Annotated in this window: 42 protein-coding genes, 6 tRNA genes and 2 pseudogenes (1 of these 50 running past the window's edge); 30 read left to right on the top strand and 20 right to left on the bottom strand. The window is 70.4% G+C overall.

Going from position 1 to position 57,671, the window contains the following annotated elements; all coding sequences use genetic code 11:
• The 5 genes from PZC42_RS20035 to PZC42_RS20015 form a co-directional block, all read right to left on the bottom strand.
• Window positions 1-271, bottom strand: the beginning of a protein-coding gene (locus PZC42_RS20035) for an MSMEG_1061 family FMN-dependent PPOX-type flavoprotein (protein WP_277213732.1). It extends 359 nt beyond the left edge of the window; 271 of the gene's 630 nt are visible here — the first part of the coding sequence; its start codon is at window positions 269-271; its stop codon lies off the left edge, out of view.
• Between the two features lie 152 nt (window positions 272-423).
• On the bottom strand, window positions 424-2,580 hold the full coding sequence (locus PZC42_RS20030) for a 3-hydroxyacyl-CoA dehydrogenase NAD-binding domain-containing protein (protein ID WP_277213730.1): 2,157 nt from the start codon (window positions 2,578-2,580) through the stop codon (window positions 424-426).
• A 5-nt stretch (window positions 2,581-2,585) separates the two neighbouring features.
• Window positions 2,586-3,857, bottom strand: coding sequence for a thiolase family protein (locus tag PZC42_RS20025; protein ID WP_277213728.1), 1,272 nt, complete (start codon window positions 3,855-3,857; stop codon window positions 2,586-2,588).
• 182 nt (window positions 3,858-4,039) lie between these two features.
• On the bottom strand, window positions 4,040-5,275 hold the full coding sequence (locus PZC42_RS20020; RefSeq protein ID WP_277213726.1) for an HRDC domain-containing protein: 1,236 nt from the start codon (window positions 5,273-5,275) through the stop codon (window positions 4,040-4,042).
• Window positions 5,272-5,853 carry a DUF3000 domain-containing protein gene (locus PZC42_RS20015; RefSeq protein WP_277213725.1) on the bottom strand — a complete coding sequence of 194 codons (582 nt, stop codon included), beginning with the start codon at window positions 5,851-5,853 and terminating at the stop codon, window positions 5,272-5,274. The genes PZC42_RS20020 and PZC42_RS20015 overlap by 4 nt, the downstream gene beginning before the upstream one ends.
• A 142-nt stretch (window positions 5,854-5,995) precedes the next feature.
• On the opposite strand from PZC42_RS20015, the gene gnd reads away from it, so the two are divergent.
• Genes gnd through cuyB form a run of 4 tightly spaced genes read left to right on the top strand, consistent with a single transcriptional unit; the run spans window position 5,996 to window position 10,848 of the window.
• On the top strand, window positions 5,996-7,444 hold the full coding sequence (gene gnd, locus PZC42_RS20010) for an NADP-dependent phosphogluconate dehydrogenase (protein WP_277213723.1): 1,449 nt from the start codon (window positions 5,996-5,998) through the stop codon (window positions 7,442-7,444).
• A gap of 7 nt (window positions 7,445-7,451) precedes the next feature.
• Complete coding sequence (locus tag PZC42_RS20005) at window positions 7,452-8,786, top strand: carboxylate--amine ligase (RefSeq protein WP_277213721.1); 1,335 nt, start codon at window positions 7,452-7,454, stop codon at window positions 8,784-8,786.
• Window positions 8,783-10,066, top strand: a complete 1,284-nt coding sequence (locus tag PZC42_RS20000) for a carboxylate--amine ligase (RefSeq protein WP_277213719.1) — start codon at window positions 8,783-8,785, stop codon at window positions 10,064-10,066. Before PZC42_RS20005 ends, PZC42_RS20000 begins: the two co-directional genes overlap by 4 nt.
• Complete coding sequence (cuyB, locus tag PZC42_RS19995) at window positions 10,063-10,848, top strand: cysteate racemase (protein WP_277213717.1); 786 nt, start codon at window positions 10,063-10,065, stop codon at window positions 10,846-10,848. The genes PZC42_RS20000 and cuyB overlap by 4 nt, the downstream gene beginning before the upstream one ends.
• Here cuyB and PZC42_RS19990 read toward each other — a convergent pair.
• A complete protein-coding gene (locus tag PZC42_RS19990; protein ID WP_277213715.1) occupies window positions 10,821-11,312 on the bottom strand; it encodes a hypothetical protein in 492 nt (163 codons plus the stop codon). The two genes, cuyB and PZC42_RS19990, sit on opposite strands and share 28 nt — an antisense overlap.
• A gap of 9 nt (window positions 11,313-11,321) precedes the next feature.
• Complete coding sequence (locus tag PZC42_RS19985; protein ID WP_277213713.1) at window positions 11,322-12,125, bottom strand: dihydrofolate reductase family protein; 804 nt, start codon at window positions 12,123-12,125, stop codon at window positions 11,322-11,324.
• Window positions 12,126-12,163: 38 nt separating this feature from the next.
• Between PZC42_RS19985 and zapE the strand changes: the two genes are divergently transcribed.
• The gene (gene zapE, locus PZC42_RS19980; protein ID WP_438802976.1) at window positions 12,164-13,258 is read left to right on the top strand and encodes a cell division protein ZapE; all 1,095 of its coding nucleotides are present in this window, start codon (window positions 12,164-12,166) and stop codon (window positions 13,256-13,258) included.
• Window positions 13,259-13,263: 5 nt separating this feature from the next.
• On the opposite strand, the gene PZC42_RS19975 is transcribed toward zapE, so the two are convergent.
• Complete coding sequence (locus PZC42_RS19975) at window positions 13,264-14,949, bottom strand: alpha-amylase family protein (RefSeq protein WP_277213712.1); 1,686 nt, start codon at window positions 14,947-14,949, stop codon at window positions 13,264-13,266.
• Between the two features lie 176 nt (window positions 14,950-15,125).
• Here PZC42_RS19975 and PZC42_RS19970 point away from each other — a divergent pair, with 176 nt between their 5' ends.
• Window positions 15,126-15,359, top strand: coding sequence for a hypothetical protein (locus tag PZC42_RS19970; protein ID WP_277213710.1), 234 nt, complete (start codon window positions 15,126-15,128; stop codon window positions 15,357-15,359).
• A gap of 5 nt (window positions 15,360-15,364) precedes the next feature.
• On the opposite strand, the gene PZC42_RS19965 is transcribed toward PZC42_RS19970, so the two are convergent.
• Together PZC42_RS19965 and PZC42_RS19960 are read right to left on the bottom strand one after the other, a co-directional pair.
• Complete coding sequence (locus tag PZC42_RS19965) at window positions 15,365-15,658, bottom strand: hypothetical protein (RefSeq protein WP_308199849.1); 294 nt, start codon at window positions 15,656-15,658, stop codon at window positions 15,365-15,367.
• A gap of 25 nt (window positions 15,659-15,683) precedes the next feature.
• Window positions 15,684-16,439: an HNH endonuclease family protein gene (locus PZC42_RS19960; protein ID WP_306575858.1), complete on the bottom strand. Its 756-nt coding sequence runs from the start codon at window positions 16,437-16,439 to the stop codon at window positions 15,684-15,686.
• A gap of 368 nt (window positions 16,440-16,807) precedes the next feature.
• Between PZC42_RS19960 and PZC42_RS19955 the strand changes: the two genes are divergently transcribed.
• The 8 genes and pseudogenes from PZC42_RS19955 to PZC42_RS19920 all read left to right on the top strand — a co-directional run bounded on the left by PZC42_RS19955 (window position 16,808) and on the right by PZC42_RS19920 (window position 24,639).
• Entirely contained in the window at window positions 16,808-17,734 is a 927-nt protein-coding gene (locus PZC42_RS19955) for an alpha/beta fold hydrolase (protein WP_277213709.1), read from the top strand.
• Window positions 17,735-17,765: 31 nt separating this feature from the next.
• On the top strand, window positions 17,766-18,872 hold the full coding sequence (locus tag PZC42_RS19950; RefSeq protein WP_277213707.1) for a flavin-containing monooxygenase: 1,107 nt from the start codon (window positions 17,766-17,768) through the stop codon (window positions 18,870-18,872).
• A 10-nt stretch (window positions 18,873-18,882) separates the two neighbouring features.
• Entirely contained in the window at window positions 18,883-19,983 is a 1,101-nt protein-coding gene (locus PZC42_RS19945; RefSeq protein WP_277213705.1) for a flavin-containing monooxygenase, read from the top strand.
• Window positions 19,984-20,248: 265 nt separating this feature from the next.
• On the top strand, window positions 20,249-20,434 hold the full coding sequence (locus PZC42_RS19940; RefSeq protein ID WP_277213703.1) for a hypothetical protein: 186 nt from the start codon (window positions 20,249-20,251) through the stop codon (window positions 20,432-20,434).
• A gap of 41 nt (window positions 20,435-20,475) precedes the next feature.
• Window positions 20,476-22,104: a LuxR C-terminal-related transcriptional regulator gene (locus PZC42_RS19935; protein ID WP_277213701.1), complete on the top strand. Its 1,629-nt coding sequence runs from the start codon at window positions 20,476-20,478 to the stop codon at window positions 22,102-22,104.
• A gap of 369 nt (window positions 22,105-22,473) precedes the next feature.
• The gene (locus PZC42_RS19930) at window positions 22,474-22,614 is read left to right on the top strand and encodes a helix-turn-helix domain-containing protein (protein ID WP_277213699.1); all 141 of its coding nucleotides are present in this window, start codon (window positions 22,474-22,476) and stop codon (window positions 22,612-22,614) included.
• A gap of 96 nt (window positions 22,615-22,710) precedes the next feature.
• Window positions 22,711-23,859: pseudogene (locus PZC42_RS19925) on the top strand (IS3 family transposase).
• Window positions 23,860-23,910: 51 nt separating this feature from the next.
• Window positions 23,911-24,639, top strand: a complete 729-nt coding sequence (locus tag PZC42_RS19920) for a hypothetical protein (protein WP_277213697.1) — start codon at window positions 23,911-23,913, stop codon at window positions 24,637-24,639.
• A 165-nt stretch (window positions 24,640-24,804) separates the two neighbouring features.
• On the opposite strand, the gene PZC42_RS19915 is transcribed toward PZC42_RS19920, so the two are convergent.
• The 4 genes and pseudogenes from PZC42_RS19915 to PZC42_RS19900 form a co-directional block, all read right to left on the bottom strand.
• A complete protein-coding gene (locus PZC42_RS19915; protein WP_277213695.1) occupies window positions 24,805-26,319 on the bottom strand; it encodes a hypothetical protein in 1,515 nt (504 codons plus the stop codon).
• The gene (locus tag PZC42_RS19910) at window positions 26,319-26,978 is read right to left on the bottom strand and encodes a hypothetical protein (RefSeq protein WP_277213694.1); all 660 of its coding nucleotides are present in this window, start codon (window positions 26,976-26,978) and stop codon (window positions 26,319-26,321) included. The genes PZC42_RS19915 and PZC42_RS19910 overlap by 1 nt, the downstream gene beginning before the upstream one ends.
• A gap of 36 nt (window positions 26,979-27,014) precedes the next feature.
• The gene (locus PZC42_RS19905; protein WP_277213692.1) at window positions 27,015-27,992 is read right to left on the bottom strand and encodes a hypothetical protein; all 978 of its coding nucleotides are present in this window, start codon (window positions 27,990-27,992) and stop codon (window positions 27,015-27,017) included.
• Between the two features lie 254 nt (window positions 27,993-28,246).
• Window positions 28,247-29,784, bottom strand: a pseudogene (locus PZC42_RS19900) (ISL3 family transposase).
• 190 nt (window positions 29,785-29,974) lie between these two features.
• On the opposite strand from PZC42_RS19900, the gene PZC42_RS19895 reads away from it, so the two are divergent.
• Window positions 29,975-31,138: an IS1249 family transposase gene (locus PZC42_RS19895; protein ID WP_277213690.1), complete on the top strand. Its 1,164-nt coding sequence runs from the start codon at window positions 29,975-29,977 to the stop codon at window positions 31,136-31,138.
• 124 nt (window positions 31,139-31,262) lie between these two features.
• On the opposite strand, the gene PZC42_RS19890 is transcribed toward PZC42_RS19895, so the two are convergent.
• From PZC42_RS19890 to PZC42_RS19865, 6 genes are all read right to left on the bottom strand, one after another.
• A tRNA-Val gene (locus PZC42_RS19890) sits at window positions 31,263-31,337 on the bottom strand.
• 1 nt (window position 31,338) lies between these two features.
• Window positions 31,339-31,414: transfer RNA gene (locus PZC42_RS19885), tRNA-Gly, on the bottom strand.
• Between the two features lie 127 nt (window positions 31,415-31,541).
• Window positions 31,542-31,820, bottom strand: a complete 279-nt coding sequence (locus PZC42_RS19880; RefSeq protein ID WP_277213689.1) for a DUF2277 domain-containing protein — start codon at window positions 31,818-31,820, stop codon at window positions 31,542-31,544.
• A gap of 73 nt (window positions 31,821-31,893) precedes the next feature.
• A tRNA-Val gene (locus PZC42_RS19875) sits at window positions 31,894-31,968 on the bottom strand.
• A 1-nt stretch (window position 31,969) separates the two neighbouring features.
• A tRNA-Cys gene (locus PZC42_RS19870) sits at window positions 31,970-32,040 on the bottom strand.
• A 59-nt stretch (window positions 32,041-32,099) separates the two neighbouring features.
• Window positions 32,100-32,172 (bottom strand) — tRNA-Gly (locus PZC42_RS19865).
• Window positions 32,173-32,288: 116 nt separating this feature from the next.
• On the opposite strand from PZC42_RS19865, the gene PZC42_RS19860 reads away from it, so the two are divergent.
• The 15 genes from PZC42_RS19860 to PZC42_RS19790 form a co-directional block, all read left to right on the top strand.
• Complete coding sequence (locus tag PZC42_RS19860; RefSeq protein ID WP_277213687.1) at window positions 32,289-33,389, top strand: chorismate-binding protein; 1,101 nt, start codon at window positions 32,289-32,291, stop codon at window positions 33,387-33,389.
• Window positions 33,390-33,418: 29 nt separating this feature from the next.
• A complete protein-coding gene (locus PZC42_RS19855) occupies window positions 33,419-34,033 on the top strand; it encodes a dihydrofolate reductase family protein (protein ID WP_277213685.1) in 615 nt (204 codons plus the stop codon).
• 5 nt (window positions 34,034-34,038) lie between these two features.
• A complete protein-coding gene (locus tag PZC42_RS19850; protein WP_277213683.1) occupies window positions 34,039-34,905 on the top strand; it encodes an aminotransferase class IV in 867 nt (288 codons plus the stop codon).
• Window positions 34,906-35,002: 97 nt separating this feature from the next.
• Window positions 35,003-35,074 (top strand) — tRNA-Val (locus PZC42_RS19845).
• 192 nt (window positions 35,075-35,266) lie between these two features.
• Window positions 35,267-36,652 (top strand): DUF58 domain-containing protein, encoded by a 1,386-nt coding sequence (locus PZC42_RS19840; protein ID WP_277213681.1) that lies wholly within the window; start codon window positions 35,267-35,269, stop codon window positions 36,650-36,652.
• A complete protein-coding gene (locus tag PZC42_RS19835) occupies window positions 36,645-39,035 on the top strand; it encodes a transglutaminase domain-containing protein (RefSeq protein WP_277213679.1) in 2,391 nt (796 codons plus the stop codon). Before PZC42_RS19840 ends, PZC42_RS19835 begins: the two co-directional genes overlap by 8 nt.
• 35 nt (window positions 39,036-39,070) lie before the next feature.
• Complete coding sequence (locus PZC42_RS19830; protein ID WP_277213677.1) at window positions 39,071-45,109, top strand: Ig-like domain-containing protein; 6,039 nt, start codon at window positions 39,071-39,073, stop codon at window positions 45,107-45,109.
• Window positions 45,110-45,239: 130 nt separating this feature from the next.
• Entirely contained in the window at window positions 45,240-46,583 is a 1,344-nt protein-coding gene (locus PZC42_RS19825; protein WP_277213675.1) for an RDD family protein, read from the top strand.
• Complete coding sequence (locus PZC42_RS19820) at window positions 46,580-47,410, top strand: PP2C family protein-serine/threonine phosphatase (protein ID WP_277213673.1); 831 nt, start codon at window positions 46,580-46,582, stop codon at window positions 47,408-47,410. Before PZC42_RS19825 ends, PZC42_RS19820 begins: the two co-directional genes overlap by 4 nt.
• The gene (locus tag PZC42_RS19815; RefSeq protein WP_277213658.1) at window positions 47,407-48,741 is read left to right on the top strand and encodes an FHA domain-containing protein; all 1,335 of its coding nucleotides are present in this window, start codon (window positions 47,407-47,409) and stop codon (window positions 48,739-48,741) included. The genes PZC42_RS19820 and PZC42_RS19815 overlap by 4 nt, the downstream gene beginning before the upstream one ends.
• Entirely contained in the window at window positions 48,741-50,288 is a 1,548-nt protein-coding gene (locus tag PZC42_RS19810) for a serine/threonine-protein kinase (protein WP_277213656.1), read from the top strand. Before PZC42_RS19815 ends, PZC42_RS19810 begins: the two co-directional genes overlap by 1 nt.
• 78 nt (window positions 50,289-50,366) lie before the next feature.
• On the top strand, window positions 50,367-54,839 hold the full coding sequence (locus PZC42_RS19805; RefSeq protein ID WP_277213654.1) for a type VII secretion EssC family protein: 4,473 nt from the start codon (window positions 50,367-50,369) through the stop codon (window positions 54,837-54,839).
• A 122-nt stretch (window positions 54,840-54,961) separates the two neighbouring features.
• Window positions 54,962-55,255 (top strand): WXG100 family type VII secretion target, encoded by a 294-nt coding sequence (locus PZC42_RS19800; protein WP_277213652.1) that lies wholly within the window; start codon window positions 54,962-54,964, stop codon window positions 55,253-55,255.
• Window positions 55,256-55,400: 145 nt separating this feature from the next.
• The gene (locus tag PZC42_RS19795) at window positions 55,401-55,670 is read left to right on the top strand and encodes a hypothetical protein (protein WP_277213650.1); all 270 of its coding nucleotides are present in this window, start codon (window positions 55,401-55,403) and stop codon (window positions 55,668-55,670) included.
• On the top strand, window positions 55,670-57,671 hold a 2,002-nt coding region (locus PZC42_RS19790; protein WP_277213648.1), incomplete at its 3' end, for a hypothetical protein. The genes PZC42_RS19795 and PZC42_RS19790, both read left to right, overlap by 1 nt.

Below are 57,671 nucleotides of genomic sequence, written 5' to 3'. Positions count from 1 at the left end.
CGACTCGCCGGTTGCCAGGCCTGTCCGGGACGGCGATCGTGGCGTCGTCGAGCACGTGCACGAATCCGGCGGGGTCACCCTTGGGCGAGACGTCGGCACGACCGTCGGCGTCGGCGGTGGCGAGGAAGCACAGCGGGCTCTCGGCGATCCATCGCCGGTGGTCCTCCCGCAGCCGGTCGTCCACCTTGTCGCGCACGCGGGGGAGCGGGATTCCCACGTGCTCCTCGAGCTCGGCGACGGTCTTGACGGGGGTCCCTCCGTGGCTGCTCACGCCAGCCAGCCTAGTTGCTCGGGTCGCAAGGACGACGTCATCGGTGTGCGGCGATGCAGTGTGGCGCAGGCCGGCGTGGAGACGCCGGTGGCCGGCCCCCAACGTCGGGACCGGCCACCGTGCGTGCTCCCCGGGCGAGGAGGTGTCAGCTGTCAGGCGACGTTCCCGGGGACGTTGGCGACGCCGTCGGGCAGGATGCGCCGCCCGAGGACGCGCTCGCTGTACCCGGTGCGGTCCAGGTACGGCGTGATGCCGCCGGTGTGGAAGCCCCACCCGGCGCCCAGGATCATGCACAGGTCGATCTGGGTCGGGTCCGCCACCACGCCCTCGGAGAGCATGTGCCCGATCTCCACGGTCAGCGCTGTGAGCACCGAGTCCAGCACCCCGGCGGCGTCCAGCACCGGGGTGCCCGCACGGCCCTCGGCGCCGGCGGGCAGCGCCTCGCCGAACACCGGCTGGATCGCGGGGTCGACGGGCTTGTGCAGCCCGGGGGCCGGGGCGTCGAGCACCACGCGCGTGCCGTCCGCGACGATCTTCTCCAGACCGGGGGAGCGGGGGAACCGCTCGCCGAGGTCCTCGCGCAGGGAGGTCAGCACGTGCAGCCCGACGGCGGGGCCCACCAGGTCGAACAGCTCGAACGTCGGCATCGGGAAGCCCAGCGGTGCGAGCGCGGAGTCGGCCACCTCGACCGACGTGCCGTTCTCGACGGCCTCGACGACCTTGCCCATGACGAGCACGAGCAGCCGGTTGACGACGAACCCCGGGCGGTCCTTGACCAGCACCGCCGTCTTGCGCAGCTTCTTGGTGATCGCGAACGCCGTGGCCAGCGCCTCGTCGGAGGTGCGCTCGGCACGGACCACCTCGACCAGCGGCATCTGAGCCACCGGGTTGAAGAAGTGGATGCCCACCACGCGCTCCGGGTGGCGCAGGTCCGAGGCCATCTCGGTGATCGACAGCGCCGAGGTGTTGGTCGCCAGGATCGTGTCCTCGCCGACGATCTCCTCGAGCTCGGCGAACACCTTCTTCTTCAGGCCCATGACCTCGGTGACCGCCTCGATCACCACGTCGCACGAGGCGAGGTCGGTGATCTCGGTGGTGCCCGAGACGCTCGCGACGATCCGCATCCCGACCTCCGGCTTCATCCGGCCCCGACCGACGAGCTTGTCCACGGTGGCCTTGACGAAACCCAGGCCCTTCTCGACGCGCTCGGTGTCCAGGTCGCGCATGACCACGGGCACCCCGAGCCGCTGGGAGACCAGCAGCGCGATCTGCGCGGCCATGAGCCCGGCCCCGACGATGCCGACCCGGGTCACGGGCCGGGCGAGGTCCTTCGACGGCGCGCCGGCCGGCTTCTTCCCGGCGGAGGTGAGCTGGAACGCGTAGACGCTCGCACGCATCTCGTCGCTCATGATGAGGTCGGCCAGCGCCTCGTCCTCGGCGGCGAAGGCCTCGGCCCGGGTGACGTCGGGACCCAGCGCGAGCAGGTCCAGCGCTCGGTACGGCGCGGGCCGCGACCCGGCGATCAGCGCGTCGAGGCGCTCGCGGGTGCCGTGGACGACGGCGTCCCACACGGGCTGCGGGTCGAGCTCGCGCCGGGCGGGCGTCACCTCGCCGCGCAGCACGCGGGCGGCCCAGTCGACCGAGCGCTCGAGGAAGTCCGCGGCCTCGAACAGCTCGTCGACGAGGCCGATCTCCAGCGCCTCGGCCGGCTTGAACGGCTTGTTCGCCGCCGGGCGGGTGAGCAGCACGTCGACGGCCTTCTCGATGCCGACCAGGCGCGGTACGAGGTAGGCGCCGCCCCAGCCCGGGACGAGGCCGAGGCCGGTCTCGGGCAGGCCGAGCGCGGCGGCGTCGGACGCGACGGAGCGGTAGTCGCAGTTCAGGGCCACCTCGAGGCCGCCGCCGAGCGCGAGCCCGTTGACGAACGCGAACGTCGGTACGCCCATGGTGTGCAGCAGCTCGTAGGCGGCGTGCCCGCCGCGACCCAGCTCGAGCGCCTGGTCGTGCGAGGTGACCGTCGAGACCTGCAGCAGGTCCGCCCCGGCCGCGAGGAAGTAGGGCTTGCCGGTGATGGCGACGCCGGCGATCTCGCCGGCCGCGGCGCGCGACTGCAACGTGGTCAGCGCGGCCGTGAGCTCCGCCATGCCCTGCGGGCCGAGGGTGCTCGGCTTGGTGTGGTCGAGCCCGTTGTCGAGGGTGACGAGCGCCAGCGTGCCGCCGTCGCCGGGCAGTGTCACGTCGCGGACCAGGGAGTGGGTGACGCGCTCGGCGCGCGCCGAGGAGTTCTCGGTCGGGGTGTTCTCGGTCATGGTGCTCAGCCCTCCGTGGTGGCCGGGACGTGGCCCGAGTAGTCGGCGTGGTGCGGGTTCTCCCAGACGACGGTGCCGCCCTGGCCGAGTCCGACGCACATCGTGGTGATCCCGTAGCGGACCTCGGGGTGCTGGGCGAACTGCCGGGCGAGCTGGGTCATGAGTCGTACGCCCGAGCCGGCCAGGGGGTGGCCGACCGCGATCGCGCCGCCGTAGCGGTTGACGCGCTCGTCGTCGTCAGCGATGCCGTAGTGGTCCAGGAAGCTGAGCACCTGGACGGCGAACGCCTCGTTGATCTCGAACAGGCCGATGTCGTCGATGCTCAGGCCTGCCTGGGCGAGCGCCTTGTCGGTCGCCGGTACGGGGCCGTAGCCCATGATCTCGGCCGGGACGCCGGCGAAGGCGTAGGAGACCAGGCGCATGGCGGCGGGCAGGCCCAGCTCGTCGGCGGTCTCGCCCGCCGCGAGCAGCGAGACGGTGGCGCCGTCCGTGAGCGGCGAGGCGTTGCCGGCCGTGACGCGGCCGCCGGGACGGAACGGGGTCTTGAGCTCGGCGATGCCCTCGACGGTGGTGCCGGGACGGGGGAGCTCGTCGGTGGTGGCCAGGCCCCAGCCCTGCTCGGCCGAGCGGACGGCGACGGGCACGATCTCGGGCCCGATGTCGCCGTTCGCCACGGCCTTGGCGTACTTGGCCTGGGTGTCGACCGCGTACGCGTCGGCCCGCTCCTTGGTCAGGTGCGGGAACTTGTCGTGCAGGTTCTCCGCGGTGACGCCCATGTTGAGCGCCGCGGGGTCGACCAGCTTCTCGGCGAGGAACCGGGGGTTGGGGTCGGCGTCGAGGCCCATCGGGTGGCGGCCCATGTGCTCCACCCCGCCGGCGACGACGACGTCCGCCGCCCCGACGGCGATGCTCGAGGACGTGGCCGTCACCGCGGTCATCGCTCCGGCGCACATCCGGTCGATCGCGTACCCGGGCACCGAGTGCGGCAGGCCGGCCAGGAGGCCCACCGTGCGGCCGAGGGTGAGCCCCTGGTCGCCCTGCTGGGTGGTCGCCGCGATCGCGACCTCGTCGATCCGCTCGAGGGGGAGCCCGGGGTGTCGACGGAGCAGCTCGCGCAGGGCCTTGACGACCAGGTCGTCGGCGCGGGTCTCGGCGAGGAGACCGTCGGGTCGGGCCTTGCCGAAGGGGGTGCGCACGCCCTCGACGAAGACGACGTCGCGCAGCGCGCGTCGGGCTGGGTCGCGGGTCGTGCCGGGGGCCTGGGTGGCCACGGTCATGGCAGCTCCGTCCGTTGCGGTGGTCGGTTCCGACGGTGCCGGGAGCATCGTCGCTCAGAGCCGGCGGAGGGTCGCTCCGGGGGCTCAGGTACACGCTACCGCGGGTACCGGGAACAGCATAGACCATCTGAGACCCGGTATCAGGGCTTCCCGCTGCTCGACGAGCACCCCTGGGGCATCCGTCAGGCGGTGGCGAAAGCCTCGGCCAGCCGTTCGGCCACCAGCTTCACCTGCCACTCGCGAGCCCGGCGGTCACGGAGGAACTCGGCGATCTCCGCCGCGCCGGTCGGCTCGGGAGGAGTCCAGCACACGCGCCGCAGCGCATCCGGCTGCAGGAGGTTCTCCGCCGGGACGGCGTGCTCGTCGGCAAGCTGCGACACGATCTCGCGCGCCGCGGCGAGCCGGCGCGCTGCGACCGGGTCTCGGTCGCCCCAGGTGCGCGGCGGGGGCGGGGCGTCCGTGCGGGGACCGCGTGTCGAGGGCAGCGCGTCCTCGTCGAGGGCGAGCGCGGCGTCGATCGCGTGCTGCCAGGCCGCCGCCCGCCGTCGGGCACCCTTCGTCGCGAACTCCGGCAGGGCCACCAGCTGCGGCACGCTGCGCGGCAGCGCCTTGGCGGCCGCGATGATCGCGCGGTCCGGCAGGACCCGGCCGGGGGAGACGTCGCGCTGCCGGGCGTTGGCCTCCCGGGCCTCCCAGAGCCCACGGACGACGGCGAGGCGCCGGCGGCCCTTGACCGTGTGGGTGCCCGAGGTGCGACGCCAAGGCTCCACGCGCGGCGCGGGGGGAGGCAGGGTGCGGACGTGCTCGAACTCCTGGGCTGCCCACTCGCTCTTGCCGGCGTCCGCGAGGCGCGCCGCGAGGACGTCCCGGACGTCCACGAGCACCTCGACGTCCAGCGCGGCGTAGCGCAGCCAGTCCTCCGGCAGCGGTCGCGTCGACCAGTCCACGGCCGAGTGCTCCTTGGCCAGCCCCAGGCCCAGCGTGTCCGCCACGACCGCTGCGAGGCCCACCCGCGGCATCCCGAGGAGCCGGGCGGCGAGCTCGGTGTCGAACACCCGCGCGGGCCGCAGCCCGTGCTCGGCGAGCCCGGGCAGGTCCTGCGAGGCGGCGTGCAGCACCCACTCGGCGGCACCGACGGCGTCGCCCAGGGCGGAGAGGTCCGGCAGCGGCACCGGATCGATCAGTGCGGTGCCCGCACCCTCGCGGCGGACCTGGACCAGGTAGGTGGCCTGGCCGTAGCGGTAGCCGGACGCTCGCTCCGCATCCGCGGCCACCGGCCCGGACCCGGCCGCGAAGGCCGCCACGACGCGCTCGAACGCCGCGGGGGTGTCCACCACGCGACCCACGCCGTCGGCCGGTTCGGTCAGCGGGGCGATCTCGACGTCGTCGGCGGCATCGGCGGGGAGGGCAGCGCTCATGGGCCTACGGTACGGCGCCGCACGTCGAGCGCCGTCACGCCGTCCGGCAGCGGGGGCAGCCCTCCCGCCGTCGACATGAGGTCCGCCCAGACCTCCAGGTGCGCGCCGAGATCGGTGTCCGTGGGGGTCCACGACGCCCGGATCTCGAGGTCGACGGCAGCAGGCGTGGCGGCGAGCTCGCCATAGCTCTGCGAGAGCACCCGGGTGACCGTCCCGCCGGCCGCCACCGCACCGACCCCGGCGGTCTCGAGGTTCTCGGTCACCCACGTCCAGGCGACGTCACCGAGCATCTCCTCGGTCGCGAGCTCGGCCTCGAGCCGGGTGCGCACCAGCGTCACGACCCGGAAGTCGCCGCGCCACGCCTCCTGACCGTCCGGGTCGTGCAGGCCGACGAACCGGCCCGTGGCGATCTCGTCGTCGTCGACCATCACCTCGCCCTCGAGGGCCAGGGAGAAGGGGGCCACCCGCTGCGGGCCGGGGATCTCGACGAGCCGGACCTCCGGCCGCAGGCGACGACCGCGCAGCGACTCCAGGGCGGCCGCGAACCGTTCGGGCACCTCACGCCGGGTTCCGCTCACCAGACCACCGTACGACGGCCGCCGGTGTCCGGATCCCGGCACGTGGGCGTGTCGCGTGACGGGGACGACTAGGCTGGTCGCGGCCTCCCGGGCGGGCGAGACGAGACGCCCGGACACGATCTTCACGAGGAAGCAGGAATCGATGACAGCACGTGCCCAGATCGGCGTCACCGGACTCGCGGTGATGGGCCGCAACCTCGCGCGCAACTTCGCCCGCCACGGCTACACCGTGGCCGTGCACAACCGCAGCTACGCCAAGACGCAGTCCCTGGTCGAGGAGGCGGGCCACGAGGGCGACTTCGTGCCGTCGGAGTCGATGGCCGACTTCGTCGCCTCGCTCGAGCGTCCGCGCAAGGTCGTCATCATGGTCAAGGCGGGCGCCGCGACCGACGCCGTCATCGACGAGCTGCTCCCGCTGCTGTCCGAGGGTGACATCGTCGTCGACGCCGGCAACGCCCACTTCCCCGACACGATCCGTCGCGAGGAGGCGCTGCGGGCCCGCGGCCTGCACTTCGTGGGGACCGGCGTCTCGGGCGGCGAGGAGGGCGCACTGCTCGGCCCCTCGATCATGCCCGGCGGCACGCGCGAGTCCTACGAGTCGCTCGGCCCGATCCTCGAGGCGATCTCCGCGAAGGTCGACGGCACCCCGTGCTGCACCTACGTGGGCCCGAACGGCGCCGGCCACTTCGTCAAGATGGTGCACAACGGCATCGAGTACGCCGACATGCAGCTCATCGCCGAGGCGTACGACCTGCTCAAGCAGGGCCTCGGGGCCTCGGCCGCCGAGATCGGCCAGATCTTCGCCGAGTGGAACTCCGGCGACCTCGAGTCCTTCCTCATCGAGATCACGGCCGACGTGCTGCAGCACGTGGACGCCGAGACCGGCTCGGCGTTCGTCGACATCGTCCTGGACCAGGCCGAGCAGAAGGGCACCGGGCGCTGGACCGTGCAGAACGGCCTCGACCTGGGTGTCCCGATCACGGGCATCGCCGAGGCGACCTTCGCCCGGGCGCTGTCCGGGTCGGTGCCGCAGCGCGAGGCGGGACGCGCCGCGCTGCCCGCCCACACGCAGAGCTGGGACGTCGGCGCCGACGACGCGTCCCGTGCCCGTTTCGTGGAGGACGTGCGCCTGGCCCTGTACGCCTCGAAGGTCGTGGCCTACTCGCAGGGCTTCGACCAGATCGCGGCGGCCTCCGCCGAGAACGGCTGGGACATCGACCGCGGTGCGATGGCCCGCATCTGGCGCGGCGGCTGCATCATCCGTGCCCGGTTCCTCAACCGGATCACCGAGGCGTACGAGCGCGACGCGAACCTCCCGCTGCTGCTCGCCGACGAGTACTTCACGAACGCGGTCGGCAACGGCCTCGCGGCATGGCGGCGCGTCGTCGCAGGTGCGGCCCAGAACGGCGTGCCGACGCCGGCGTTCAGCTCCTCGCTCGCCTACTACGACGGCGTGCGGGCTGAGCGGCTGCCGGCGGCGCTGATCCAGGCGCAGCGCGACTTCTTCGGCGCGCACACCTACCGCCGCACCGACCGCGACGGCACCTTCCACACCCAGTGGTCCGCGGACCGCACCGAGCAGGAGGCCTGACACCCTCGTGACCAGCTCCCTTGCGGGACCCGGGGCCACCAGCCCCGGGTTCCATCCCGTGATCGTCGGGTCCGACATCGGCGTGTACGGCCTGACCCGTTCCTTCCACGAGCAGTTCGGGCTGCGGACCACGGTGGTGGCCTTCGCCGAGCCCGGCCCCATCGCGCACTCGCAGCTCATCGACACGGTGCTGTCGGGCACCGCGCCGGCCGAGATCGTCGCGACGCTGGAGCGCGTGGCCACCGAGCGCCGCGCCGCCGGCCACCGCGAACCGATGCTGCTGCAGTCGAACATGGACTGGGTCGTGCGGATCCTCGCCCACCACCGCACGGTGCTCGAGACCGCCGGGTACGTCCTGCCGTACGCCGACGTCGACCTGATCGACCGGATCTGCGACAAGGCGGAGTTCTCGGCGGTGTGCACCGAGCTCGGCATCCCGACGCCCGACACCGTGATCCAGGACTTCGCCACGGCTGCCGACGACGGCTGGCGGCCCGAGCCCGTCGCCTTCGACTACCCGGTGATCGCCAAGCCCGCCTCCAGCGCGGACTACCACGAGGCGCGGTTCGCGGGGAAGAAGAAGATCTACGAGATCGCCTCGCCCGACGAGCTCGACCAGCTCTGGTCGTCGCTGCGCGGTGCGGGGTTCCGCGGCCGCTTCCTCGTCCAGGAGATGATCCCGGGCGACGACACGCAGATGCGCTCGGTCACCACCTACTCCGACACCTCCGGCCGCGTCACGCTGCGCTGCTCGGCACAGGTGCTGCTCGAGGAGCGCACGCCCGCGGCGCGCGGCAACCCGTCCGCGATGATCGTCGAGCCGATCGATGAGATCCTCGACGCCGCCCAGCGGATCTGCGAGCACACCGGATGGCGAGGCTTCGCGAACTTCGACGTCAAGCTCGACCCCCGTGACGGCGTCTACAAGTTCTTCGAGCAGAACCCGCGCATCGGCCGGAACAACTACTACCTCACCGCGGGCGGGCAGAACCCGACCGAGGTGCTGGTGGACGACGTGATCCACGGACAGCACCGGGAGCGCGTCACCGCTCAGCGCGAGGTGCTCTACGCCGTCGTGCCGCACCGGCTGCTGCGCCGGTACGTGCTCGACGAGGGCCTGCGCGCCCGGGTCGTCGGGCTGATGCGCACCGGCCGGACCGTGCACCCGCTGCGGTACTCCGCCGACGCCAGCCCGCGCCGCCGGCTGTACGTGCTGACCGCTCTGGTCAACCACGTGCGCAAGTACCGGCGCTACTACCCGGCCAGCGCGCTGAAGGCCAACTTCGCGGCCGCGCAGCGAGCCGTCGCGTCGCGGCCCTCGGCCGGACGGAGGGTCCGATGAACCGCCGGCTGCAGCCCGTCGTCCTCGGTGGCGACATCGGGGCCTACTCGCTGGCCCGCACGTTCCACGAGGCCTACGGCGTCAAGCCGGTCGTCGTCTCGGGGATGTCCACCGGGCTGGTGCGGCACTCGCGGATCCTGCACCACGTCGCCGAGCCGCGCATCGACGACCCGGACGCCATCGTGGCGCGCCTGCGCGAGATCGCCGCGCAGCACACCGACGCCGATCTCATCGTCATGGGTTCCGCCGACTGGCTCGTGCGCACGCTCGTGGAGAACCGGGACCGCCTCGAGGACCTCTACACGGTCCCGTACGTCGGCGCCGACCTGCTCCTGCGGCTCACCGACAAGGAGGGGTTCGGCGACCTGTGCGCCGAGCTCGGCATCGCCCACCCCACCACCGTCGTCCATGACGTCGCGGCCGGCGGCGAGCCCGACACGTCCGGCCTGACGTTCCCCGTCATCGCCAAGGCCGCGAGCACCGCCGCGTACCACGACGTCGAGTTCGCCGGGAAGAAGAAGGTCTTCCTCGTCGAGACCCGCGCCGAGCTGGTGGCGCTGCTGGAGCGGGTGCGTGGCGCCGGGTACACCGGGTCGTTCGTCATCCAGGACTACATCCCCGGTGACGACTCGGGCATGCGGATCCTCACCTGCTACTCCGACACGGACGGCAAGGTGCGGTTCTCCGCGTTCGGCCACGTGCTCCTCGAGGAGCACACGCCCGGGGCGCTCGGGAACCCGGCCGGCATCATCACCCAGGTGCAGCCCGAGGTCGTCGAGCAGGCCACGCGTCTGCTGGAGCACGTGGGCTGGACGGGCTTCGCCAACTTCGACCTGAAGTACGACCCGCGCGACGGGCGGTACGTCTTCTTCGAGCTCAACCCGCGCCTGGGCCGGTCGAACTTCTACATCGCGGCCGCCGGGGCGCACGCGGTGAAGTTCTCCGTGCACGAGCACCTGCGAGGGCTCGACCCGGACCCGCGCGCCGTGCTCGGGCCGGAGGTACCGCTGTCACCGACCGGTGAGCTCGAGGCCCGCAGCCTGTACACCGTCCTGCCCGGACCTCTCCTGCGGCGGTACGTGCTCGACGGTGACGTGCGTGCCGAGGCACGACGGCTCGCCTGGCGGCGTCGGTCCACCAACCCGTTGTGGTACCGGGCCGAGACCGACCCGCGTCGCCTCGCCTACCTGTGCGTCGCCCAGCTCAACCAGTGGCGCAAGTACGGCCGTCACTACCCGCTGGCCGAGGCGCGACGCCTGGCGTGGAAGGGCTCGGCGTGAGCGACGCCGTCGTCGGGGACGAGGAGGGCCAGGCGCCGCCGGTCGGTGTGATCGGCGGCGTCGGCCCCCTCGCCACGGCCTACTTCCTGCAGCGGGTCGTGCAGCTCACCGACGCCGAGCGCGACCAGGACCACGTGGACCTCGTGGTGCTCAACCACGCGACGGTGCCGGACCGCACGGAATTCGTCCTCGGCCGCTCGACGCTCGACCCGGGGCCCGTCCTCGCGCGCGACGCCCGTCGGCTCGAGCGCTTCGGCGTGAGCTTCCTGGTGATGCCGTGCAACACGGCGCACTACTTCACCCAGCAGGTGATCGACGCCATCACCGTGCCGTTCGTCTCCATCGTGGACGTCACGGTGGCGGCCGCGCGGCGCCGGGAGCCGGGGCTGACGAAGGTCGGCCTGCTGGCCACCGCCGGGACGGTCGCCTCGGGGGTGTACGCCGACGCCTTCGCCGCCCACGGGATCGAGGTCGTGACCCCGTCGGCGGAGGACCAGGCCCGTGTCAACGCCGTCATCTACGACCAGGTGAAGGCGGGTCGGCCGGCGGACGCGGACGCCCTGCGTGCCGTGGCCGCACGGTTGGCCGCGCGGGGGGCCGGGGTCGTCGTGCTCGGGTGCACCGAGCTGTCGGTCGCCGCGGTCGACCACCAGCTGCTCGACGAGCCACCGTTCCTGGACTCGATGGACGAGCTCGTGCGGGCGACGATCACCCGCGCCGGTCATCGCGTGCGCCGGCCCTCCGGCGGCACCGCTCAGCCGAGCTCGGACGTGCCCGCGTAGAGGTGCAGCACCGGCACCTGCAGCGTGTCGCGGGCCTTCGAGGCCCAGTCGGTGTGGAAGGTGTCCTCCACGGCGTGCGGGTAGGTGACGACGACGATCTCCTGCGCACCGGTCGCGACGGCCGCCCGCAGGGCCGGCAGCGGATCGTCCTGCGTGACCTCGCCCTGCGCCGTGACCCCGGCCGCGCGCAGCAGCTCGACGGACTCGACGACCTGTTCGGCGGCCGTCGTCGTGGCCTGCTCCGGGTTCGGCTCGCGCCCGAGGAGATCGTCCCAGGCCGCGCGCAGCTCGAGCATCCCGAGGTGGTCCAGCACGGAGGCCACCACGTTGTGCTCGGTGTCCGCGGGCACGAGCACCCGGTAGGCGACGTCCTCGTCCGGGTGCAGGGACGTGATGTGCTCGACGTCGGCCGAGGTGAGCGCGTCTTCGGTCAGGACCACGACGGTCCAGGGTGCGTCAGGCATGCCAGCAACCTACGGCACCGTGGTGGTCGGTGCCCAGCCGGCGGCCGCTCGGTGCCGCAGGTCCCAGCGGGCGAGGAGGGTGCCCGACGGCGCCGCGAGCAGGTGCGCGAGCCGCGCGGGCCGGGGCGGTCGCACCGGAAGGTCGCCGTCCTGCTGCCCGTCGGCGACGATCCGTCCCGGCCCTGCGCCGACGAGCTGTGGCGCGGTCGTGAGGCACAGCTCGTCGACGAGCCCCGCCCCGAGCATCGTCGCGAGCAGGTGCGGCCCGCCCTCGCACAGGACCCGGCCCATCCCACGCTCGGCGAGCGCGGCGACGCCGGCCGCCAGGTCGACCGTTCCGTCGTCGTCGGCCACGACGACACGGTCGGCGCCGACCGCCGCGGCAGCCGCCTCGGCACCCGTGCTGCCGGTCAGGACCCAGGGGAGACGCGGCCCGTCCAGCACGGTGCCGGGGACCCGTCCGCTCCGCGTGACGAGGGCGAGCTCGAGCGGCCCGGGTGCGAGGTGGGCGAGCCCGCGAGGTCGGTCCAGCGCGGTGTAGGCCTCGGCGCGTGCGGTGCCGGCACCCACGAGGACGACGTCCGCCAGGGCGCGCAGCACCCGGAACACCCGCCAGTCGGCCTCGTCGTTGATGGAGCCCGAACGGCCGTCGTCCCCCCACGCCCCACCGTCGACGCTGGAGACCATGTTCACCCGCACGTGCCGACGTGCCGGCGGTGCGTAGATCGTGGCCAGCCGCTGCTCGGACGGGTCGGGTGCCAGGACCTCCGGGGCGGGCAGGAGCATGTGCAGCGGTGGGGTGTCGGAACTCACAGCGGTCAGCGTACGTGGCGCACGTAGGCTGGAGGATCGTGACCGCAGTCCAGTCCTCGGCCCACCGTGCCACGTCTCGCGATGCCGACCAGGCTCCGGGGTCCCTGGTGTCGGTGCGGCCCTCCGTGTCGCCGCGCCGCCTCCTGACGGATCTCGTCCCTCCGCGGCACTTCGACGGCGCGCGCTTCGCCACCTACCGTGCGAACCCCGAGCACCCGAGCCAGGCCACCACGCGCGCGCGGCTCGAGGAGGTCGCCGCCACGATCGCCGCTCCGGCGCCCACCGGGCTGCGCGCCCTGCTCGGACGCCGTCGGACGGCCCCGGCGGTCTACATGGACGGTGGGTTCGGCGTCGGCAAGACTCACCTGCTGACGTCGCTCGCGCACGCCGTGACCGAGGCGTGCGGGGAGGGCAGCGCCGCGTACGGCACGTTCGTGGAGTACACCAACCTGGTGGGTGCGCTCGGCTTCCTGCCCACCGTCGACGCCCTGGCCACGCGCAGGCTGGTCTGCATCGACGAGTTCGAGCTGGACGACCCGGGCGACACGGTGCTGATGTCTCGCCTGCTGCGCGAGCTCGCCGACCGCGGCGTCGCGCTCGCTGCGACGTCGAACACGCTGCCCGACGCTCTCGGGGAGGGCCGGTTCGCCGCCGAGGACTTCCTGCGGGAGATCCAGGCGCTCGCGGAACGCTTCGAGGTGCTCCGGGTCGACGGCGAGGACTACCGCCATCGCTCCGTGGTCACGGACGCCGATCCGGTGCCCGGTGCAGCGGTGCGTGCGGCCGTCGAGGCGAGGCCAGGATCGGTGCTCGACGATTTCGAGGACCTGCTCGCGCACCTGGCCACCGTGCACCCCAGCCGGTACGGCGCGTTGCTCGACGGCGTCGAGCTCGTCGCGCTGACCGGCGTCCGACCGGTCACCCGCCAGGAGGTGGCACTGCGCTTCGTCGTCCTCGTCGACCGCCTGTACGACCGGGACGTCCCGGTGCTGCTGGCGGGGATCGACGGGTCCGGCCAGCGAGCGCTGTTCACCGACGAGATGCTCCGCGGCGGCTATCGCAAGAAGTACTTCCGGGCCCTGTCCCGGCTCGGCGCGCTCGCGCAGGAGGGGCGTCGCCTGACCGACGTCTGAGTCGGTCAGCCGCGTTCGTCACCTGTCGGTTCGGAGTCGGTCCGGAGCACCACGACGGCGCGGCCGGGGACCTGCAGCCTGTCGGCGAGCAGGTGCGTCCCGGCGCGGTCCCAGGACGCGGCGATCCGCCACGAGCTCGCCGGGGTGGTGAGGTGGCGCTCCAGCTCGATCTCGACGGGATCGAGCGCGGTGACGAGCGCCAGCGCGCTGCTGCCCCGGCGAGCGACCAGCACCCCGGGGCCGGAGCTCAGCTCGACGGGCTGGGCCAGGTCCGCGAGCGACGAGGGGCGCAGCGTCAGCAGGTGCCGGGCCCAGCCCACGAGCCGTTCCGCCCCGGCATCGTGCTCCGACACCGGGACGTGCTCGGTGTCGAGGACGAGCGGGGTGCCGACGAGGATGGCGAAGGCGAGCAGCGCGGCCCGGTCGTCGATGCCGGTGCCGTCCGCTGCGGGGGTGCGCGCCACGGCGGGCGCGTCCTGGAGGTGCGACCAGGGCACCGTCCGGGCGGCGGCCGGGAGCCGCGTGAGGTCGCCGACGAGCGCGGAGGCCGAACGTGCCGTCGCCCGGTCGGCACGGCGACGTGCCGACGGAGGGCGCGTCGGCGTGGTGCCGGGTGGGAACACCGAGTCGGCCAGGTGGCGCAGGACGTCGACGGACGCCGCCCGGCCTCGTTGCGCCAGGATCTGGTGGACCGCGGTCGTGAGCCGGTCGCTGCGGCCCGGTCCGTCCGCGAGCAGGGTGCGCGGCCGGCCGGACTGCGCACCGATGTCGTGGGCCATGTCGGCGAGCTCAGCGAGGAACGGCACCGCGGAACGATCGACGAGTGCCTCGACGTCGAGGAGCAGGCCGTCGACGTGGTACTCGTCCAGCCAGCGACGCGCGTCGGCGATCAGGAAGTCGCGTGCCCCGCGGCTGCCGGACGCGTCGAGGTTGATGCGGGGGGCGTCGTCGTCGCCGGGCGCGTCGGCGCGCGGGCCGAGGCGTGAACCTGCGGCGTAGGGGCCGAAGGCGTGCAGTCCGAGTGCGTCGGCGGCGGCCCAGCGGTGCGGCAGGTCGAGCACGACCGCCAGCCCCGCCTGGTGCGCGGCGTCGACGAATCGCTGGAGTGCGTACGGGCCCCCGTAGGGTTCGTGGACCGCGAAGATCCGCACGCCCGCCTCGGGGCCGGCTCGCTGGTCGAAGGCGGCCACGGGTGCGAGCTCCACGCCGTCGACGCCGAGACGCGCGAGCTGGGGAAGCAGCGCGGCCGCGGCGTCGAGCGTGCCTTCGGTCGTGAAGGTCGCGACGTCGACGTGCAGCAGCACCCCGCGGCCGAGGTCGGCTCCGCGCCAGGCGTGGTCGTGCCACGTGAAGTCCTCGTCCAGGACGCGGCTCGGTCCGTGCAGGCCCTGTGGCAGGAGCGTGCTGCACGGGTCCGGCAGCGCGGGTCCGCCGTCCACCGAGAAGGCGTAGTCGGTCCCGGGGGCGAGGTGGTCGTCGGCGCGCCAGTACCCCGGCTCGTGGGCGCCCACGAGCCGCATCGGGCGGCGTTCTGGGGGACCGTCCGGCCGGGGGAGCACCACCTCGACGGTGTGTGCCCGGGGCGCCCAGACGAATGGTCGACGCCCCGGCCAGCGTTCCCTCGTCCGCGGCTGCGGTGCACGGGTACCGGGAGCGAAGGCCGCCTCGTCGGGAGGATCGGCTGCGGTCACGCCCGACACCATAGTCCTGTCCGTGGTGACGGGTGGGACCGGTCCGCTGGCGCGTCGGTCACCGCGGGGAGCGATCGCAGGCGACGGTGTGACGAACCGGTGGCGAACCGGTTCGCGTTCAGAAAAAAGTGTGCCAAGCGAGGGCGAACGAGTCCACTCGCTGGTAGACCTGAAACATGAGCAGAGACCAGGGAGAGGGCAGCCCGAAACGGGGCAGGCACCTCCTCGACGAGTCGATCGCGTCACAGGCTCGGATCGCGCCTCGACGTCGGTCGCGCACGGACCCGCACGGAGACCCGCGGGTGGGAGGGGACGCCAGCAAGGCTCCCACCTCGCTGTCGCAGGCAGAACGACACCCCCACGAGGGAGCCTCGAGCGGGCACTCCTGGGACGACCCCGACGAGCTCTGAGGTGCTCAGCGCGGTCTGCGGTCCGCCCCGACCTCGATCAGCCGGGGCATGCCCGCCGGCGCCACCTCACTGACGGCGAGGTAACGAGCCTCCGCCCGGTGCAGGCGGATGTGTTCGTCCAGCGACCACTGCGGCCCGTTGCGCAGGACCATGCCGCACGAGCAGTCGATCTCGACCGTGCCGTCGTCGTGATGACGTGCCTGACCGACGGTCACGTGCGAGGCCCGTGCGCGCACCTTGGCGCGGTGCATAACGGCGGAGACGGCGGGCGGGCTCTCGGCGCTGCGGTCGGGTTCCACGTCGGCGAGCCTACCGGCCCGTCGATCACGGGTGCGCGGCAGGCAGCGGCTCGTCGGGGCACGTGGACAGCACCCGCTCCATGGCGTCGCCCTCCGGCGCGGTGACCCACAGCTCGTAGCGCAGCTTGACGGCGACCTGGCGGGCGACGTACTCGCAGCGGTACCCGTTGTCCGGGGGGAGCCACGTCGCGGTGTCGCCGTCGCCCTTGGCCCCGTTCGTCGGGCCGTCGACGGCGAGCAGGTTCAGCGGGTCGTTCGCCAGCTCGCGGCGTGCCTCGTCGTCCAGCGCCTGCGCGCCCTTCTGCCAGGCGTCGGAGAGCGCGACGACGTGGTCGATCTGGACCGCGCTCGAGGTGGTCCGTCCGCGCCGGAAGTCGATGTCGGTCCCGGTGTACGGGTCGGCCAGCTCTCCGGTCAGGACCACGCACTCGCGGGTGCCCGACTCGTAGGTGACGGCGGTGAGGTCCCGCGCGAGGATGTCGTTGCGCGTGTCGCACCCGTTGCGGTCGACGTCTGCCCAGGCGGGGCCGAACTCGTCCCGGTCGTAGCCGGTCTTCGGGGCGCGGCCCTTGACGGCGAGATCGTCCAGGGCCGCCAGCGCGGTCCCCGGGGCGGCCTGCTCGACGTCGGTACCGAGCACCAGCGAGGCGAGGGGGCCGTCAGCGATCCGGGCCAGGTCGCCGAACGTCACGGCTCCCGCGACGACGAGGACGACGACGGGGATCGCCAGTCGCAGGAAGCGGCGGGGACGGGCAGGGCCGTCGGAGGACGAGCGGGGCAAGGGCGTCTCCTTCGTGAGGTTCGCCCGTATTCTGACAGAGCGGCGGGCCGGTTCCGCACAGCGCCCGCGGAGCACGACGAAGGCCCCAGACCGATCGGTCCGGGGCCTTCGTGGGTGGTGGGCGATACTGGGATGGTCCAGGTCGCCCGGCTACGGCGCACCACCACGATCACGGGCAAGAACAAGCACGTCGAGGTCGTCTACCTCGTGACCAGCGCCCAGGCGGCCGCCGCGCCGCCGGCGACACTTGCCGCCTGGGCACGTGGCCACGATCCATGCCCGGTGCGCAGATTCACCCATCAACCGACGCTGGCGAATGGGTATCGCGTCCGAAGCGGTTCCGGTCCTGTGTTCCTAGCGTCTTCTGTATGACGACCCAGAGCGCGACGGACGAGGCGACGGCCGCCTTCCGGGACGCGCAGCAGCGAGTTCTCGACCGCTACCAGGTGCCGGCACAGTCCCGGTTCGTCGACGTCCCCTCGATCAGCGGGCGGGCGCAGGTGCTCGTGACAGGAGAAGGGCCGCCGCTTCCGCTGGTGATCGGCGGCGCGATTCCGGCCGTCTTCTGGGCGCCGTTGATGGCGGAGCTCTCCGGCCACACGCTCTACGCGATCGAGCTGCCGGGCAATGGCCTCACCGATCCGGTCCGCTACCACCACACCACATTCCGGCGCACCGCTGTCGCCTACCTGGCCGACATTCTTGACGCGCTCGAGATCGGCCCGGGGCCGTTCGTGACCCAGTCGATGGGCTCGCTGTGGACCACCTGGCTGGCATGGGAGCAGCCGGGGCGGGTGCGCTCGCAGGTGATGATTGCCTGCCCGGCGTTCTTCCTGGACACCTCCGCCATCCTGCCGTGGCGGCTGGTGTCGATCCCCGCCCTCGGCAAGCTGCTGCTGTCGTTGCAGAAGCCCTCGGTCAAGGGAGCCGAACAGATCATCCGCATGGTCGGCGAGGACCCGGTCGGCCTCGACGAGATCCGCGACGTCATGGTCGCTGGCCAGCTGATGCCGCACCGCCGACGGGACCTCGTCGGGTTGATGCGGTCGGTCATGAGCTGGACCTGGCCGCGGCCCAAGGTCGCGGTGACGGCTGACCAGTTGCGAAGGATCACGCACCCGGTGCGGCTCGTCTGGGGGGAGCAGGACGGGTTCGGCTCGCCCGACGCCGGACGTCGCGCCGTCGAGCACATGCCGGACGCCGACCTGCACGTCATGCCCGGCGGTCACGCTCCCTGGCTGCATCGGGCAGGGCAGGTCGCCGCGCTCACCCACGAGTTCCTCGACACGCATTGATCACCACCACCCATCACCGGAGGAGATCCAGATGACCACGCAGCACATCGAGACCCTGATCATCGGAGCGGGCCAGGCCGGCCTGAGCACCGGCTACCACCTCAAGCAGCGCGGTCGCGAGTTCCTGATAGTCGACGGCAACGATCGGATCGGTGACAACTGGCGCTGCCACTACGACAGTCTGCGGCTCTTCACCCCGGCCTGGCTCAACTGCCTTGACGGCCTCGACTTCCCCGCCGAGGACCGGTGGCACTTCCCGACCAAGGACGAGTTCGCCGACTACCTCGAGCTCTATGCCCTCACCTCCGACCTTCCGGTCCGGATGCAGACCCGGGTCCAGCGGCTGTCCCAGCGTCCCGATGGCGGCTACATCGTCGACCTGGGCGGCGATCAGATCACCTGCGACAACGTCGTGCTCGCCGTCGGCAGCTTCGGTCGTACGCCGGTGATGCCCCCGTTCGCCGACGACCTCGACCCGCGGATCCGGCAGTTGCACTCGGCCGACTACCACTCGCCCGAGCAGCTCCTCGACGGCCCCACGCTGGTGGTGGGCGCGTCGCACAGCGGGTTGGACATCGCCTACGAACTGGCAGCGAGCAGGCCGGTCACGATGGTCGGACCCAGCCGCGGAGCCATCCCGTTCGAGTGGGGAACCAGACTGTGGAAGCTGGGGATGCCGATGATCAGCTTCGCTTTCCAGCACGTCCTCACTCGGTGCACTCCATTGGGCCGCAAGGTGATGGGCCAGACGCGCCACCACGGCGCGCCGCAGTTGCGGGTCAAGGAACGCCATCTGGTGGAGCGCGGGGCCGAGTGGGTCCAGGAGCATGTGGCCGGCGTCGACACCGACGGTAGGCCTGTGCTGGCGGACGAGCGGACCTTCGACGTGGCCAACGTGATCTGGTGCACCGGGTTCCGGCACGACTGGCGCTGGGTCGACCTACCGGTGCCGATGGCCGACGGCTGGCCGGTGGAGTTCCGCGGGGTGGTCGAGGAGATCCCCGGACTCTTCTACTGCGGCATGTGGTTCCAGTACGCGTTCTCCTCCGGCGAGGTGCACGGTGTCGGACGCGACGCGGCGTACCTCGCGAAGCAGATCGTCGCCCGGGCAGCCGCCAAGGCTCCGGTCGCCGCGTGAGGTGTCGGTGATGTCGACCCAGCACATCGACTCGCTGATCATCGGTGCGGGTCAGGCAGGCCTCGCTACCGGGTATGAGCTCCAGCGGCGCGGCCGGGAGCTACTGATCGTGGACGGCGTCGAGCGGGTGGGCGACAGCTGGCGCCGTCACTGGGACTCGCTGCGACTCTTCACTCCCGGGCGATACAACAGCCTGCCCGGGCTCCCGTTTCCGGGCGGGTCTTGGCAGTTCCCCGGCAAGGACGAGGTCGCCGCCTACCTTGAGACCTACGCCTTGGTGCATGCCCTGCCGGTGCGGCTGCGCACCCGGGTCGATCGGTTGGAGGGCCGGGTCGAAGGAGGGTTCACCGCGCACCTGGGAGCCGAGACGATCACCTGCGCGAACGTCGTCGTGGCCACCGGGGGCAACGGCTGCGTGCCGCGCGTGCCCGCCTTCGCGGGGCAGCTCGACCCCGGCATCGAACAGCTGCACTCGAGCCAGTACCAGCGCCCCGACCAGCTACCGGCCGGCCCCACCTTGGTGGTCGGGGCAGCCAACTCCGGCTGCGAGATCGCCCACGAGCTGGCCGCCGACCGTCCGGTGACGCTCAGTGGCCGGGACCCCGGCCACGAGCCGTTCCGTCCCGGCTCGCGGGCGGACCGGGCGTTCGTGCCGGTCTTCGTGTTCCTCGCGCGGCACGTCCTCACCCGGCGCACTCCGATGGGCCGCAGGATGATGCGCCACTTCCGCACGCACGGCATCCCGGTCGGACGCGTCCGGGCGAAGGACCTGGCCGACCGGGGGGTCACTCGGCGCGAGGCCCGCGTCGTCGGCGTCCGTGACGGGCGGCCCATGCTCGCCGACGGCACCGTCCTCGACGTGGCGGCCGTGGTGTGGTGCACCGGCAGCGCGCCCGCCTTCGGCTGGATCGACCTCCCCGTCGTCGGGGACGACGGCTGGCCCCGCGAGTACCGCGGCGTTGCCGAGGACGTTCCCGGCCTGTACTTCTGCGGGCTGCTGTTCCAGTACGCCGTCGCGTCCTCCGTGCTCCCCGGTGTCGGCCGCGACGCGTCCTACGTCGCCCAGCACATCACTGAACACACGAGGGCCCGCGAAGCGATCGCCGCGTGAGGACTGCTACCGCAACCAGGAGGTTCGTCATGTCCGTCAGAATTGACCAGAACGCCGGGTCAGGCGCCGAAGCGGTAGCGCCCACGCCGGGGAGGTGGGCCGCCATCTCGACGGGGCTTCGGCCCGGTGCTGCTGCTCGCCGCCTTTCTGTGGCGGTGCGGACATGGAGGCCACTCAGGCGGCCCTGAAGGAGTGGCTCCTGGTGTTCCTCTTCGGCGGGTCGCTGGTGTTCCTCCTCGGCTGAGTCGCCTTCGCCGTGGCCGTGATGCGCACGCGTCCCCTGGGAGGAAGGCTCGACGGCGTGGTCGCCGGCGCGCTGGTCGTGTTCGCTCTCGCCCGCCTGGTGCCCATCGGCGCGGTCCAGTTCTACGTGCAGTCCGCCGCTGCGCTGGTGGCCCTGCTGCCGCCGGCCGTCGGTATGTGGGAGCGGACGAAGACCCCGGGTTCGTGAAACCGCATCGGTCCGGGGCCTTCGTCAGTATCATCGCTGGGGTGGGCGTGATCGAGGATCTACGACGTGCGCGCGAGGCCTACGAGCGACGGGAGTGGGTGTCGGCGTACCAGGCGCTGTCGGGCCTAGGCGACACAGAGCTCGAGCCCGACGACTTCGTGGCGCTGGCGACCGCCGCTTTCCTGCTCGGTCGCACCAACGACGTGGTGCAGGCCCTGCAGCGGGCCTACCAGGCCAAACTCGAGCTGGGCGACGTGCCCGGCGCGGTGCGCGTTGCCTACTGGCTGACCGCCACACTGTGGGGCGCCGGCGAGGTCGCGGTCGGCAACGGCTGGCTCTCGAAGGGCCAGCGCCTGCTTGACGACCTCGGTGAGGACGTCGTGGAGCGGGGTTACCTGCAGGAGCGTGTCACGCTCGGTCACATCATGAAGGGCGAGTTCCCCGACGCCCTGCAGGCGGCCCCCGAGGTCACCGAGTACGGCCGACGCTTTGGAGACCAGGATCTGTTAGCGGTGGGCCTGCACATGCAAGGCCGGCTCTCCATCTTCTCGGGGCGCGTCGCCGATGGGCTGCGCCTGCTCGACGAGGCGATGATCTCGGTCGTGGCCGGCGAGGTGTCGCCGATCTTCTCCGGGGTCGTCTACTGCTCGTCGATCGAGGCCTGCCAGGAGATCTCCGACTTCGGCCGGGCAGGCCAGTGGACGCACGCCCTCACGAACTGGTGCGACGCGCAGCCGGGCCTGGTCGCGTTCACCGGTCAGTGCGCCGTCCACCGGGGGCAGCTGATGAAGCTGCACGGCGCCTTCGACGACGCCGTTGCCGAACTCCACCATGCGGCGGCGCGGTATGCAGAGTCCGGCGCAGGTCCGGCGGTCGGGCTGGCGTACTACGAGCGGGCCGAGGTGCATCGGCTGCGCGGCGAGCACGACGCCGCCGAGGCCGCCTACGACCAGGCTGCGCAGCACGGGCACCCGGCCCAGCCCGGGCGGGCCCTGCTGTGGCTGGAGCGAGGGCGTCGTGATGCCGCGGTGGCCGCTGTCCGACGGCTGCTCACCGAGCGGCAGGACCCGGTGCACCGCTCACAGGTGCTCCCGGCCGCCGTCGACGTGCTGGTCGAGATCGGCGAGCCTGACGAGGCGGCTCCTCTCGTGGAGCAGCTGCGTGACATCGGCGCATCGTTCGACTGCACCGCGTTGCGGGCCGCTGGCTGCTACGCGGACGCGAAGGTCGCGCTGGCCCGGGGAGACGCCGAGTCGTGCCTCGCCGGCGCGCGTCACGCGCTCGACCGCTGGCACCGGCTCTCCGCGCCGTACGAGGCGGCGCGGAGCCGGGTGCTGGTCGGCCGGGCGCTGCGTCTGCTTGGCGATGAGGATTCCGCAGTCGCGGACCTCACCGCTGCGCGCACCACCTTCGCCGAACTCGGTGCGAAGCCCACGGAGCGGGAGGTGGCCGACCTGCTCGGCGAGGGAGAGGCGCCTGGAGGCCTCAGCCCGCGGGAGGTTGAGGTGCTGCGGCTGGTGGCCGCGGGCAAGAGCAACCCGGAGATCGCCGAGGAGCTGGTGCTGTCGCAGAAGACCGTGGCCCGGCACCTGTCCAACATCTTCACCAAGCTCAACGTCGGCTCCCGCACCGCCGCCGCCGCGTTCGCCTACCAGCACCGGCTGGTGTGAGCGTAGTAGTTGGAAGCGCGCTCAGTTCGGCATTGAGCGCGGACAGCGGCAGTAGTGCGGTTGGCACGTGCGCCCCCTCACTCGATGCTGGTGATCGTTCTCCGGATGATCGTAGGGACGTCATCCCTTGCCGGGACAGGACGTTGCCGAAGCACACCTCAGGCGCCGGAGCTGAGTGGATCGCCGCAGGGCGATCCACTATCGGTGCAGTTGTCCCGGATCCGACACCCCAGCGGAACGCCGGCGTCCCTCGCCGTCAGCACGACGAGGGCGGCCTTGCCCCTCGGCGGCCTTGGGGGATGAGGGCGGCCAGACGGGCCGCCACCGACCCAGGAGAAGACCAAGGCTGCCACCATTACCCGCAAGCTCGTGTCGCTGACCGACGCGGCCGACATGCTCGCGGTCTCGACGAAGACCGTGCGCCGGTACATCGCCGACGGGCACCTCGAAGCCGTACGGCGCGTGCGCAAGACGCTGCGGATCAAGCTCGATTCGATCGAGAGGATCTGAATCGCCCTGGGTTTGATGGAGGCTCTGGTGTGTCCCGCGTTCCGTGGAGGCGGATTACTGGATTCTTGTGCCACCTGACCTTGTAGGAGGGGCCTCGTGGGACGTCGTGGGTATCCGCCGGAGTTCCGGCGCAAGGTGTTGGACCTGCTCGAGTCGGGCCGGAAGGTCGCGGACGTGGCGCGCGATCTTGAGATCAGCGATCAGACGATCTACTCCTGGCGGCGCCAGGACCGCATCGACAAGGGCCTTGACCCGGGCCTGACCAGTGGGGAGAAGGCCGAGTTGACCGCGGCCAGGAAGCGGATCGCCGAGCTGGAGACCGAGCTGGCGATCCATCGGCGCGCGAGCGCGCTGCTGGGGAAGGTGGTGCCCCCAAAAGGCGGTTCGAAGCGATCGCGGTGATGGCCGACGAAGGCCTGCCGGTCCAGCCCGCGGCGCGGGTGCTGGGGTGTTCGGAGTCGGGCTACTACGCCTCGCGGGTGCGGGCACCGTCGGCCCGTCACGTGCGGCACGCCCTGCTGACCGAGACCATCCGCACCATCCACACCGCGTCGCGGGGCGTCTACGGCGCCCGGCGGGTTTATGCCGAGCTGACCAAGGGCCACGGGGTCCAGGTCTGGCGCGGCACTGTGGAGATGCTTATGGCCCGTGCCGGCCTCAAGGGCGTGGGCGGGCGCCCGAAGTGGCGTCGCGCCCGCCCGGACCTGGTCTCCACCGACCTGGTGGATCGGCAGTTCGCCCGCGAGAGAGTCGACGAGTTGTGGGTCACCGACTCCCGCCGTGCATCCCACCCGGGAAGGCAAGGTGTACTGCACCGTCGTGCTCGACGTCTGCTCGCGGCGAGTGGTCGGGTGGTCGATCGACTCCTCGCCGACCGCTGCCCTGGTCACCAACGCGCTCGGGATGGCCATCGAGAACCGCCGGCCACCGGCCGGGACGATCATTCACTCCGATCACGGAGTCCAGTTCGGATCCTGGGCCTTCACCACCCGGGCCAAGGAGTCGGGCCTGGTGCCGTCGATGGGATCGATCGGCGACTGCTACGACAACGCCGTCATCGAGAGCTTCTGGTCCCGCATGCAGGTCGAGCTCCTGGACCGACGCCGCTGGCGTACACGCCTGGAGCTCGCCAACGTGATCTTCGAGTACCTCGAGATCGTCCACAACCGCCAGCGCCGGCACTCCGCCCTCGGCTGGCTTACACCCGTAGAGTTCGAGAGCACAGCAACGATCACCGTGGCCTAGATTCCAGCAATCTGACTCCACGGAAGCCGGGGCACACCAGTCCTCGCCGAGGTGCGCTTCACCCTGACGTCAACGCTCGGACTCGAAGGCACAGGAGTCTGGTTCCAGGGGCATGAACCGACGGGTGTTCTGACCATCGAGGGCCAGTTCGACGCTGCCAGCGGTTCGGGCACAGTCAATTTTTCGCTGAGCGATCCGTCGGGCCACGATGCTGCGGATGTCGCGCCTACCGTTGAGTTCGGTGGTGCACTTGCGCACCCCAACCGCATCCAGGTCGCTGGTAAGTACGGCTCCTTCGAGGACCTCCAGGATGGCCTGGCCGGTGAGCCACTCATCGCTCCGTTCACCACTCGATACATAAGCGCTCTCGCGACTCTTCAGGCGCATACATTTAAGCCGATTAAGATCCCTGATCTGAAGGCCGAAGCCGGTGACGACGCAGAGTCGGTGATCCATGCCGCGAAACTACTCAGCGGGCAGACGATCGTAGGCACATGGTCCCAAATGGAGATCTCTGGCGTTGGCGCATTGGATGGTCACTACCAGCTCGAAGTCATCAGGCCTCTGACGGTCACGATCGGTGGTGACCGACTCACTTTCGGAGCAGTCCAGCACGAGTTGCAGTCGGCAGGAGTCACCGACCTCGGCGACGGACGCCTACGAGCGGTACCAAATCTGAACGACACTGTCCATCTGAGGCACGCTCCCAACGAGTCGGTTCCGCCAGAGGATCAAGTGCCTGTCCGTTCCCGTCCAGCGCCTCCAGCCCCGGCCGGATAGAGGCTTCCGGTTCCGCCTCGGCCGGCTGGTATCCGAAACGAGCGGAACTCTAGGCCGGGCAGTCAGGCCTTGACCGGCCTTCGACGGATGCCAGTCCGGCAGTCGATCCGCCAGGCGTGGGTAGACTTCGTTGTTATCGATAATGAGGTCGTCCGATCGTGAGCGCTAGTCCCCTGTTCCAAACATTCCAATGAAAGCCTGCAGGTTATCGATGGCGGTTTCCGCTACATCCACAGCAATAGTGTCGACTGCACGACCATGCATGACATCATTTCTCTTATCGGAAACATTCCTGTACGCCGTCTTTAGATCATTTGCATTTCCTTGGATTGGCAGCACCCTCGCAATGGCCTTGATCTGCCGGTATCGAGAAGGTGCCTTTTCAACGGCCGGCCAGTCGACCTTGTGGGCCATCTCTGGAAACTGCTTCGCGAGAATATCCTCCGCCTCACTGTAGATACTGGAGCCAGTAAGTACAGCCGCACCGTCGGCCGCCGACATCTCGGTCAGTTCGTACAATTTCTCGTCGATAAGCGCCTCGATAGCGACATTCGCCCAAGCAACCGCGTCGAAGCTCCTCCCTGCTCTCAACGCACCTAGAGCATATGCCCGAGCAGCTTCCCACGGCCGAGGTGCTGTCAATGAACCGAGGTCGACTTCGATCGAATCCGCGTCAAGAACAGTGATTCTTGTACTATTCATTGGCATGAAGGTCATGTGATATGCGCTAGGCGCATCAACCGTGCCGACCATGAAATGTATCTGCTTAACGTCCGCAGGCAACGGGAGCCACTGTCCCGATAGTTCGTCGGGGCTCTTCGTGGCAAGTGAGACGAGCACTGCTCGCACCAGGTCCGCCGACAACTTGCCCAAGGCTGGCGACTCGTCACCTGGAAGATCCCCAATCTCGTACTTGGGCACGGAAGCAGTCCAGTCAATTAGCCCGGAGGCAACCACAACGATCTCGGAAGCGCCGACGCTCCAGGCCCCTGGACTACTATCTTCAATATCCGCGGGTTGTGCGCCCTCAAACTGAACCCCGCCAGTCGGCGACGGAGATGGCTTAATTGTGACCCTCGCAATAAGCCCTTCGTACTCGACGGCTACCGATGTTTCTCTCCGCGTAAGCGGATGTGGGAGCGAGAACCGCAAAGTCGATCGGAGTTCGTCATTGGCGCCCGGCATCATTTGCCGGGCATTCTCAAGCTCTTGCAGTGCCGAATCACCGCTCGGGGGTGCGGGCAGTGCCGATTCGATCTCGGACATCTCGGCGAGGAGCGCGGCAGATTCAGTCACCGGCCAACCAACGACGGGCTTGTAGCCGAACTCAATTGCCACACGGCGTTTCATGATACTGGCTCCTAAGCGTGCCGAGCGAGCGCTGCCCGCCCCATCCGCGAGTTTGAAAGCTTCGAGGATGCGAGGAGCTGCCTCCGCTCCGGCAGAGTGGACTCCCGGATAGATCGCTTGACCGAACCGCCCGAACGCTTCCCAAAGAAAAAGTTCTGTCGGATCTCCCGCACCGACGAAGGACTGGTTACCGGCGCGTTCGAGTGCGAGGAAGGCGTCAAGAATCTCCTTATCGCCAACGGATGCAAACACGGCAGATGACTGAAGCGCCGCAGGCGTTGCTTCCCTAAACCCATCGCGGATCAGTCGGTTCGCCTCGGCTAACTTCATCACGCGGCACCTGGTTCACGTTGGGATCGATCGTTCATGTCCAGCCAGGCCTGCTCGTAGTCGTCGAACCGGTGCAGTCGAATGGTCTGGCTCTGCCAGTTCCCGAGAATCAGCAGATAAAGCTCGCCGCCGATGTAGATCCGGTCCTCCGCTGGACGCACGTTCTGTTCGGCCCGGACACGTTGGGCGAGCGCCACCCAACTGTCGTCGTCGACAGGCACCTCGAAGTCTCCTTCAGGCCAAGGGTTGATCGCGAAGCCTGGTTCCTCGTGTCGCTCTGACTCGAAGTCCTCGGCCGAGCGATACACGTAGCGAACGAGTCGATCGGAGTCCGTGGGGTAGCCGAAGTGGTACATCGTCGTTGTCGGAACCTCGTCGATCTCGTACTCAGAAATGACTTGTGACCAGGTCAGGCGCAGCGCCTCGGGTGCGAACTCCTTCACCATTTCGATGTCTGTGGCGAGCAGGGAACTACGGAGGTACTCATTCCACCGGCCACCGAAATTGCCCACGCCCGTGTTTGCGATCGCCATGTTGATGTGTGGAACGGCCCATGCCTTGGATTGGAAGATGAGGGGTTCACCCCCGCGTGTCGTGGCGAGGGTGTCGGTCATGATCAGTGCTGAGTATTCTTGGTGGTGGAAGCTGAGCAGGATCAAGGAGCGTCTCCTAGAATCGTGGACCTGGTTGGCGCGCTACTGTTGTCGGATTTCGTCGTCGCGCATGCCTGCTGCGAAAGATCCGATCGTTAATACCCGGTTCACGATGCGTTGATCGACCGGTGGCCCGGCAGGTCCGTAATAGTTCTCGACTACGCGGATTGCTTCAGTCGCGAGGATGATCGGAATCATCAGGTGAGCGATGACCATGGAGTTCGCGTGAGGACCGGCCGAGACCCGTCCAAGGCCGAGGGCGAAACGCAGCACAGGCCGCTCTTGCGCATGGACCGCTGACGACAAAACCCTCCATGAGTCCTGGTGCCCGCCACCGATGGCGTCGCGAAGGACGTCATCGAGCCGACGACGCGGATGCAGAAACCAGGTCTCCTTCTGCTTCCCGGTCTTCTTGTCGGTCATAGTGTCGCGATCGAACCCGTCTTTGAGTGCTGCCGCGATGAGCAAATCGCGCTCGGCTTCTGCGTCCTTGCGCTCCTCGGCGTCATCACGGGCGTCAGCAATCTCCTGTCGCAGTGTCTCCAATCGGATATTTGCCGCGCGGAGACAGCGCTCTCGCTCGTCGATCGAGTCATTGAGCAGGAAATCGAGATGTACCGATGCGTCGAGCAGCACTCGGGCCAGGGCGAGCAGGGAACGCGAGGGGCCACTCGCTTGGGCCATCCGACCAAGGCCGAGAACATGGTCGCGAACCGCCGTGGCGTACCCGTCCGCCACCTCGAGGACCAGGCGGTTCTCGCCGTTGACATTGATGCACGTTCGGTCCGAGCCATCACCGCGTGCTCCGCGTCGCGGCACCAACACCGAGCCCTCTACAGGCGGAAGCTCGCCGGCCCATATAGAGGCCACGAGCGCGGTGTGTAATTTGGTCAGAGCGTCGCCCACCTCGGCGAAGCCCGGGCGGGCTGCAGCGACGGCGCGCCCTCGCTCAGCCCTCCGATGCAACTCCCGTGCGGCCTTGTCTGGGTCGTCCCGTATCAGTGCCGCCCAGTCCGTCATGTTGGGAAGCGTACGGTCTACCACTGACACTGACGGTGGCATCCGTCGGGGACGACGTCTCCACCCGGCTTCGGCTTCCCGCTCACCCGTGGCGCATATGGCGCGACCCGAAGGTTGACCAGCGGTGACCAGGTCCACGCCCTGATCTCGTCAGCCCGAGAGCCACGCATGACACCAGGTCTCACTCCTGGCCTTCCGAAGGGGGAGTGTCCGATGAACGGCTCTGTGGCACTTTCGGTGGTCGGGCGGCACAGTCAGGCGAGCAGGATGCGGTGGCGTAGGAGGTCGAAGCCAGCGCGGCCGTACATTTGGCGTTTGATCATCTTGGTGCGCGTGTTGACGCCCTCGGTGCGTCCGTTGTGGTGCGGCAGGGTCAGGGCGGCGTCGACGGCGTCGCGGTCCTGGTCCAGGCCGCGGGTGTAGGAATGCAGGTGTGGCAGGTCGGCTGCCTGGGCTCGCGCGGTCCAGGCATCCAGTGCGGGCGCGTTCGCCTCGTCGGGTGTGAGTAGGGCGGCGAAGTCGCGCACGAGCCCGGCCAGGACGGTCATCTCGGGGCAGGCGCTGGTGAGTGCGGCGAGGGTCGCGGCCTGGGAATCTGTGATCCGGTCGGGCCTGGTCAGCAGTAGCCGGGCAGCGCGACGGGATGACAGGTGGGGCTGGTCGTCCAGGTGGCGACCCTGGTTGAGATAGCGGTAGAGCAGGTTCTGGCTGCCGGTATAGCCGAGGTCGCGGATCTCGGCGAGCAGCCTGCTCACCGGGATGCTGGGTTCTTCCTGGCGGCGCTGGCGCAGGTGGTCACGGTAGGGGTCGACCAGGGTGGGCCGGTACTTCGGGACACGTGCGATGCGTTCGGGCTCGGCCGCGCGGGCGTAGCGTTTGACGGTGTTCAGCGCCAGGCCGAGGCGGCGCGAGCAGTCCAGCAGCCCGACACCGGCGTCAAGCAGCTCGTGCACCTGGTGCCAGCGTTGCCGGGTGGTCTCGGCGAGCCGGCCGGTACGCATCCCGGTCCGGCCGTCGCGGCCCAGCAGGCACTGTGTGCAGCGACCTCCTTGCCGACCGCGTCGGCCAGACCGTGCCACAGGTGCCACCGGTCAGCGACCTGCACGGCACCGGGCAGCGCGTCACGGACGGCTTGGGCGTAGGCGGTCGAGCCGTCACGGCACACGATCTCGACGCCCGGATGATCGCGCAACCAGGCGGTGACGATCTTCGCGCCCCGGCCGGGCAGCATGTCGACCCGCCGCCCGGTGGTCGCGTCGATCAGCACGGTCGCGTACTCGCGGCTGCGCCGCAGGGCGAAGTCGTCGATCCCCAGCACCCGAGGCACCGCCACGACCGCCAGCGGCAGGTGGCGCAGCGTGCGCAGCGCGGTGTCCTTCGAGGAGCAGACCCCGACGGCATTCAGCGCGCGCACGCCGGCGCGGCCGGCGAGCTCACGCACCACACCCCCGAACTGAGCCGTCAACCGGGTCGTGCGCCGCTGATACCGCTCCAACAGGCCCGGGACCTGCTCGCGAAACGTGCGCTGCTCGCACCCGGACACCTCGCAGCGCCGACGACGCACCCGCACCCCGACGCGCACCGGACGACCATCGACCGGAACATCGGCCACCACCCGCTCGTGATACGCGTGCACCCGCCCACTCGGCGTCCCGCAAGCGGGGCAGGATGCCGTGCTATCCCTCGTGCGGGCGGCGACCACGACCGCCTCACCCGCGTCCTCGACGCCCTCGATCACCAGCGCCGACAACCCCGCGAACACCGTCCTGACCAGCACCTTCACATCCAGCACGGCGCCCGATCATCCCATACCCCTCATAGGAGACGAACCGACCACCGAAAGTGCGACAGAGCCGTTAATCAGACAGGCCCCCTCCTGTCCACACCAGTGGGTTAGCGGCCAGAACGTGTGGATGAGATCGCTGGGCAGGCGCGTGATCTAGCGGCTCGCAGGGTGTGGTCATGCTCCGGGACCCTTAGGCGTGACGGGTGCTGGCAATACGACGCGGTGCGGTGTATGCGCATCAAGGCTGGTCAAGAACGGGAAGACAGCGGCTGGGACGCAGCGGTGGATCTGCCGCAAATGCGGTTCCTCGAGCGTGCGACGGCGCCCGGACGTGACCCGGGCAGCGCAGCTCGACGTCTTCATCGCGTGGCTCATGGGCTCCTCAGCTCAGGCCCAGTACGGCTCCTCGGCGCGCACCTTCCGGCGCACTCATGCATGGTGCTGGAACGTCGACCCGGTCATCGGCGTCACCGGGGAGATCTACGACGAGGTCCAGGTCGACGGCACCTACCTGTCCGGCGGTTGGTGCCTGCTGCTCGCGATCAACGCGACCACCGGCACCGTCATCGCCTGGCAGTGGTGCGATACCGAGAAGACCGCCGCGTGGGTCGCCCTGCTGGAACGCATCCCGCCACCTCGGGTCGTCGTGACAGATGGCGGATCCGGCCTCGCCTCCGCCATCAAGGTCTGCTGGCCGCACACCCTCGTGCAACGCTGCCTGGTGCACGTACAACGCAACGTGCGCCGCGAGGTGACCACCCGCCCTCGCACCGACGCAGGCCGCGCATTGCGGGCCATCTCCTTGGCCCTGACCAGGATCAGGACCCGAGAGCAGGCGGCCGCGTGGGAGGTGCGCCTGCACGAGTGGCACCAGGTCTACGGCGAACTCATCAACACCAAGTCCTACCTGCGCGACACCCGGCTGCGACCTGCCTGGGCCAGATCGAACGCGACCTGGTGGTGGGCCCACGACCGGCTCCGGCGCGCCTACCGGCTGCTCGAACGCCTCACCCGCCAGCAGGTGCTGTTCACCTACCTGCGCGATGACCTCGACGGACTCGGGATCAACTCCACAACGAACTGGATCGAGGGCGGTCGCAACGCCGGGATCAAGGATCTCCTGCGCCGCCATCGGGGCATGACGTCCGACCACCAGCGCCGCGCGATCGAGTGGTACTGCTACCTGCGCTCGACCAAGCCGGCACCGCCGTCGTCACTGGTCCGGCCCGAGCACTGCAAGCCCGCACCCACCGCCGTCGTCATCACCGACAACGACCCGACGCCGGGCGACTACGGCACCACCGCGACCGCCGACGAAGGACTCTGGGCCCGAACAGGCTGGGCCGGACGAGCACACTGATGACCCGACGACACGCCCGAGCCATCCACACCTTTTGGCCGCTAGCCCACACCAGTCCACCAGCACCAGACATGCAAGAGACCCTCTGACCTGCGAATTCGCTGGTCAGAGGGTCTTGCCGTGCTGGTGGGCGATACTGGGATCGAACCAGTGACCTCTTCCGTGTCAGGGAAGCGCGCTACCGCTGCGCCAATCGCCCGTGGAGCGGATGACGGGACTCGGACCCGCGACATCCACCTTGGCAAGGTGGTGCTCTACCAACTGAGCTACATCCGCACGGCCGGGTACGTGCTCCGGGGATCGCTCCCCGGCGTTCCGGCGCCTGTGGAACATTACTGGACCTGCACGGCGCTGGTCCAATCGCCCGGGGTGTGACCTGCGCCTCTACGGCACAGGGCCGGCGTCAGGCGGACTGCCGTGCCGCGATGCGTGCCTGGACGTCGGGGCGACGCAGGGGAGGCACGGTCTGGGGCGGTTGTCGGCGGGCGGGCAGCCCGTCGAGCAGGCGGGTGACGATCGCGGCGATCTCGGTGGTGGCCTCTTCGCACGGCTCCCGGGACGCCGGCGCCGCGTTCGACGCGACGCCTGTGACCTTGCGGACGAACTGGGCCGCCGCGGCCTCGATCTCCTCGGGTGTGGCGGGCGGCTCGAGGCCGCGCAACGTGGTGATGTTTCGGCACATGCTTGTGACGGTACGCCGCGCAGCACCGGGACGCACGAAGGCCCCGGACCGATCGGTCCGGGGCCTTCGTCGGTGGTGGGCGATACTGGGATCGAACCAGTGACCTCTTCCGTGTCAGGGAAGCGCGCTACCGCTGCGCCAATCGCCCGAGGTGGGTACGGGATTCGAACCCGTGTATACGGCTTTGCAGGCCGCTGCCTCGCCTCTCGGCCAACCCACCATAGAGAAGACGTGATCTCCCGCATCCTCGTCGCCGAAGAGGCAGGGAATGGGCCTCCGAGCGGATGACGGGACTCGAACCCGCGACATCCACCTTGGCAAGGTGGTGCTCTACCAACTGAGCTACATCCGCATGGCCGGACATGAGGAGATCGCTCCCCGGCGTTCCGGCGCGAGGGAAACACTAGTTGACCCAGCCCGAATCCGTCCAATCGTCCGGTGGCGCCCGGCTGGCATAGCGTTCGCTGCGTGGACGAACCGAACTCCTGGGCCTCCTTCGCCGGACGCCTCGCCACCGACGTCACCGAGTGCGTCGATCTCGAGACGGACCCGCAGCGCCTCTCCGAGCCCGGTCCGTGGTTCGTCGTGGCCGACTTCGAGGCGTTCGGCCGCGGCGGGAGGGCACGCGCCTGGCGCTTCGCCCGGGTGTCGGACGGCGGTCTGCCTGCCGGTGGGCCGCCGTCGGGCAGCGGATGGCACGGCCCCGATCCGTCGAGCTGGCACAGCTCGATGGACCGGGCCGCCTACGAGGGAGCGGTACGGCGCGTGCGGGACCACGTGCGCGAGGGCACGGTGTACCAGGTCAACGTGTGCCGGGTGCTGCAGACCGCACTGCCCGTCGTGGACGACGGCGGCACGCCCCGCGAGCCGGACGCGGCGGCGCTGGCGGCCCGGCTCGCGGCCGGGAACCCGGCACCGTACGCCGCCGCCGTCCACGTGCCGGCGGGCTCCGGCGTCGACCCGGTGTGGGTGGTCTCCGCCTCACCCGAGCTGTACCTGTCCCTCGGTGACGGAACCCTCGGCTCCGGGCCGATCAAGGGCACCGCGCGCACGCCGGACGGGCTCACGGACAAGGACCGCGCCGAGAACGTGATGATCACCGACCTCGTGCGCAACGACCTGCAACGGGTGTGCGCGCCAGGGACGGTGGCCGTCACGGACCTGCTGGCCGTCGAGGAGCATCCCGGGCTCGTCCATCTCGTCTCCCGCGTCCAGGGAGTGCTGGCTCCCGCCGTCTCGGCGGCTCCTGACCGGTGGGGACGGGCGCTGCGGGCCACGTTCCCGCCCGGCTCCGTGTCGGGGGCTCCCAAGTCGTCGGCCCTGCGGATCATCGACGAGCTCGAGACCGCCGCCCGTGGTCCGTACTGCGGGGCCGTGGGCTGGGTCGACGGCGACCGCGCCGAGCTCGCCGTCGGGATCCGCACCTTCTGGTGGGAGCGCGGCCCGCACGACGACGGTGTGCTGCGGTTCGGCACGGGCGCCGGCATCACCTGGGGCTCCGACCCGCAGGCCGAGTGGCTCGAGACCGAGCTGAAGGCCGCGCGCCTCGTGGGACTGGCGTCCCGATGAGTCCCGGACGTCGCGCCGGTCTGTGCTGCATGACGTCCGTGAACTGTGACCTGTCCATCTCGCTCGACGGCTACGCGGCCGGACCGAACCCCTCGCGCGAGCTTCCCTTCGGGGACGTCGTCGGTACCGGTGACGTGCTGCACTCCTGGGCGTTCGAGCACGCCGAGGACCATGCCGAGGAGGTCGCCGGGACCCTCGGCGCCGGTGCCTACGTGATGGGCCGGGGCATGTTCTCGCCGGACACCGGGCCGTGGGACCTCGCCTGGCGCGGTTGGTGGGGCGACGACCCGCCGTACCACGCCCCGGTCTTCGTGCTCACACACCACGACCGTGCGTCGCTCGAGATGGACGGCGGCACGACGTTCCACTTCGTCACGGGCGGGCTCGACGAGGCGTTCACCCGCGCCCGCGCCGCGGCCGGGGAGCGGGACGTCGCGGTGGCCGGCGGGGCTTCCACCGTGAACGCCTGCCTGGCTGCCGGTGTCATCGACGAGCTGCGTCTGCACGTCGCACCGGTGCTGCTCGACGTGCCCGGGGGAGTGCGGCTGTTCGACGGCGTCGGGCGGCACGCGCTCGAGGCCGTGGGTGCGCGACACACACCGGAGGTGACGCACCTGGTCTACCGCCGCCGTCAGGCAGACTGACCCTCATGAGTCTGGTGATCTGGGCCGAGGGTCGGATGGTGGGTGCCGGGGAGGCCGTGATGAGTGCGGTCGACCACGGCATCACGGTGGGTGACGGCGTCTTCGAGACGTGCACGGTGTTCGACGGGCGCGTCTTCGCGCTCACCCGACACCTGGCACGGCTCGCGCGGTCGGCCGCGGGACTGGGTCTGGAGGCGCCGGACGAGGGCAAGGTGCGCGACGGCGTCGCAGCGGTCCTGCAGGAGGGCGTGCGGGCCGACGGGCCGTTCGACGGTCGACTGCGCATCACCGTGACCGCGGGCGTCGGGCCCCTCGGCTCCGGCCGCGTGGAGGGCGCCCAGACCGTGGTCGTGGCGGCCCAGGAGTCCGTCATGGCGCCAGAGTCGCGCTCGGTGCGCTCGCCGTGGCCACGCAACGAGCGCTCCGCGGTCGCCGGGCTCAAGACCACGTCGTACGCGGAGAACGTGGTCGCCCTCGCGCACGCGAAGGCGCAGGGAGCGGACGAGACCATCCTGCCCAACACCGTCGGCGAGCTCTGCGAGGGGACGGGATCGAACGTCTTCGTCGAACGCGACGGCGAGCTCGTCACGCCGCGGCTCGACTCGGGGGCGCTGGCCGGCATCACGCGGGAGCTGCTGATCGAGTGGGGCACCGAGGCGGGTCTTCCGGTGCGCGAGGCCCGCGTGAGCGAGCTGCCCTTCGCCGTCCTGGACGAGGTCGGCGACGGCGGGACGCACCTGGTGCTGACGTCCTCGGGGCGCAACGTCCAGCCGGTGACCTGGCTCGACGGCGTCGATGTCGCAGTGGGCGAGATCTCGCGCGAGGCACGCGCGCTGTTCGAGACGCTCTGCCGCGAACGCATCGATCCCTGACCCCTCACCTGGGGCGACGTGGCCCGGCTGTGGTCCACGCCGCACGGTTCCGGTTTGGACCAGCGCCCGATCTGTGACTACTATCGACCTCGCACTCGGGCGATTGGCGCAGTGGTAGCGCGCTTCGTTCACACCGAAGAGGTCACTGGTTCGAACCCAGTATCGCCCACCCTCGAGAGCCCTTGGACCGGCACCAGTCGGGCCGAGGGCTCTTGGCATGTTGCAGTACGTGACATCCACACATGTATCGAGATTGTCGGTCAGTGAGTTCTCCCTCCGATGAGCGAGGTCTGCACGTGATGAGCCAGGTGCCCGGTCGGGTGCTCTCGTGTCCCGCCGCGGTACCTGACGGGACGTGTGCATGACGGCGACAGACGCACCTGGACTGACCTCGACCGGGCCCGTGCAGGGTGGCGCGCCGATCGCGCCCCGACTCCGCGCCGACGTCGAGGAGTCGACCACCGATACCCTCTCGGCGACGACACGGGCTGGGTCGCACGATGCGGTGCGCAGCGATGCGTCGCCGTCGGTCGGTCCGTGGTGGCGTCGGGCGGCTGCGGGGTCTCTGGTCCTGCTGCGTGCGCTGGTCGACCTGATCACGCCTTTCGGGGCTGTCGTGCTCACCCTCGGGGTGCTGGCCTGGACCGCAGGTGCCGCCCTGCGATGGACGGAGGGGGCCGTGGTCGCCCTCACGGTGACCGGCGCCGTGGCGGTCGCACTGGCGTTCGTGATCGGCAAGCTGCAGTACGCGATCACCTTGGACCTGTCCGATCGCAGAGTCGTCGTGGGCGAGCGGGCGTTCGGCCAGCTCGTGGTCACCAACGAGTCGGCTCGGCCGATGCTCCCGGCATCGATGGAACTCCAGGTGGGTGACGGGACGGCGACGTTCCGGATCGGCCGGCTGCGGCCCGGTGGCAGTCAGGAGGAGATCTTCACGGTGCCGACGCACCGACGCGCGGTCATCCCGGTGGGACCGGTGCGCACGATCCGCGCCGACCCCTTGGGCATGCTCCGGCGCGAGCTGTCCTGGTCCGAGCCGCAAGAACTGTTCGTGCACCCGAGGACCGCGGTGCTCGCAGACTCCTTCATCGGGCGGATGCGTGATCTCGAGGGCCGGGTCACGCCGGACACCTCGGACTCGGACATCTCGTTCCACGCGCTGCGCGAGTATGTGCCGGGGGACGACCTGCGGCACATCCACTGGTTGTCGTCCGCGCGGACCGGGAGCATCATGGTGCGCCAGTTCGAAGAGACCCGCCGCTCTCGGATCGCCGTGATCCTGTCGACCCGACAGGACGACTACGCGTCGCCCGACGAGTTCGAGCTGGCGGTCTCGGTGTGCGGCTCGCTGGGTCTGCAGGCGATCCGTGAGGACGGCGGACTGTCCGTGCTGGCCACCGGCGGGCGTGTCCGGGGCGACCACCGGACCCGGCTGCTGGACGATCTGACCCGCGCCGAGATGCGACCGGCCCGCCAGACGATGGCGGCGTTCGCCGTGCAGTGGAGCCGCGCGTTGGCCGACGTTTCGGTGGTGGCGGTGGTGGGCGGCAGCGGTCTGTCGGCCACGGACCTGAGGTCGCTGTCGGCGCGCCTGCCCGCCGACGCCCGGCTCTTCGCCGTGCTGGCGTCCGCCGACGACGCCGTCTCGGACAGCTCGGTGACCTGGGGGCGAGTCGGCGACATGGACGTGCTGACGATCAAGACGCTGGACGATCTCGCGGGTGCCCTGGGGAGAATGCGTGACTGATCGTCCTGCGAATACCCGGGAGGAGACACGCGCGCGCGCGCTGTCCTGGCCAGGGGTGCTCGACGGCCTCGTGCTGTTCGTGCTGATCTCGACGGCGTCGCTCGGCCTGAGCGCGGCATGGGGTTCTCTCGGCTTCCTGCGCGCAGCGATCGGCGGGCTCGTCGGCGGGCTCGTCGTCGCCTGGGTCTCGGCCTGGCAGCGCTGGGGCGCCGTCCGTACCCTGGCCGTCACGACCCTGGTGTACTTTCTCGTCGGCGGTGCCTTCGCCTTCCCTGGGACGGCCATCGGTGGCGTGCTGCCGACGCCCACGACGTGGAGCCGACTCGCCATCGGGATGGTCGAGGGCTGGATGGACTTCGTCACGACGGTTCCTCCGCTCGACTCGTTCCCCGACCTCGCCGTCGTTCCGCTCGCCCTGTGCTACCTGACGGCTGTCGTCGCCGGGACCGTCGCGTGGCGTGCCCGGCACGCCGTGTGGGCGCTGGTGCCCGTCGTCGCCGCCACCACCTTGATGGCGCTGCTCGGCACGATCGTCGAGACCTACCCGGTGGTCCAGGGTCTCGCCGTCGCCGTGATCGGGGTGCTGTGGGCGTCGTGGCGGGCCACCGACGAGCGGCACGGAGCGCGGTCCGTGATGTCGGCGCGCTCTCGCACGTTCGCCGAGCGGCGGCGCTGGCAGCAGCTGGCTGCAGGCGCACTGGTCCTCGGGCTCACGGGGACGATGGCGGCGTTCGCGGCACCGCACGTCGTCGACGGGGAGAGGCTGGCGCTGCGTGAGGTGATCACACCTCCGCTGGACCTGTACGAGTTCACCAGTCCTCTGGTGAGCTTCCGCAAGTACGCCAAGGACCAGGCCGAGACGGAACTGTTCACGGTCGAGGGGCTCCGGGACGGAGACCGGGTGCGGATCGCCGCACTCGACCGGTACAGCGGCGTCGTCTACGACGCCTCGAGCGGTGCCGGCGGAGGTGTGTACCACCGCGTGGGCGACAGCAGAGAGTCGCTGGCACCCGGTGAACGCTATCGCGTCAGCTTCACGTTCAGCGGGTACTCCGGTGCCTGGCTGCCGCTGGTGCGCGAGCTGACGGCGATCGAGTACGGAGGTTCCAGGGTGCAGGAGCTGGCCACAACCACCTACTACAACCCGGAGGCCTGGTCGGCGCTGGCCACGGCCGGTGTGGGCGCGGGCGACTCCGTCGAGCTGGAGGTTGTCGAACGGACCTCGCCCACGGAGGAACAGCTGCGGGTCACCCCGGTCGCGGACATCGACCTGCCCGAACCGCTGGACGTCCCGGAGGCCGCACCGGCCAAGGCCCAGCAGTTCGTCGCAGATGCCCCGACCCGGTACGACGAGATCGTCGCGATCCGTGCGGCGCTCGAGTCCACCGGCATCAGATCCAGCGGTCTGGAGAATCAGGCGCCCTCACGGGCCGGACACTCCACCGCTCGCCTCGACGAGATGCTCGCCCAGGTCGAGATGGTCGGCGACGACGAGCAGTTCGCCTCGGTGTACGCGCTGATGCTCCGGCAGCGCGAGATTCCTGCCCGGGTCGTCATGGGATTCGTGCCCGATCCTGAGGCCTGGGTACCCGGCAGCCCCTACGTTGCTGTGGGCGAGGACGTCCGGGCGTGGGTCGAGGTGCCCTTCGAGGGCCTGGGCTGGGTGCCCTTCGACGTCCAGCCCGACGAGGACAACAAGATCGAGCCCGAGCCGCAGTCCCAGGAGATCCCGAAGCCCCCCGTCCTCGAGTCGCCGGAGAAGCCGGAGGAACCGCCGGAGCCAGAGGCCGCCGACATCGACGAGGAGGAGCGCGAGGAGGACGACGCGGCAGTCTTCGACTGGCGGCAGGTCGTCATCGTCGCGGCCGCTGTCACGATCCCGCTCGGCCTGCTCGCCTCGCCGTTCCTGCTGGCCCTCGTCTACAAGACGGTGCGCGGGCGACGACGCCGGGCGTCCGCCGACGTGCTGGACCGGGTGAGCGGTGGGTGGCGCGAGGTGGTCGACGCCGCCACGGACCTGGGCGCGGGCGTCCCGCGTGGTGCGACCCGGCGGGAGTCGGCCGAGCTCGTCGCCGCTCAGCTGGGCGACGACGGCGGGACGATGCTGCTCGCCGAGGGCGCCGACCACGCGGTGTTCGCCGGCACGGCCACCTCGGACGAGGTCGCCCAGGCCTACTGGGAGCATGTCGACGAGGTCGTCGGATCGATGCGAGCCGCCGTGCCGTGGCAGCGTCGAGTAGCCGCACGCGTCTCGTGGCGATCGGTGCGAGGTGCCGACACCCCGTCGCCCCGGCGCTCTGTCCGAGAGCGGGTCCGTGCCGTCGGGCCCGCGTTGCGAACCCTGACCGCCGCCGGGGTCCGGTCGATGCGCCGACAGCACTGACATCCCGTCCGTCCCGATCGACCAAGGAGCTCCAGGTGCGTCTTTTCGCCAGCGTCCGTGACGACCGCCGCCGTGCGGCGGCGACCGTTGTCGTCGCCGTGGTCAGTGTCGCAGTCGTCGGCACGGCGGTCCTCCACGACGGCCAGGCGACGGCGGACGTGGACCTCGACGATGCGGGCGTGTGGGTCACCAACGCATCCTCGGGGCAGGTGGGACGCTTCAACACCGCGGCGCAGGAGATCGATGGCACGCTGCTGGCCGGCAGCACCGTGTTCGACGTCGAGCAGCAGGGCAACGACGTGCTCGTCGTCGACGACGGGTCGAGTGCGGCGAGCGGCGTCGACGTGGCGCGCATGCGGCTGGCCGCGACGACGGGTTTCCCGGCCGGTGCGCAGGTCACCCAGGGGGGCGGTGTCGTGGCGATTCTCGACACCGTCGACGGGCTGCTGTGGACGATGCCGTCGGCCGACCTGCCGTCGTTCGACCCCGAGGAGGTCGGCCCGGTGGCGGAGGTCGGCAGCGACGCCCGGGTCGTGGCCTCACCGCTGGGCGACGTGCACGCCGTCGCGCCGACCAGCGACACCCTGTGGAGCGTGAAGCCTGGGACCGGAGAGGCGTCCGAGACCCGGTTGGGTCTGCTGAGCGCCGGTGACGAGGTCGAGGTGACCACCGTCGGGCAGGAGCCGGTCGTGCTCGTGCGCAGCAGCGGGCAGCTGCGGCTGCCCGGCGGCGACGTCGTCGAGGTGCCCGACGCCTCGGGCGCCCGGCTGCAGCAACCCGGGGCCGATGCGGACGCCGTGTCCTACGCGACGTCGGCGGCCCTGGTCGCGCAGCCGCTCGACGGTGGGGAACCTGTCACCCGGCCTGCCTCCGGCGTGCCGGCGTCGCCGGTGCACGTGGCCGGTTGTGTCTACGGTGCCTGGGGCTCCTCGGGCCAGGTGATCCGCAACTGCCCGGGAGACGGCGACGACATCGACATGCGGCTCGACGGGTTCGACCCGCAGGCGCGGCTCGTGTATCGCGTGAACCGCAACGCGGTGGTGCTCAACGAGCTCTCGTCCGGGACCTTGTGGATGGCGCTGGAGGACTTCCGCAAGGTCGACCAGTGGGAGATCACCTTGCCCGAGGACGCCGACGGCGAGGGCGACGGGGAGAGCGACACCCCTGAGCAGGTGGACCGGACGGTGCTCGAGCGCGACCGGGCGAACCGGCCACCGAAGGCCAACGACGACGAGTTCGGTGTGCGGCCCGGGAGTACTACGGTGCTGGACGTCCTGGCCGACGACGTCGACCCGGACGGTGACGTGCTGACCGCGCGCGTGTCCGGCGACGGCCCGGAGGGCATGCCCGTCACCGAGGTGCTCGGCGGCAAGGCGCTGCAGGTCGAGGTGCCGGAGGACGCACGTGGAGGGGTCGCCTTCGAGTACGAGGTCGCCGACGGGCGCCGTGGTGTCGATGACGCACAGGTCCGGCTGTCCGTGGTGCCGTGGGACGAGAACTCCGACCCGGAACAGGTTGGCGAGCCGGTGCTGCGGGTGCAGCGTGGCGCCGTCAACGAGATCAAGGTCCTGCCGTCGTTCCGTGACCCGGACGGAGACGACCTCTACCTGGCGGGGGCCGATGCCACGGCCGAGGGCGACTGGATCCGGCACTTTCCGGACGGCACGGTGGAGTACCGCGCCAGCGGCTCGACCACCGGCCGCAAGAAGGTCAACCTCGTGATCGCCGATGGTCAGGGTGGTGTGACCGACGGCGTGCTGTGGGTCGAGGTCATCGAAGCGCAGGAGCCGCCGGTCGCTGTCGGCGTGCACGCCCGGGTGACCGTCGGCGAGACGGTCACCGTCGAGCCGCTGTCCAACGACTACGACCCGAATGGTGACGACCTCCGACTGGCAGCCGTGAGCGAGGCGGAGCCGGCGGAGATCGTGCCGAACTACGGCAACGGCACCTTGACCTTCCGGTCGGACGAGCCGGGCTCCTACGACGTGCTCTATGAGGTCTCCGACGGTCCGAGCTCCACCACGGGAGTGATCCGGGTCGACGTGATCCCGGAACACGGTGACGGTGGCCCCCCGGTGGCGGTCGCCGACATCGCGAACCTGCCCGCGGGCGGTTCGACGCTCGTCGACGTGCTCGCGAACGATGCGGACCCGGCCGGCCGGGTCCTGGTCGTGCAGTCCGTCGAGGTACCCGACGACGCGGGAGTCTCGGTGGCGGTGCTCGGGCACTCCATCCTGCGGATCACCGAGGTCCGGGCCTTCGCTGAACCGGTGACCTTCACGTACACGGTGTCCAACGGCAGCGAGACAGCGACGGGTGAGGTGCGGATCCTCCCGATCCCGGCCCCGGACCGGATCCAGCCGCCGCGAGCCAATCTCGACGAGGTCACCGTTCGTGTGGGAGACATCGTGACCGTTGACGTGCTGCACAACGACGTCCACCCCGACGGCCTGGAGCTGGAGCTCGTCGAGCAGCTTGCCGAGCTCCCGCACCTCGGTGAGGCGTTCGTCTCCGAGCGTGCTGTGCGGTTCCGTGCAGGGTTCGAGGCAGGGACGACCCACCTGGTCTACAAGGTCCGCGACGAGCACGGCCAGGAGGACTCCGCCCAGGTCACCGTCAACATCCGGGACCAGGAGGACAACCTGGCACCGGTTCCTCGCGACCTCGAGGCGCGTCTCCTGACCGGGACGGTCGCCCGCATCCCGGTCCCGCTGGACGTCGACCCCGACGGAGACTCGGTGATACTGACCGGCATCGCCGAGCACCCCGTGCACGGCGTGGTGCGCATCGAGGACGGCGACATCGTCTACGAGGCCTCGCGGGTGGCGGTGGGGACGGACACCCTCCGGTACACGGTGCAGGACACCTGGGGCGCGACGGGCACGGCGAGCGTCCGGATCGGCATCGCGGAGCCGCCACCGACGAACCAGCCACCGGTGGCGGTGAACGACCACGTCATGGTCCAGCCGGGCCGGGAGGTGCTCGTCCCCGTGCTGCGGAACGACTTCGATCCGGACGGGGACCCGATCGGTCTCGTCGACGGCGCGACCCAGGGGGGCGAGGAGCTGCAGCCCACCATCCAGAGCACCGGGATCGCCGTCGCGGCACCCGAGCGAGAGGGCTCGTACTCCTTCTACTACGCGATCGAGGACACCTACTCGGCGAGGGCGTCGGCAGCGGTGACCGTCGAGGTGCGGCACGACGCCCCCCTGCGCCCACCGGTCGCCCGTGACGACGTCCTCCCGCTCGAGGAGGTGGAAGGGCTCGACTCGATCGGCGTCGACGTGCTGGCGAACGACGAAGACCCGGACGGCTCGGTCAACGCCTTGGAGATCACCTCCGACGACGACGTCGAGGTGACCGACGACGGTCAGGTCGTCATCCCCGTCGACGGTCGACGGACCATCGTGAAATACACCGTGACGGATCCGGACGGACTGACCGGTCAGGCGTTCGTCGTGGTGCCCGGGCGTCTTGATCTCCTGGGGGACCCGGCCGACGCTCCGCATCTGCGAGACGGTCTGACGCCGATCGAGGTCGTCGCCGGCGAACCCTTCACCGTCGAGCTCGCCGACCACGTGGTGGTGGCTGAAGGACGGACACCACGACTGACCGACGCCGAGACCGTGGTCCCGGTCGAGGGTGTCGTGACCGTGCCGGGGTCAACCGGATTCACCTACACACCGCACGAGGAGTACCACGGTCCGGCCGCGGTGAGCTTCCAGGTCTCGGACGGGGGCACCGACGAGTTCCCGGACGGGAAGGACGCCTCGCTGCAGCTGCCGTTCATGGTGGTGCCGCCGGAGAACCTGCCGCCTGAGCCGGGACAGCCCACCGCAGAGGTGGCGGCCGGCGAGGAGTCGACGGTTGATCTGGAGCGCTTCGCCAGCGACCCCGAGGGCGAGCCGCTGACGTTCGCGGTCGGCGCGGCGCCGGAGGGACTGACGGTCACGCAGGACGATGCCGGCGGCCGGGTGACGTTGCAGGCCGCTCCCGACGTGGAGAAGGGCAGTGCGTTCACCGTCCCGTACACGGTGTCCGACGGGGTGAACGAACCGGTCGACGGATCTCTGGCGATCAAGGTCGCAGCATCGACGAGGCCCCTCGCGGTGGCTGCGCCCGATGCCGTCGACGACGTCCACCAGGGAAGCTCCGTGCTGGTCCCCGTGCTGGAGAACGACACGAACCCGTTCGAGGGGATCGGACCGCTGCGCGTCATCGACGCCGTGGTCGAGACCGGCGACGGGACCGTGGAGGTGCACAGGCACGATGCCGTGGCAGTGACCCCCGCCAGTGACTTCGTCGGCACCATGGTCGTCGTCTACCGGATCGAGGACGCCACCGAGGACTTCGACCGGCACGTGGAGGGACGGGTCACCGTCAACGTGCTGGGCGTGCCACGGGCACCGGCGCGGCCCCTGGTGGAGGAGGTGCGCTCGCGCACCGTCGTGCTCTCGTGGAACCCGCCGGGCAACAACGGCTCACCGATCACCTCGTACACCGTCACGTCCTCAGCCGGCGACGTCTTCGAGTGCGCGACGACGACCTGCACGCTCGAGGGTCTGACGAACGACGTCACCTACACCTTCACCGTGGCGGCGCACAACGCGGTCGGCCGGTCGGAGGCCTCGTCGGCCTCCGAGGAGGCACGTCCGGATCAGAGGCCGGACCCGCCCGCGGCGCCGGCCCTGGACTGGGCTGACGGCGAGATCGTCGTCGAGTGGGAGAACTCGGTCTACGACGACCGGTCGCCGATCACCTCGGTCGACCTGGAGATCTCGGGAGCCACGGCTTCCGGGGCCACCCAGCAGCGTGGCGTGACCGGCAACCGGCTGGTCTGGGACGGTCTTTCCAACGGGACCGAGTACAAGGTGCGCGTGCGGGCGCACAATGCTGCACCGGAGCCGTCGGAATGGGGACCGTGGTCGACGGGAGCCATCCCGGCCGGTGCACCGTCGGCACCCGCGGCGCCGACGGTGTCCCGCGGAGCGTTGGGAGACTCGGTGCCGATGACGGTCTCCTGGAAGGCGCCGAGCACGAACGGTCGTCCGATCACCGAGTACACCGTCGAGACGTTCCGTGGTTCGACGTCGGCCGGTAAGACCACGGTGGCGGCCTCGTCCACGTCCACGGTGATCGACGCCCGTGCGTCGGACGACGACTACACCTTCCGGGTCATGGCGCACAACGCGGCGAGCGAGCGCTACGGAGGGGCGACGTGGTCGGACCGGTCAGCCCCTGTCCGTGCCTTCACGCCGCCGAGCGAGGTGTCCAGCCTGTCGGCCGAGGCCACTGGGCGCGACGGCGAGATCATCCTGACCCGCGGCACCGCTTCGGCCAAGGGCGCGGACAGGATGACGTACCAGTACCGCACCGGCTCCAGCGGGAGCTGGACGGCGATGCCGGATCGGTCCGCCACGATCCGGAGCCTGAGCAACGGATCGAGCTACCGGCCGCAGGTGCGGGCGGTGTCCCACGTCGGGTCGGACAGCTCGAACGGGCCGGCCCGGACGCTGGGTACCGCCGTCGTGCCCTACGGGCCGCAATCAGCCCCGGGGGTCAAGGCGACCGGCAACCGGCGCTCGGTGACGCTCAGCTGGACCGATCCGGGCGGCAACGGTCGCCCGTATCACGTCGAGATCCGGGTCGACGGCGGGGCGTGGGAAAAGGTGTCGAAGAGCGGCAGCCGCACCGTCGGCAACGGTCCGGACTCCACCCACCAGATCAGGGCGCGTGCCGTCCCGACCGAGGGCTCGAACGCGGCCTCCGCCGTCGTGAGCGCAACGTCGGACACGACGACGACCAAGGTCCGCAAGGGAGGTGGCGCGCCGTCGGGCAACTATCTGCGGTTGACGGTCGACAACGGCCCGGCGAATGCCTCGTTCAGGGTGGCGTGCTACACGTCGAGGGACGGGCAGTTCTCTGACAGCCCGTGGTCCCACAGGTCCTTCAGGACGAACGCCAGCGGTGACTTCGTGGGCGACCTCCCGTGCTACTGGGGCTTCGGCGGCTATCAGGTCTGGGTGAAGACCGATCACCACAAGATCCCTGACACCCCGAAGTACACCTGGTGAGGGGGCCCGGGATGTCCGATACGGTGAGCGCTCGTCGGGGCGGGCGGGTTGCGTCCGGTGGGGGAGAGCCGGAGATCCGCGACCTGAACGCCACATCCTCCCGGGACGATGCGAAGGAGCCGAACTGGTGGTGAGTGCCACGACCTGTCCGGCGTGCGGAGCGGAGTGGGGGCCCGACACGTTCTGCGGAGTGTGCGGAACACCGCGAAACAGCAGCCAGCTCCTGTTTGCGCGGCTCGAGGGTACGACCCGGCCTGAGCTGAACGAACGGACCCGTACAGAGCTTGACCCGGGTGGGCGAGCCCCCGAGGGTGACAGCAGGTCGACCTCCGCGGGCGTCGGGCGCCGAGCGGGCGCCTACCTGCTCGACATGCTGGCCCTGCTCGGGCTGCTGCTCGTGGTCGCTGTGCCGGTCGTGCTCGCCACGGGCCTCGGCCGGGCGCTCTCGGCACTCGGTGACGCCAGCACGCCGACGGGGACCGAGCTCGCCACCGCGGACGTGCTCTCGACGGCGGCCGTCACCACAGCGATCCTGGGCGCGGTCGCGCTCCTCGGACTGGGCGGCCTTGCCGGGTGGGAAGGTCGGACCGGCGCGACGGTCGGCAACCGGCTGCTGCGCATCCAGACCCTCGACGCGGACACGCACACTCCGATCGGTGTCCCGCGAGCCCTGCTTCGATGGCTCGTCGTCCTGGTCGGTGGACTCGTCCCGGTGGTGGGCACCGCACTGGTCCTGGTCTCGCCGTCGTTCGACTCCTCGGGCCGGCGCCAGGGATGGCACGACAAGGCTGCGCGGACCGTGGTCGTCGGCGCCGTGGCGGCCGACCCGCCGAGCTTCACACCTTCCGGCGGGCGACAGCCGGTCGGCCAGACCGAGTCGCGGGCGGCACAGGTCATCGCGGCTTCCCTCGTCGGAAACGCCGTGTCACCTCAGGCGCCGGTCGCTCCACAGGGCGCGCCGGCCGCCGCCGCGGTGATCTCTGCGGTGCCAGGCGCTTCGCCGTCTGGGCTGCGAGGGCCTGCCCCGCCGCCGACGCCGCGTCCGACGGAGCCGGGGCCGGGCGTGGAGGACCTCGAGGTCACCCGGTTCAGTGTCTCGTCACGGCGCAGCGACGGTGTCCCGTCGCTGACGACGGGCGTGCTGAGCGTTGCGCTCGACGACGGTCGGCAGATCCGTGTGGAAGGGCGCACCCTTCTCGGCCGCGCGCCGCAACAGGACCAGGGCGCACCGGCAACCCTGCTGAACATCACCTGTCCGACGCGCTCGGTGTCGAAGACACATGCGGAGCTGGTACCGATCGATGGTGCGTTGCTGGTCACTGACACCGGCAGCACGAACGGGAGCGCCGTCATCGGCCCGGACGGCGCGGTGCAGGAGCTGAGTCCCGGCAGCTCCCGGCGGATCGAGCCAGGATGGGCCCTGCAGGTGGGTGACCGGCGCCTCACGGTGGTACCGCCGGGGACTCCGCGATGACAGATCGCTACGAGATCTCGCTCCTGTGGGGCGCCGCGACGCACCGCGGTGCGCGACGCCGCCTCAACGAGGACGCCTACGTCGCCGGAGGGCCGGCATTCTTCGTGGCCGACGGCATGGGCGGGCATGACGCCGGAGACGTGGCCAGTGCGGTAGCCGTTACCGTGCTGGAGCCGTTGACGGAGGTCGAGACGGTGGCGATCGACGCGCTGCGGACCGGGGTGGACGCCGCACATGAGGTGATCCGGGGGATCCAAGCGCCCCCGGACCGGCATGCCGGGACAACGCTCACCGGGGTGACGCTGACCTCGCAGGAGGGCGCACCGTACTGGCTGGTGGTCAACCTCGGGGACTCGCGCACCTACCGACTGGCGGACGGCGCGCTCGAGCAGGTCAGTGTCGACCACTCCGAGGTGCAAGAGCTGGTCGACGCCGGTGAGATCTCGGCCGCGGATGCCTTGACCCACCCCCGCCGCCACGTCGTCACCCGGGTACTCGGGTCTCCCGAGGATCCGGTAGCCGACTACTGGTTCCTGCCCGTGCACGTCGGGCAGCGCTGGCTGCTGTGCTCGGACGGACTGACCAGCGAGGTCGGTGACGGCAGGCTCGCCGAGCTGCTCGGGGAGCAGCAGGACCCGCAGCGGGCAGCAGATCGCCTGGTCGACGAGGCGCTCGCGGCAGGGGGCCGCGACAACATCACCGTGGTGGTCGTCGACGTCACCGACGCGCAGGAACCCGTGGAGAGCACCATCCCGCGCGCGCAACGCGTCGGGTCGGCCAGGAGCACACAGCGCGACCTCGCACGACAGGAAGTGAAGGCAGGATGACGAATCGCTACACGAGGGGCACGGCGCATGCCGTCGTCCGCAACGGGGCCGTGGTCCTGCTCCCCGGTGAGGTGTCGCCGGAGACCGTCGAGGCGCTCTGGACGGCTCTCGACGGACAGCCCGGTGTGCTCGCCCTGCTCGAGGCGCTGACCGGTACGTCCCGCGCAGGTCTCCGGGAGCTGCCTCCGTTCGCGATGGTGGTCCGGAGCGGCAACGGCGTCCAGGTCGCTGTCCGCGGCGCAGCGGCGGTGCAGGTCGGCTCCCACGCGTCGACGACAGTCGTCGACGGGCAGGGTGTCAGCACCTGGGTGGAGCGAGGGTTCGACGACGTCGGTTGGTTCGCAGTGCTGGCCGATGCCGCGCACTCACCGAATGGCAGCACCCTCGTCATCGAGTCCGGTGTCGTCCTCGCTGCTTCTGTCGCCGGCGGTGCCCCGCGTGAGGACACCGAGCCCGGTGTCCGCGTCGAGGAAGGCCGAGCAGCGCCCTCCGTCGGCGAGGCGGTGCCGGTTGCTCGGCCGGCCAGGGATCGCGTGGTCGAGGTCATGACGACTGAGCCGGAGCCGGCCGAGCTGGTCGTGGCTTCCCCGTCGACGGGGGACGTGCCTGTCGAGGAGACCGGGTTCGACCACCTGTGGGGGCGGACGATCCATCGCGGGGTGGAGGCTGCCGCCGTCCGGCAGGCCGACGAGGTGGAACCCGCAGCCCCGCAGGGAACCCCGGGCGACGGCATCGAGGAGAGCACCGTCCTGTCGAGTGCGATCGCCGATCTGAAGGCAGCGGCACCCCGTACCGACACCCTGACGACGAGCACCCCCGAACCCGCTGGTGTGGTGGACGGCGCGCCGCGTCCGGGCCCGTCCGCGGGAGGTGGGGCGGAGGTCCTGGCACGTTCCTGCGTCGCCGGGCACCTGAACCCGCCGCAGCGGACGGACTGCGCGACATGCCACGCAGAGCTCGTCGGCGACGCCCGCACCGTGGCCCGGCCACCGCTCGGCTCGGTCACCGTCTCGGACGGCCGACGCTTCACGCTGGACCGGCCCGCCGTCGTCGGACGGAGCCCACGCTCGCAGCGTGCGCCGGGAGACGACCTTCCCCGACTGGTGACCGTGCCGAGCCCTGAGGGAGACATCTCCCGCTCCCACGTCGAGGTGCGGCTCGAGGGTTGGCACGTCCTCGTGACCGACCTGGCCACGACGAACGGTACGACCCTGCTGCGCGGCGGTCAGCCCCCGATGCGGCTGCACCCGAGAGACCCGGCGATGGTGTGCGACGGTGACGTCGTCGACCTGGGTGACGGCGTCACGCTGGCGTTCGACGGGATCAGCTGATGAGCGGCTCGCGACCACCGTCCGCGCCACCGGAGATCTCCGGCTTCGACTTCGTCTCGCTCATCGGGTCGGGTGGCTTCTCGGACGTCTTCCTGTATCAGCAGCGCCGGCCACGACGACGAGTCGCGATCAAGGTGCTGCTGGCGGAGCACCTCGGCAGCGGGCTGACGAGTGCCTTCGAGGCTGAGGCCGACCTGATGGCCACCTTGTCGAGTCATCCCTCGATCGTGACGATGCACGAGGCTGACGTCACGCCGGACGGCCGGCCCTTCCTCGTGATGGAGTACTGCCCGCGCCCCACCTTCGGCGCGCGATATCGCCGCGAGAGGCTCGGGGTCGCCGATGTGCTGCGCGTAGGTATCCAGATCGCGGGTGCCCTCGAGACCGCCCACCGGCTCGGCATCCTGCATCGTGACGTGAAGCCGGCGAACGTCCTCGTCACCGACTACGGTCATCCTGCGCTGACAGACTTCGGGATCTCCTCGCGTCTCGACGGCCTCAGCCGGTCCGAGGGGATGTCGATTCCCTGGTCGCCGCCCGAGGCGTTCGAGGATCCACCACGGGCGGGAATCGGTACCGACGTGTGGGGGTTGGCCGCGACGGTCTACTCGCTCCTGGCGTCCCGTACACCGTTCGAGGTGATCGGTGGGTCGAACCAGAGCGCTGACCTGGTCTCTCGCATCGAGCGATCGGTCCTGCAACCCACTGGTCGTGCCGACGTCCCGCCGTCCCTCGAGCAGGCACTGAACGTCGCGATGGCCAAGGATCCGGTTGCTCGGTATCCGGCTGCGCTGGACCTGGCACGAGCGTTGCAGCAGGTGCAGTCGGAGATGTCCTTGCCTGTCACTCCCATCGATCTTCTCGACGAGCAGGGTCATGTCCTGAAGGACGAGCCCGCCGAGGACGAGGTCGGCACGCGGTTGCGGTCCGTCGTCGCGATCGACCCGCGCGGTGATGCTCGGACCGGGGCGGCGCCGTCCGCTGCACGGGTCGTGGTGGCGAGCGAGCTGGACGCAGGGCTCCGTGACACCGTGCACCGCGGGCCGGCTCCCGACCCGGGGCGGAACGTGCAACCGCCGGCCCCTGTCGACGCACCGGCCGCGCCGGCGGAGGCCGAGCAGGCGACGCAGCGCCGCCGTCCTGGACTGATCGCCGCGTTCGGCGGCGCGACGGTGCTGATCGTCGGTGCCGCCGCCCTGTGGGCGGTCCTCGCCGGGGAAGGCGACCGCGATGCCGTCGACAGCACCTCCCGGCCGACACCCGGAGCACACGCGCCCGTCGACAACCTCGCCGGTATCGTGCCGCCGATCGTGGACCTCGCCGGCGAGGTCGACGAGGGCTCGGTGACCTTCACGTGGCAGGCCGCCGAGCCGAGGGAGGGCGACACGTACGGCTGGCGCGTGCCCGACCCCCTCGAGGAATCGATGTTTCAGCAGACCGAGATGACGACCGTCACGGTCGACGCTGCTGATCCACAGACCTGCATCGAGATCGTGACCATCCGGGACGGAGCTCCCTCGCAGTCGCGCGGCTTGTGTGTACCGTGACGCGCGGGCACTCCGTCCTCGCCGGCAGTGCTCCGGCTGTAACCTCCGAGACCGGACACTGACCCTGCGAGGAGAACGATGCGCGTCAAGGTGACGCTCCGACGGCCCGACGGCTCACGTGACGACGTGGTCGTCACGGCCGATGCCGGTGCGACGATCGGCGAGGTGGCGTCGACCATCGCCCGTGTCGATCCGCACGGTGCCGGCGGCGCGACAGCGCAGGAGGGCGCGGCAACCTTGGAAGCGCGGCTTCCAGGTCAGGACCGGCCGACCCTGCTCCCCGCCGACGCCGCCCTCGGTGAGGCGTGGATCGGTTCCGGTGCGGAGGTGGCGGTCGTCGACCGTGCGCGGCCTGGCTTCGGCTACGGCACGTCCCACGAGGTGCGGGCCACCCTGCGCTTCCCGGGCGGACAGACGGTCGACCTGGCCGAGGGCTCGTGGATCCTCGGCCGGGCGGCCGGCGCGGACGTCGTCCTCAACGACCCGATGGTCTCCAAGCAGCACCTGCGACTCGACGTGGGTGAGGCCGTCGACGTCGTCGACCTGGGGTCGGCCAACGGCCTGCTGGTCGACGGGGACCATGTACAACGCCTCCGGGTCGAGACCGTGCAGCGGGTCGTCGTCGGTGAGACCGAGATGACGATCGAGTCCCGACGTCGCACAAGCGTCAGCGGTGTCGCGCCGAAGGCGGGGCCGATCTCGTTCACGCGTTCGCCGCGGGTCGAGGCACGCTACCGGGGGGAGGAGTTCGAGCCGCCGGAGGTGCCGACGGAGTCGGAGCCCAAGGAGTTCCCGATCCTGCTGATGGTGGCACCGGTGCTGCTCGGGATCGCGATGTTCCTGGTGATGAACAACCCGCGGATGCTGCTGTTCGTCCTGTTCACGCCGTTGATGATGCTCGGAAGCCATGTCACGCAGGCCCGGCGCGATCGCAAGCGCAAGGAACGGGACATCAAGCGGTTCGAGGAGCGGTTGTCGTCGCTCACCGACGCTCTGGCCGACGAGGAACAGGCGGAGCGGTCGGTACGGTTGCGCGAGGCGCCGGCGACGCAGCACGTCTTCGTGGAGGCGATGCGTCTCGGGCCGTTGCTGTGGACCCGCCGGCCGGAGCACTGGAACTTCCTCAACGTCCGGCTCGGCATCGGGACGATGCCCTCGCGCAACAGCGTGAAGACCGGTGGCAAGGGGTCGATCCTCAAGGAGTTCCAGGAGCGCCTCGATGCCGTGGTGGACAGGCACGCTGTCGTCGCGGGTGTGCCGGTCGTCGAGAACCTGTATGACGCCGGGGGCCTGGGGTTCGCCGGGCCGCCGGCTCAGGTCGTGGGGAGCCTCAACGCTGCCCTGGTCCAGCTGACCGGCCTGCACTCGCCGGCCGAGCTGGTGGTGACCGGGATGGTCAGTCCGGTATGGACGCGTCATCTCGACTGGTTGACGTGGCTGCCGCACACGTCGTCGGCTCACAGCCCGATCGACGGGCACCAGCTGGCCGACTCGGCCAGCGGCGCGGCGCGGCTGATGGCCGAGCTCGAGGGCCTGGTGAGTGCCCGCCTGAAGGCAAAGCACGGCAGTCCGAAGCGTCGTGGTGCTCTGGACGACGACGATGCCGCGTTGGAGAGAGGAGCCGAGGTCGGCGGGCGGTCCGACGACGGTACCGAGGCGCCGCTGCCGGCCGTCGTGGTGGTGGTCTCCGATGACATCGACGTCGACCGCGCGCGGCTCATCCAGCTCGCGGAGCAAGGAGCCGACGCGGGCGTCTTCCTGCTGTGGATAGCCGCCGAGGTCGCGAGCCTCCCGGCGTCCTGCCGGACGTTCGTCGACCGCGGTGAACGGGGACCACGGTTCGGCATGGTGCGGTTGGGACGGTGGGTGGACGATCTCGAGGTGGAGGAGATCGATCCTGCTGCTGCGATGGAGTACGCCCGGCGCCTCGCGCCGGTCTACGACGCCGGCGCGGTCGTCGAGGACGCGAGCGACCTGCCACGCTCGGTGACGATCCCGACCTTGCTCGGGCACGACCTCTTCGAGGATCCCCGAGCGGTGCTGGACCGCTGGCGGCAGAACCAGTCGGTCTACGACCGTGCCGTCGCGGTACCGCGCAAGCGGGCCGGGTCGCTGCGCGCCGTCGTCGGCTCCGCCGGTGTGGACCACCAGTACCTGGACCTGCGCACCCATGGCCCCCACGCGCTGGTCGGTGGCACCACCGGCGCAGGGAAGTCGGAGTTCTTGCAGGCATGGGTGCTCGGGATGGCCGCCGAGTACAGCCCGGATCGCGTCACCTTCCTCTTCGTCGACTACAAGGGTGGGTCGGCGTTCGCCGACTGCGTCGATCTTCCGCACTGCGTCGGCCTCGTGACAGATCTGTCACCGCACCTGGTGCTGCGCGCGCTGGCCAGCCTGCGGGCCGAGCTGCACCACCGTGAGCGACTCTTCAACCGCAAGAAGGCCAAGGACCTGCTCGAGTTGGAGAAGCGGGGAGACCCGGAGACCCCGCCGGCGCTGGTGATCGTCATCGACGAGTTCGCCGCGCTGGTGAGCGAGGTGCCGGAGTTCGTCGACGGGGTCGTCGACGTGGCACAGCGGGGTCGGTCCCTCGGGATCCACCTGATCATGGCGACGCAGCGCCCGGCCGGCGTGATCCGGGACAACCTGCGCGCCAACACCAACCTGCGGGTCGCCCTGCGGATGGCCGACGAGTCGGACTCCACGGACGTGGTCGGCGTGAACGACGCCGCACACCTCGACCCCGCGCTTCCGGGGCGCGGGCTGGTCAAGACCGGACCCGGGCGCGTGCATCACTTCCAGTCCGGGTACGCCGGTGCCTGGAGCACCCGGGAGCCCGAGCGGGCCGCGGTGAAGGTCTCAGGCCTGTACTTCGGCCGCGAGGAGGCCTGGGACGACCTCGCCGTCGAGGCAGTCGACGATGCCGCTGAGGCGGACCTGGGCCCGAACGACCAGCAGCGGCTGGTCGCGTGCATCACGGAGGCCTTCGAGGTCGGTGAGCTGGGCCGGCCGCGTCGGCCATGGCTCGACTCGCTGGCCGACGCCTACTCGCTGACGCGACTGCAGCCGCGCACCGACACGCACCTGCTCATCGGCGTGGCTGACATCCCCGCGGAGCAGGCGCAGCGGGTCGTGCACTTCGTGCCCGACGACGACGGTCATCTCGGTGTCTACGGAACCGGCGGCGCCGGGAAGAGCACCGTGCTGCGCACGCTCGTCACCGCGGCCGGCATCACTCCCCGAGGAGGGCCGGTGCATGCCTACGCGCTGGACTTCGCCGCGGGCGCGCTGCGGATGCTCTCGAGCCTTCCGCACGTGGGGTCTGTGGTGCGGGGGGAGGACGTCGATGGAGTGGTCAGCCTCTTGCGGATGCTGCGGGACGAGCTGGCGCGCCGCGCGGAGGCCTTCACCGCGGCGTCGGCGTCGAGCGTCACCGAGTTCCGTCAGCTGACGGGTCGTCCCGACGTCCCGAGGATCCTGCTCGTCGTCGACGGGTTCCCGGCGTTCAAGGAGGACTTCGAGGGAAAGACCGGTCGCGCCGAGTGGTACCACGTGCTCCGGGACATCCTCAGCGACGGCCGGGGCCTGGGGATGCATGTCGTCCTGACGGCAGACCGCTACGGCGCCGTACCGGGCAACGTGCACTCCATGGTGCACAGGAACCTCTTGTTGCGCCTCACCGAGGACGGCTTCCTGGCATTCAACGCTCCCAAGGACGTGGTCACGAGCACGTCACCCCCCGGACGGGCGCTGCTCGACGGTCTGGAGGTGCAGGTCGCGGTCACCGGCGGTACCGCGTCGGTGTCCGAGCAGGCGACGGCGACGGAGAAGCTGGCGGCGTCGATGCGGGAGGCCGGGGTGCGGGACGCCGTGCCCGTGCGGGTCCTGCCGACAGAGTTCCCGCCGTCGGAGCTCCCCGACGAGGTCGACGGACGGCCCGTCCTCGGGCTCGAGAACGTCGGGGTCCGGCCGCACCCGTTCGACCCGAAGGGGACGATCGTGGTGTCCGGCCCGCCAGGGTCAGGACGCAGCAACGCGCTGGCCGCGATCGCGCAGTCCGTGCGGCGGGCGTCGCCCGCATCGCGGCTCTACCTGCTCTCGGCTGCTCGGTCGGGCCTCGCCGGGGTGCTGCCGTGGGACGAGGTGGCCACCGGGGTGAGCGAGGTGACGGACCTGGTCCAGCGTCTGCTCGCCACCGTCCAGGACCCGAACGAGTCGACGCGTGCCGTCGTCGTGCTCGAGGGCATCGGTGACTTCATGAGCACACCTGCGGACCTGCAGATCCAGATGCTCACCAAGGTGGTGCGGGTCAGTGAGCACCTGCTGGTCGCTGAGGCGCAGGCGTCTACTTGGGGAAGCTCGTGGCCGCTCTACGCCGAGGTGAAGCAGTCGCGGCGGGGGCTGCTCCTGCAGCCCGGTCCGCATGACGGGGAGAACATCCTGGCCACGCAGCTGCCGCGGACGGACAAGGGGGAGTTCCCCGTCGGGCGCGGTGCGTGGGTGGAGCGCGGTGGCGCGACACGCGTCCAGCTGCCGCTGGTCCTGCCGTGAGGCCCGGACGTGCACCCTGTGGACAGCGGCGGGGTTCGCGCGACTTTGAGAGGTCTGGCCGTTACGCTCCCCTCTGAGAGGGTTTCGACCCGCCACCAATCCACGAGATGAGGATTTCAGCCATGTCCAACGTGAACGTGACCTACAGCGAGCTCGAGACGCAGCGCAACCAGCTGGGGCTCGGCAAGGAAGCGATGATGGAGGCACTGCGGGGACTGCAGGTACAGATTGACACGTTGGTCACCTCCGGGTTTCAGACGGACACCGCCTCGGCTGCCTTCCAGGACCACTACATGCAGTTCCAGCAGGGTATGCAGAGGGCGCTCCTCGGCCTCGACGGGATGGAGAACTTCCTGATGCGCGCCGAGGAGACCATGAAGGGCGCGGACGAGGCGCTCCGCGCCCAGCTCGGCTGACGCTGGGGCACGCCGCCCGCCGACTGCGGCGACGGGCCCCCGACCGGCTCGTTCCGGTGGGGCCCGTCGGTTGCGCGAGGGGTTGATGGTGGAGTGGCCGGTGGCTTGCACTGTGGGAGAAGTGGTGTGACGAAGGGACCATGGAGTGGCGGATCTGGTCAGTGATCACGAGGAGTTGCACGATGCCGGGACGCGGCTGGTGAACGCGGCTCAGGCGACGGCGACGGATGTGGCGGTGGACGCCGAAAGGTGCGGTTCGGTGGAGGCTGCTGAGGCGATCACGCAGTTTGCGTTCATGCTGCGCACGGACCTGCAGGCCACGTCCAGGGCCCTGGCGGCGGACGGGACGGTCCTGCACGACGTGGTCGCGACCTTGAGCAGGGTGGAGCGCGGCCTGGCGGGGCAGCTGTCGTGATGCTGCAGTTCGTCCAGGACGACCCGGCCGGGAGGCACTCGCCCGAGAACCCGGGCGCCGGCGATCTGATGGGTCTGCACCTGTCGGTACGGACGCTTCGCGCTCGTGCCGAGGACTGGTCGATGGCACGGCAGGTCGCGGCGGCCACCGTGGACCGGCTGGGCCCTTACCGGTGGTCGGGACATGCCGCGCAGGGTTGGCAGGTGCGCATGCTCGAGCGTCGCGGCGAGCTGGACGGCAACGTCCGCCGCGCCGAGGGTGGCGCCGACGCCATCGCGAAGTACCTGACCCAGATCCGGCGCATCGCCGGCCAGGCGCACCCGCTGCGTGAGCGGTTGAACGAGGCTCGCCAGTCGCTGTGGATGCTGCGTACCGACCCGTTGTGGGTGGGCGGTCCTCCGCAGTGCTCGACGACTCCGCTGGCCATGGTCTCGCTCGAGTTCCAGCAACGCCTTCAGCAGCGCCGTCAGGAGCTCGAGTGGGAGGCGAGCGGCGACGCGAACCAGGCGGTGCGTGCCCTCGAGGTTCTGCACACCGAACGGGTCGAGGCCGATCGTCATCTTCGCGACCGGCTGGCCGAGCTCGGTGGTTCCCAGGTCGCCCAGCGTTCCTACGAGGTGCTGACCGCCCGCGGCTACTCGGGCACGGAACTGACGACGATCGCGCCCGAGGTCGTGGCCACGGTGATGGGAGACCTGTTCACGCAGGTCGTGGCGGCCGACGGCAAGGACGGGCAGGTGGCTGACGACCTGCGTGCGATGGTTCTCGCGTGGGGCGACGACGAAGCCGTCATCAGCGCACTGGTGGCATCGACCGGACTCGGGCTGGCCGGCCTCGCCCGCGGCCTGGAAGCACTCGGACGATCACCGGACGCCGACGGCGCGCTGGCGCTCACCGCGACCTCGGCCGGGCTGACCCGTCTGCGTGACACCGTGGCGAAGGTGACCCACGACTGGGATGACGACGAGATCGCCAAACAGGTCGAGCAGATCGGTGACGCCGCATACGTGGGTGACGACACCACCGGTCTGGCCTCAGGGATCGGGTACCTGTTTGGCGACCCCCACCACGCCCCGATGGGCGAAGGGCTCACCGTGGCCCTGGCCACCAAGCTCGATGCGATCGAACGCACCGAGGGGAACCCCTGGTTGGCCGCCCAGCAATACTCCGCGCTGCGTGACCTCGACGGAACCCGTGTTGACGACCCCCTGGCCCGGGTCCTGTCGACTCTGGGCGCCTACCCGGATGCGGCGCACGACTGGCTGACGGACGACGAGCTCGGTGTGGTGCGGAACGACTACTGGTTCGGTGCTCGGGACTCGTCGACTGTCGGTACGGGTGACGGCAACGAGGGAGTGGCCGCGCTGCTGGCCGGCGCACTACAGGCCACCGGTGCCATCACCGGCACCGGCACGCACGACGACGACGTGCAGTACTCAGTCGCCGAAATGGCCACGCTCGCGTTCGAGAACCTCAGCACGAACGAGGGGTTCCTGGCGGAGAACACCACGGCCGCGGGCAGCGAGGCGCTGGCCAGGGCTGTCGGGCTGCAGTGGTCTCAGTTCGTGCACCAGCAGATTGCGCTCGGCCAGGGAACTGGTCGAGTCGAGAATCCGGTCAATCTGTGGGATGTCGGGCTCGACGAAGGTGATGCCGTCCATGTCAATGGTGCGACCCCAGAGTCGCTGGCGACCGTGTTGGGTGTGGCGCAGTTCCATCCCGAGGGCAGGGATGTGCTCGACGGGTACATCGGTGAGTACCAGCAGCAGGTCAGGGTCGAGGCGCTGAAGCCTGGTGGGGCGTTCGACCAGGATGACACCTGGAACTTCGGGCTGGCTGAGAATCATGCGCTGTGGTCAGGCTTCGTTGCCGACGGTGCTCGGTTCGAGACGATCGTGGAGGTCGCTCGCCGCGATGACGACGCTGTGCGGGATGCGGTGAGCTTGGCGGCGGTGCCCTTCGGGGCCATCGATGTCGGGGGTGGGCCTGCAGGTGCCGTCA

The organism is Isoptericola croceus, assembly GCF_029382255.1.
GTDB lineage: Bacteria > Actinomycetota > Actinomycetes > Actinomycetales > Cellulomonadaceae > Isoptericola > Isoptericola croceus.
This window is presented reverse-complemented; position numbering and strand designations above follow the sequence as displayed.

What these genes read in the sequence shown, in the direction of transcription:
- PZC42_RS19970 (WP_277213710.1), top strand. Translation starts at nt 15,126, where the DNA reads ATGAGCAGAGACCAGGGAGAGGGCAGCCCGAAACGGGGCAGGCACCTC.
- PZC42_RS20000 (WP_277213719.1), top strand. Translation starts at nt 8,783, where the DNA reads ATGAACCGCCGGCTGCAGCCCGTCGTCCTCGGTGGCGACATCGGGGCC.
- PZC42_RS19905 (WP_277213692.1), bottom strand. Translation starts at nt 27,992, where the DNA reads ATGACGGACTGGGCGGCACTGATACGGGACGACCCAGACAAGGCCGCA.
- PZC42_RS20020 (WP_277213726.1), bottom strand. Translation starts at nt 5,275, where the DNA reads ATGAGCGCTGCCCTCCCCGCCGATGCCGCCGACGACGTCGAGATCGCC.
- PZC42_RS19820 (WP_277213673.1), top strand. Translation starts at nt 46,580, where the DNA reads ATGACAGATCGCTACGAGATCTCGCTCCTGTGGGGCGCCGCGACGCAC.
- PZC42_RS19810 (WP_277213656.1), top strand. Translation starts at nt 48,741, where the DNA reads ATGAGCGGCTCGCGACCACCGTCCGCGCCACCGGAGATCTCCGGCTTC.
- PZC42_RS20025 (WP_277213728.1), bottom strand. Translation starts at nt 3,857, where the DNA reads ATGACCGTGGCCACCCAGGCCCCCGGCACGACCCGCGACCCAGCCCGA.
- PZC42_RS19805 (WP_277213654.1), top strand. Translation starts at nt 50,367, where the DNA reads ATGCGCGTCAAGGTGACGCTCCGACGGCCCGACGGCTCACGTGACGAC.
- PZC42_RS19855 (WP_277213685.1), top strand. Translation starts at nt 33,419, where the DNA reads ATGACGTCCGTGAACTGTGACCTGTCCATCTCGCTCGACGGCTACGCG.
- PZC42_RS19940 (WP_277213703.1), top strand. Translation starts at nt 20,249, where the DNA reads ATGCGCACGCGTCCCCTGGGAGGAAGGCTCGACGGCGTGGTCGCCGGC.
- PZC42_RS19815 (WP_277213658.1), top strand. Translation starts at nt 47,407, where the DNA reads ATGACGAATCGCTACACGAGGGGCACGGCGCATGCCGTCGTCCGCAAC.
- PZC42_RS19850 (WP_277213683.1), top strand. Translation starts at nt 34,039, where the DNA reads ATGAGTCTGGTGATCTGGGCCGAGGGTCGGATGGTGGGTGCCGGGGAG.
- PZC42_RS19915 (WP_277213695.1), bottom strand. Translation starts at nt 26,319, where the DNA reads ATGAAGTTAGCCGAGGCGAACCGACTGATCCGCGATGGGTTTAGGGAA.
- PZC42_RS19880 (WP_277213689.1), bottom strand. Translation starts at nt 31,820, where the DNA reads ATGTGCCGAAACATCACCACGTTGCGCGGCCTCGAGCCGCCCGCCACA.
- PZC42_RS20030 (WP_277213730.1), bottom strand. Translation starts at nt 2,580, where the DNA reads ATGACCGAGAACACCCCGACCGAGAACTCCTCGGCGCGCGCCGAGCGC.
- PZC42_RS19945 (WP_277213705.1), top strand. Translation starts at nt 18,883, where the DNA reads ATGTCGACCCAGCACATCGACTCGCTGATCATCGGTGCGGGTCAGGCA.
- PZC42_RS19950 (WP_277213707.1), top strand. Translation starts at nt 17,766, where the DNA reads ATGACCACGCAGCACATCGAGACCCTGATCATCGGAGCGGGCCAGGCC.
- PZC42_RS19840 (WP_277213681.1), top strand. Translation starts at nt 35,267, where the DNA reads ATGACGGCGACAGACGCACCTGGACTGACCTCGACCGGGCCCGTGCAG.
- PZC42_RS19800 (WP_277213652.1), top strand. Translation starts at nt 54,962, where the DNA reads ATGTCCAACGTGAACGTGACCTACAGCGAGCTCGAGACGCAGCGCAAC.
- PZC42_RS19990 (WP_277213715.1), bottom strand. Translation starts at nt 11,312, where the DNA reads ATGCCTGACGCACCCTGGACCGTCGTGGTCCTGACCGAAGACGCGCTC.
- gnd (WP_277213723.1), top strand. Translation starts at nt 5,996, where the DNA reads ATGACAGCACGTGCCCAGATCGGCGTCACCGGACTCGCGGTGATGGGC.
- PZC42_RS19955 (WP_277213709.1), top strand. Translation starts at nt 16,808, where the DNA reads ATGACGACCCAGAGCGCGACGGACGAGGCGACGGCCGCCTTCCGGGAC.